This is a genomic window from Marinisporobacter balticus (genome assembly GCF_004345705.1).
GTDB classification, from domain to species: domain Bacteria; phylum Bacillota; class Clostridia; order Peptostreptococcales; family Thermotaleaceae; genus Marinisporobacter; species Marinisporobacter balticus.
On the sequence record NZ_SLWV01000003.1, the window covers coordinates 57,672 to 115,342 of the forward strand.

Annotated in this window: 59 protein-coding genes and 2 other annotated features (2 of these 61 cut by a window edge); of the genes, 44 read left to right on the forward strand and 15 right to left on the reverse strand. The window is 33.1% G+C overall.

All coding sequences use genetic code 11. The annotated features are described in order from the left end of the window. The 15 genes from rpsP to EV214_RS03305 all read left to right on the forward strand — a co-directional run. Positions 1–59, forward strand: partial view of a 30S ribosomal protein S16 gene (gene rpsP / locus EV214_RS03235; RefSeq protein WP_132242667.1) — the final stretch only. It extends 211 nt beyond the left edge of the window; 59 of the gene's 270 nt are visible here — the last part of the coding sequence; the start codon falls outside the window, past its left edge; it ends in the stop codon at positions 57–59. Positions 60–83: 24 nt separating this feature from the next. Next, positions 84–314, forward strand: coding sequence for a KH domain-containing protein (locus EV214_RS03240; protein ID WP_132242669.1), 231 nt, complete (start codon positions 84–86; stop codon positions 312–314). 165 nt (positions 315–479) lie between these two features. Beyond that, complete coding sequence (rimM, locus tag EV214_RS03245; RefSeq protein WP_132242671.1) at positions 480–992, forward strand: ribosome maturation factor RimM; 513 nt, start codon at positions 480–482, stop codon at positions 990–992. Next, the gene (trmD, locus tag EV214_RS03250) at positions 989–1,717 is read left to right on the forward strand and encodes a tRNA (guanosine(37)-N1)-methyltransferase TrmD (protein WP_132242673.1); all 729 of its coding nucleotides are present in this window, start codon (positions 989–991) and stop codon (positions 1,715–1,717) included. The genes rimM and trmD overlap by 4 nt, the downstream gene beginning before the upstream one ends. A 124-nt stretch (positions 1,718–1,841) precedes the next feature. Further along, positions 1,842–2,153 (forward strand): 50S ribosomal protein L21, encoded by a 312-nt coding sequence (rplU, locus tag EV214_RS03255; RefSeq protein ID WP_132242675.1) that lies wholly within the window; start codon positions 1,842–1,844, stop codon positions 2,151–2,153. A 13-nt stretch (positions 2,154–2,166) separates the two neighbouring features. After that, positions 2,167–2,499 carry a ribosomal-processing cysteine protease Prp gene (locus EV214_RS03260; RefSeq protein ID WP_132242677.1) on the forward strand — a complete coding sequence of 111 codons (333 nt, stop codon included), beginning with the start codon at positions 2,167–2,169 and terminating at the stop codon, positions 2,497–2,499. Positions 2,500–2,502: 3 nt separating this feature from the next. Further along, positions 2,503–2,802: a 50S ribosomal protein L27 gene (gene rpmA / locus EV214_RS03265; protein WP_132242679.1), complete on the forward strand. Its 300-nt coding sequence runs from the start codon at positions 2,503–2,505 to the stop codon at positions 2,800–2,802. A 209-nt stretch (positions 2,803–3,011) separates the two neighbouring features. Beyond that, positions 3,012–4,289 carry a GTPase ObgE gene (obgE, locus tag EV214_RS03270; RefSeq protein WP_132242681.1) on the forward strand — a complete coding sequence of 426 codons (1,278 nt, stop codon included), beginning with the start codon at positions 3,012–3,014 and terminating at the stop codon, positions 4,287–4,289. 21 nt (positions 4,290–4,310) lie between these two features. Continuing rightward, on the forward strand, positions 4,311–4,619 hold the full coding sequence (gene yhbY, locus EV214_RS03275) for a ribosome assembly RNA-binding protein YhbY (RefSeq protein WP_330571244.1): 309 nt from the start codon (positions 4,311–4,313) through the stop codon (positions 4,617–4,619). Between the two features lie 168 nt (positions 4,620–4,787). Beyond that, complete coding sequence (gene nadD, locus EV214_RS03280) at positions 4,788–5,438, forward strand: nicotinate-nucleotide adenylyltransferase (protein ID WP_132242683.1); 651 nt, start codon at positions 4,788–4,790, stop codon at positions 5,436–5,438. 13 nt (positions 5,439–5,451) lie between these two features. Next, on the forward strand, positions 5,452–6,018 hold the full coding sequence (yqeK, locus tag EV214_RS03285; RefSeq protein ID WP_207669610.1) for a bis(5'-nucleosyl)-tetraphosphatase (symmetrical) YqeK: 567 nt from the start codon (positions 5,452–5,454) through the stop codon (positions 6,016–6,018). 22 nt (positions 6,019–6,040) lie between these two features. Continuing rightward, entirely contained in the window at positions 6,041–7,258 is a 1,218-nt protein-coding gene (locus EV214_RS03290; protein WP_165916198.1) for an LCP family protein, read from the forward strand. A 14-nt stretch (positions 7,259–7,272) separates the two neighbouring features. After that, complete coding sequence (rsfS, locus tag EV214_RS03295; RefSeq protein ID WP_132242687.1) at positions 7,273–7,626, forward strand: ribosome silencing factor; 354 nt, start codon at positions 7,273–7,275, stop codon at positions 7,624–7,626. A 49-nt stretch (positions 7,627–7,675) separates the two neighbouring features. After that, positions 7,676–7,856 (forward strand) — a binding site (T-box leader). 79 nt (positions 7,857–7,935) lie between these two features. After that, a complete protein-coding gene (gene leuS, locus EV214_RS03300; protein WP_132242689.1) occupies positions 7,936–10,401 on the forward strand; it encodes a leucine--tRNA ligase in 2,466 nt (821 codons plus the stop codon). Between the two features lie 20 nt (positions 10,402–10,421). Next, positions 10,422–11,072 carry a helix-turn-helix transcriptional regulator gene (locus EV214_RS03305; RefSeq protein WP_132242691.1) on the forward strand — a complete coding sequence of 217 codons (651 nt, stop codon included), beginning with the start codon at positions 10,422–10,424 and terminating at the stop codon, positions 11,070–11,072. A gap of 153 nt (positions 11,073–11,225) precedes the next feature. On the opposite strand, the gene EV214_RS03310 is transcribed toward EV214_RS03305, so the two are convergent. Then, positions 11,226–12,296, reverse strand: coding sequence for a pyridoxal-phosphate-dependent aminotransferase family protein (locus EV214_RS03310; protein ID WP_132242693.1), 1,071 nt, complete (start codon positions 12,294–12,296; stop codon positions 11,226–11,228). A 389-nt stretch (positions 12,297–12,685) separates the two neighbouring features. Between EV214_RS03310 and sdaAB the strand changes: the two genes are divergently transcribed. Both sdaAB and sdaAA read left to right on the forward strand, forming a co-directional pair. Further along, positions 12,686–13,357, forward strand: a complete 672-nt coding sequence (gene sdaAB / locus EV214_RS03315; RefSeq protein WP_132242695.1) for an L-serine ammonia-lyase, iron-sulfur-dependent subunit beta — start codon at positions 12,686–12,688, stop codon at positions 13,355–13,357. A gap of 15 nt (positions 13,358–13,372) precedes the next feature. Continuing rightward, a complete protein-coding gene (gene sdaAA / locus EV214_RS03320) occupies positions 13,373–14,257 on the forward strand; it encodes an L-serine ammonia-lyase, iron-sulfur-dependent, subunit alpha (protein ID WP_132242697.1) in 885 nt (294 codons plus the stop codon). A 44-nt stretch (positions 14,258–14,301) separates the two neighbouring features. On the opposite strand, the gene EV214_RS03325 is transcribed toward sdaAA, so the two are convergent. Further along, complete coding sequence (locus tag EV214_RS03325; protein WP_132242699.1) at positions 14,302–15,654, reverse strand: D-alanyl-D-alanine carboxypeptidase family protein; 1,353 nt, start codon at positions 15,652–15,654, stop codon at positions 14,302–14,304. Positions 15,655–15,968: 314 nt separating this feature from the next. On the opposite strand from EV214_RS03325, the gene EV214_RS03330 reads away from it, so the two are divergent. Together EV214_RS03330 and EV214_RS03335 are read left to right on the forward strand one after the other, a co-directional pair. Continuing rightward, positions 15,969–16,598 carry a helix-hairpin-helix domain-containing protein gene (locus tag EV214_RS03330; RefSeq protein ID WP_132242701.1) on the forward strand — a complete coding sequence of 210 codons (630 nt, stop codon included), beginning with the start codon at positions 15,969–15,971 and terminating at the stop codon, positions 16,596–16,598. A gap of 178 nt (positions 16,599–16,776) precedes the next feature. Beyond that, on the forward strand, positions 16,777–17,208 hold the full coding sequence (locus EV214_RS03335; RefSeq protein WP_165916199.1) for a SoxR reducing system RseC family protein: 432 nt from the start codon (positions 16,777–16,779) through the stop codon (positions 17,206–17,208). Between the two features lie 126 nt (positions 17,209–17,334). Here EV214_RS03335 and EV214_RS03340 read toward each other — a convergent pair whose 3' ends face one another. Continuing rightward, positions 17,335–17,787, reverse strand: a complete 453-nt coding sequence (locus EV214_RS03340) for a threonine/serine exporter family protein (RefSeq protein ID WP_207669611.1) — start codon at positions 17,785–17,787, stop codon at positions 17,335–17,337. Beyond that, on the reverse strand, positions 17,787–18,569 hold the full coding sequence (locus EV214_RS03345; RefSeq protein ID WP_132242707.1) for a threonine/serine exporter family protein: 783 nt from the start codon (positions 18,567–18,569) through the stop codon (positions 17,787–17,789). Before EV214_RS03345 ends, EV214_RS03340 begins: the two co-directional genes overlap by 1 nt. Before the next feature lie 237 nt (positions 18,570–18,806). Between EV214_RS03345 and EV214_RS03350 the strand changes: the two genes are divergently transcribed. The 10 genes from EV214_RS03350 to EV214_RS03395 all read left to right on the forward strand — a co-directional run bounded on the left by EV214_RS03350 (position 18,807) and on the right by EV214_RS03395 (position 30,118). Further along, positions 18,807–20,039 (forward strand): serine hydroxymethyltransferase, encoded by a 1,233-nt coding sequence (locus EV214_RS03350; RefSeq protein ID WP_132242709.1) that lies wholly within the window; start codon positions 18,807–18,809, stop codon positions 20,037–20,039. A 124-nt stretch (positions 20,040–20,163) separates the two neighbouring features. Continuing rightward, on the forward strand, positions 20,164–21,558 hold the full coding sequence (locus EV214_RS03355) for a sigma-54 interaction domain-containing protein (protein WP_132242711.1): 1,395 nt from the start codon (positions 20,164–20,166) through the stop codon (positions 21,556–21,558). A gap of 222 nt (positions 21,559–21,780) precedes the next feature. Further along, entirely contained in the window at positions 21,781–22,824 is a 1,044-nt protein-coding gene (gene ord / locus EV214_RS03360; protein WP_132242713.1) for a 2,4-diaminopentanoate dehydrogenase, read from the forward strand. Positions 22,825–22,942: 118 nt separating this feature from the next. Further along, positions 22,943–23,251, forward strand: a complete 309-nt coding sequence (ortA, locus tag EV214_RS03365) for a 2-amino-4-oxopentanoate thiolase subunit OrtA (protein WP_132242715.1) — start codon at positions 22,943–22,945, stop codon at positions 23,249–23,251. After that, positions 23,244–24,653: a 2-amino-4-oxopentanoate thiolase subunit OrtB gene (ortB, locus tag EV214_RS03370; RefSeq protein ID WP_132242717.1), complete on the forward strand. Its 1,410-nt coding sequence runs from the start codon at positions 23,244–23,246 to the stop codon at positions 24,651–24,653. The genes ortA and ortB overlap by 8 nt, the downstream gene beginning before the upstream one ends. Positions 24,654–24,682: 29 nt before the next feature. Beyond that, on the forward strand, positions 24,683–25,060 hold the full coding sequence (locus EV214_RS03375) for an ornithine aminomutase subunit alpha (RefSeq protein WP_132242719.1): 378 nt from the start codon (positions 24,683–24,685) through the stop codon (positions 25,058–25,060). Next, complete coding sequence (oraE, locus tag EV214_RS03380; RefSeq protein ID WP_132242721.1) at positions 25,060–27,270, forward strand: D-ornithine 4,5-aminomutase subunit OraE; 2,211 nt, start codon at positions 25,060–25,062, stop codon at positions 27,268–27,270. The genes EV214_RS03375 and oraE overlap by 1 nt, the downstream gene beginning before the upstream one ends. Further along, positions 27,270–28,628 (forward strand): GlmL-related ornithine degradation protein, encoded by a 1,359-nt coding sequence (locus EV214_RS03385; protein WP_132242723.1) that lies wholly within the window; start codon positions 27,270–27,272, stop codon positions 28,626–28,628. Before oraE ends, EV214_RS03385 begins: the two co-directional genes overlap by 1 nt. Before the next feature lie 46 nt (positions 28,629–28,674). After that, complete coding sequence (orr, locus tag EV214_RS03390; RefSeq protein ID WP_132242725.1) at positions 28,675–29,739, forward strand: ornithine racemase Orr; 1,065 nt, start codon at positions 28,675–28,677, stop codon at positions 29,737–29,739. 88 nt (positions 29,740–29,827) lie between these two features. Continuing rightward, positions 29,828–30,118 (forward strand): DUF3343 domain-containing protein, encoded by a 291-nt coding sequence (locus tag EV214_RS03395; protein WP_243116549.1) that lies wholly within the window; start codon positions 29,828–29,830, stop codon positions 30,116–30,118. Positions 30,119–30,269: 151 nt separating this feature from the next. Here EV214_RS03395 and rfaD read toward each other — a convergent pair whose 3' ends face one another. From rfaD to EV214_RS03440, 9 genes are all read right to left on the reverse strand, one after another. Continuing rightward, on the reverse strand, positions 30,270–31,235 hold the full coding sequence (gene rfaD, locus EV214_RS03400) for an ADP-glyceromanno-heptose 6-epimerase (RefSeq protein ID WP_132242729.1): 966 nt from the start codon (positions 31,233–31,235) through the stop codon (positions 30,270–30,272). Continuing rightward, positions 31,232–31,741: an adenylyltransferase/cytidyltransferase family protein gene (locus tag EV214_RS03405; RefSeq protein WP_207669612.1), complete on the reverse strand. Its 510-nt coding sequence runs from the start codon at positions 31,739–31,741 to the stop codon at positions 31,232–31,234. The genes rfaD and EV214_RS03405 overlap by 4 nt, the downstream gene beginning before the upstream one ends. Then, positions 31,707–32,723: a bifunctional heptose 7-phosphate kinase/heptose 1-phosphate adenyltransferase gene (locus EV214_RS03410; RefSeq protein ID WP_132242731.1), complete on the reverse strand. Its 1,017-nt coding sequence runs from the start codon at positions 32,721–32,723 to the stop codon at positions 31,707–31,709. Before EV214_RS03410 ends, EV214_RS03405 begins: the two co-directional genes overlap by 35 nt. Further along, a complete protein-coding gene (locus EV214_RS03415; RefSeq protein ID WP_132242733.1) occupies positions 32,723–33,253 on the reverse strand; it encodes a D-glycero-alpha-D-manno-heptose-1,7-bisphosphate 7-phosphatase in 531 nt (176 codons plus the stop codon). Before EV214_RS03415 ends, EV214_RS03410 begins: the two co-directional genes overlap by 1 nt. After that, the gene (locus EV214_RS03420; protein WP_330571245.1) at positions 33,250–33,831 is read right to left on the reverse strand and encodes a D-sedoheptulose-7-phosphate isomerase; all 582 of its coding nucleotides are present in this window, start codon (positions 33,829–33,831) and stop codon (positions 33,250–33,252) included. The genes EV214_RS03415 and EV214_RS03420 overlap by 4 nt, the downstream gene beginning before the upstream one ends. A gap of 26 nt (positions 33,832–33,857) precedes the next feature. Continuing rightward, entirely contained in the window at positions 33,858–35,786 is a 1,929-nt protein-coding gene (locus EV214_RS03425) for a DUF4214 domain-containing protein (protein WP_132242735.1), read from the reverse strand. Positions 35,787–35,850: 64 nt separating this feature from the next. Continuing rightward, positions 35,851–37,344 carry a DUF4214 domain-containing protein gene (locus tag EV214_RS03430; RefSeq protein ID WP_132242739.1) on the reverse strand — a complete coding sequence of 498 codons (1,494 nt, stop codon included), beginning with the start codon at positions 37,342–37,344 and terminating at the stop codon, positions 35,851–35,853. 77 nt (positions 37,345–37,421) lie between these two features. Further along, positions 37,422–38,894 (reverse strand): DUF4214 domain-containing protein, encoded by a 1,473-nt coding sequence (locus tag EV214_RS03435; RefSeq protein ID WP_132242741.1) that lies wholly within the window; start codon positions 38,892–38,894, stop codon positions 37,422–37,424. A 389-nt stretch (positions 38,895–39,283) separates the two neighbouring features. After that, entirely contained in the window at positions 39,284–40,816 is a 1,533-nt protein-coding gene (locus EV214_RS03440) for a hypothetical protein (RefSeq protein WP_132242743.1), read from the reverse strand. Between the two features lie 191 nt (positions 40,817–41,007). Between EV214_RS03440 and EV214_RS03445 the strand changes: the two genes are divergently transcribed. After that, positions 41,008–41,829, forward strand: coding sequence for a hypothetical protein (locus tag EV214_RS03445; protein ID WP_132242745.1), 822 nt, complete (start codon positions 41,008–41,010; stop codon positions 41,827–41,829). Between the two features lie 111 nt (positions 41,830–41,940). Here the strand turns inward: EV214_RS03445 and EV214_RS03450 are convergent, their stop codons facing one another. Further along, entirely contained in the window at positions 41,941–42,717 is a 777-nt protein-coding gene (locus tag EV214_RS03450; protein WP_132242747.1) for a CsxC family protein, read from the reverse strand. 162 nt (positions 42,718–42,879) lie between these two features. Beyond that, a complete protein-coding gene (locus tag EV214_RS03455) occupies positions 42,880–44,331 on the reverse strand; it encodes a hypothetical protein (RefSeq protein ID WP_132242749.1) in 1,452 nt (483 codons plus the stop codon). A gap of 246 nt (positions 44,332–44,577) precedes the next feature. Between EV214_RS03455 and EV214_RS03460 the strand changes: the two genes are divergently transcribed. The 14 genes from EV214_RS03460 to alaS form a co-directional block, all read left to right on the forward strand. After that, positions 44,578–45,330 carry a hypothetical protein gene (locus tag EV214_RS03460; RefSeq protein ID WP_132242751.1) on the forward strand — a complete coding sequence of 251 codons (753 nt, stop codon included), beginning with the start codon at positions 44,578–44,580 and terminating at the stop codon, positions 45,328–45,330. A gap of 53 nt (positions 45,331–45,383) precedes the next feature. Beyond that, entirely contained in the window at positions 45,384–46,388 is a 1,005-nt protein-coding gene (locus EV214_RS03465) for a glycosyltransferase (protein ID WP_132242753.1), read from the forward strand. A 164-nt stretch (positions 46,389–46,552) separates the two neighbouring features. Continuing rightward, a complete protein-coding gene (locus EV214_RS03470; RefSeq protein ID WP_132242755.1) occupies positions 46,553–47,317 on the forward strand; it encodes a glucose-1-phosphate cytidylyltransferase in 765 nt (254 codons plus the stop codon). 2 nt (positions 47,318–47,319) lie between these two features. Beyond that, entirely contained in the window at positions 47,320–48,294 is a 975-nt protein-coding gene (locus tag EV214_RS03475; RefSeq protein WP_132242757.1) for a GDP-mannose 4,6-dehydratase, read from the forward strand. 47 nt (positions 48,295–48,341) lie between these two features. Beyond that, the gene (locus tag EV214_RS03480; protein WP_165916200.1) at positions 48,342–49,265 is read left to right on the forward strand and encodes a putative nucleotide-diphospho-sugar transferase; all 924 of its coding nucleotides are present in this window, start codon (positions 48,342–48,344) and stop codon (positions 49,263–49,265) included. Between the two features lie 14 nt (positions 49,266–49,279). Beyond that, the gene (locus EV214_RS03485) at positions 49,280–50,209 is read left to right on the forward strand and encodes a hypothetical protein (protein ID WP_132242761.1); all 930 of its coding nucleotides are present in this window, start codon (positions 49,280–49,282) and stop codon (positions 50,207–50,209) included. 259 nt (positions 50,210–50,468) lie between these two features. After that, positions 50,469–50,918 carry an RrF2 family transcriptional regulator gene (locus EV214_RS03490; RefSeq protein ID WP_132242763.1) on the forward strand — a complete coding sequence of 150 codons (450 nt, stop codon included), beginning with the start codon at positions 50,469–50,471 and terminating at the stop codon, positions 50,916–50,918. 19 nt (positions 50,919–50,937) lie between these two features. Continuing rightward, positions 50,938–52,119, forward strand: a complete 1,182-nt coding sequence (gene nifS, locus EV214_RS03495; RefSeq protein ID WP_132242765.1) for a cysteine desulfurase NifS — start codon at positions 50,938–50,940, stop codon at positions 52,117–52,119. Continuing rightward, positions 52,119–52,559: a Fe-S cluster assembly scaffold protein NifU gene (gene nifU, locus EV214_RS03500; protein ID WP_132242767.1), complete on the forward strand. Its 441-nt coding sequence runs from the start codon at positions 52,119–52,121 to the stop codon at positions 52,557–52,559. Before nifS ends, nifU begins: the two co-directional genes overlap by 1 nt. 78 nt (positions 52,560–52,637) lie before the next feature. Further along, positions 52,638–53,738 (forward strand): tRNA 2-thiouridine(34) synthase MnmA, encoded by a 1,101-nt coding sequence (gene mnmA, locus EV214_RS03505; protein WP_132242769.1) that lies wholly within the window; start codon positions 52,638–52,640, stop codon positions 53,736–53,738. Positions 53,739–53,831: 93 nt separating this feature from the next. Then, complete coding sequence (locus EV214_RS03510) at positions 53,832–54,362, forward strand: PRC-barrel domain-containing protein (RefSeq protein WP_132242771.1); 531 nt, start codon at positions 53,832–53,834, stop codon at positions 54,360–54,362. A 47-nt stretch (positions 54,363–54,409) separates the two neighbouring features. Further along, positions 54,410–54,592, forward strand: coding sequence for a YtxH domain-containing protein (locus EV214_RS03515; RefSeq protein ID WP_132242773.1), 183 nt, complete (start codon positions 54,410–54,412; stop codon positions 54,590–54,592). 56 nt (positions 54,593–54,648) lie between these two features. After that, positions 54,649–55,872, forward strand: coding sequence for an AI-2E family transporter (locus tag EV214_RS03520; protein WP_165916201.1), 1,224 nt, complete (start codon positions 54,649–54,651; stop codon positions 55,870–55,872). Between the two features lie 65 nt (positions 55,873–55,937). Next, positions 55,938–56,173: a binding site (T-box leader), on the forward strand. A 49-nt stretch (positions 56,174–56,222) separates the two neighbouring features. Beyond that, a protein-coding gene (gene alaS, locus EV214_RS03525; RefSeq protein WP_132242777.1) for an alanine--tRNA ligase crosses the window boundary here: on the forward strand, positions 56,223–57,671 show its 5' portion. Its footprint extends 1,191 nt past the window's final position; 1,449 of the gene's 2,640 nt are visible here — the first part of the coding sequence; it begins with the start codon at positions 56,223–56,225; its stop codon lies beyond the right edge, outside the window.

Here is a 57,671-nt window from a genome sequence, read left to right on the forward strand (position 1 = left end):
AGGACTTATTTAAGAAATACGGTGTTTTAGAAAAGTTTGAGCAGTCAAAGAAAGCATAGTTTTGCTTTCAGGGGGTGTAAAAGATGGGTGAGTTAGTAAAAACAATAGCTAAAGCTTTGGTAGACAACCCAGATGAAGTGTTTGTTTCAGAAGTTGAAGGAAGACAATCACTGATTATAGAATTAAAAGTTGCTCAAGAAGATATGGGAAAAGTTATTGGTAAGCAAGGCAGAATCGCAAAAGCGATAAGAACTGTTGTGAAAGCTGCTGCTACAAAAGAAAACAAAAGAGTAGTCGTAGAGATTATTCAATAATACTACAAAAGGATTAGGGAACCCTAATCCTTTTGTAGTATGTATGACCTAGATTTCATGGTTAAGTATTGCAAATCTCTTAAATGAAGCATATATTTATGTATATACAAAGAAAAATTTGTGAAAGATGATATAAGAACCTTTTGGTGAAGGTAGGTGTTCTAAATGTCCGAGTTATTAAAGGTAGGTCAAATCGTAAATGTGCAAGGAATTCTTGGAGAAGTAAGAGTCTATCCACTTACAGATTATAAAGAACGGTTTGAAGAATTAGATTGGGTCTATATCAATGAAAATAGAGAAGAAAAAATGTATATTGAAAAAGTAAGATATAAAAATAATTTAGTCTTATTAAAATTAAAAGGAATTAATGATAGAAATACAGCAGAAGAATATAGACAAAAATATTTAATGATAGAAAAAGAAAATAAAAGAGAACTTCCTGAAGATACGTATCTTATTGTTGACTTAATTGGATTAAGAGTTTACTCAACAGAAGAAGTGTTTATTGGGTCGATTAAAAATGTTATTCAAAATGCAGGACATGATCTATATGAGATTGCAGATCCAAAGAATCCGAAGAAAAGTATATTTATTCCAGTTGTAGGGGAATTCATAAAGGAAGTTAGCATAGAAAAAGGGTTTGTGGTTGTAAAGCTAATTGAAGGATTGATAGAATGAAAATAGATATTTTAACACTTTTTCCAGAAATGTTTCATGTTCCATTAGGAGAAAGTATTATTGGACGGGCTAGAGAAAAAGGGATATTAGACTTAAATCTAGTAAATATAAGAGCGTTTAGTCAGGATAAGCACAAAAAGGTAGATGACTACCCTTATGGTGGAGGCGCTGGCATGGTGATGACACCACAGCCTATATTTAGTGCCCTTGAAGCAGTTAATGCAAAAGACTGTAAAGTGATACATATGTCTCCTAAGGGAAAAACTTTTAATCAGGACATGGCAAAAGTATTAGCAAAAGAAGAAAAATTAATTTTCCTATGTGGACATTACGAAGGCATAGATCAAAGAGTCATAGACTACTGGGTGACAGATGAAATTTCCATTGGGGATTATGTACTTACTGGAGGAGAATTACCTGCAATGGTGGTGATTGATGCAATCTCAAGACTTATTCCTGGCGTACTAGGACAAGATGAATCTTTTATAGACGAATCTTTCTATGCAGGGTTACTAGAATATCCACAATATACGAGGCCAAGTGAATTTGAAAATTTAAAGGTGCCAGATGTCTTATTATCAGGAAACCATAAGAAAATTGCTGATTGGAGAAAATTAGAGAGTTTAAAAATAACCAAGGAACATAGAGAAGATTTGTTTAAAAAATATATGAATGGAAAAGATTTAAGTAAAGATGAAAAAAAGTTAATAAAAGGATTATTATGAGAAAAATAATTGACTTTTAGGAACTTCTATGATAATATATGTATCTGTAAGTAGCCGCGCAAATCGGGTTTTAAAAACTTTGGTTACCTAGTATTTGGCGAGTTTGGATAGAGGAGGTGTAAGTATGTACGCAATTATCGAAACGGGTGGAAAACAATATAGAGTTCAAGAAGGTGATACGCTATTTGTTGAGAAACTAGAAGTAAATGCAGGAGAAGCTTTAGAATTTGATAAAGTACTAGCAGTATCTAAAGAAGGTCAATTATCTTTAGGAGCCCCAGTTGTTGAGGGTGCAAAGGTTTCTGCAACTGTAGTAGAAAATGGTAAAGCTAAAAAAGTGATTGTATTTAAATACAAAGCTAAAAAAGACTACAGAAAGAAGCAAGGACATCGTCAACCGTATACAAAGATCAAAATTGAGAAAATCAATGCATAAGGTTGTTTAATAAATGATTAAAATCCATATTTATCGAGATCATCATAAAAATATAGCAGAATATTTAGTAGAGGGACATGCGTATGCTGCTGAACCGGGTAGTGATATTGTATGTGCAAGTATTTCTGTGCTTGCTCAGACTACATTATTGGCACTATATGAATTGCTTTCTATTGATGTGATATATGAAATAAAAGATGGCCGGTTATATTGTAAATTACCAGAAGCTCTTTCGACGGATATTAGAGAAAAAGCGAATTTAATTCTTGATACAATGATCATTGGTATAAAAGGAACGCAAGGTATGTATAAAGAGTTTATAGAGTTTTATGACGAGGAGGTGTAGATGATGTTATTCAATATAAACCTTCAACTATTTGCTAGTAAAAAAGGAGTAGGTAGTTCTAAGAATGGTAGAGATAGTGAATCTAAAAGATTAGGTGTGAAACGTGCAGACGGACAATTTGTTAGCGGTGGAAGCATTCTAGTGCGTCAAAGAGGAACAAAAATCCATCCTGGGAACAATGTAGGAAGAGGTGGAGACGATACGCTTTTTGCAAAAGTGGATGGCGTAGTGAAGTTTGAAAGAAAAGGAAAAGACAAGAAACAAGTAAGTGTATATGCAAAAGAAGTAGCAGCTGCAGAGTAAGTATTTAAACCCATGCTTTAAAGCATGGGTTTTATAGTACATAAAAAATAAATGAGATCGCGGCTCTTATTTTAAATTGAGAAAGGTTGCAGTTTTGCAAAGAACAGGTAAATAATAAATGAAGATTAGGAAATAATAAAAATAAATATCATATTCATTGGGTTAATTATTTTTTTCATATTCCTAAATATATATTTAAGGGTGATAATATGTTTGTAGATAAAGCCAAAATTTTTGTGAAGAGTGGAAAAGGTGGAGATGGTTGTGTATCTTTTCGTAGAGAGAAATATATCCCAGCAGGTGGTCCTGATGGTGGGGATGGTGGACGCGGTGGAAGTGTAATTTTTGAAGCCGATGAGGGCTTAAGAACCCTAATGGATTTTCGATATAAGAATAAATATATTGCAATGAATGGAGAAAATGGAAAAGCAAAGAAAATGTTTGGAAAAGATGCAGAAGATCTAATTATAAAAGTGCCACCAGGTACCATCATTAGAGATGAAAAAACAAATCTTGTTATTGCGGACTTAATAGCGCATGAACAGCGTACAATTGTTGCAAAGGGTGGAAAAGGTGGAAAGGGAAATGTCCATTTTAAAACTGCTACAAGGCAGGCGCCTAATTTTGCTGAAGGTGGAAATACCGCACAAGAAAAATCCATTATTTTAGAACTGAAATTACTTGCAGATGTAGGACTTGTGGGTTTTCCAAATGTAGGGAAATCTACGATTTTAGCCACTGTAACGAGTGCAAAGCCGAAAATTGCAAATTATCATTTTACCACCCTAACACCAAATCTTGGGGTCGTTGAAGTTGATAAAAAAAGTTTTGTATTAGCAGATATTCCAGGTCTTATTGAAGGGGCCCATAAGGGAATCGGTTTAGGACTAGAATTTTTAAGACATATTGAAAGAACCAAACTACTTGTACATGTTGTAGATATTTCGGGAATTGAAGGTAGAGATCCTTATGATGACTTTAATAAAATCAATGATGAATTAAAGCAGTACACTGAAAGACTTTCTAAAAAACATCAAGTGGTGGTAGCAAACAAGATAGATTTAATGCAATCAGAAGAAGTTTTCAAATCTTTTGAAGCACAAATAAATAAGCTAGGATACGAAGTATTTTCAATATCAGCTGCTACAGGGAAAGGCTTAAAAGAATTACTACGATACATTGCAAAAGCTTTAGATGAGATTAAAGAAGAACCATTCATAGAAGAGGAAGAGAAATACAAATATTATACAATAGAAGACAATGACAACAATGAAATCATTGTTCGAAAAGAAAATGAGTATTACGTATTAGAAGGAAAACGAATTGAAAAGCTTTTTTATTCAACGAATTTTGAGGATATGGATTCGCTAAGATATTTCCAAAATTTCCTTGTTAAAAGAGGCATTGTGGAAAAGTTAAATGAATTAGGCATTGAAGATGGAGATATAGTAAAAATATTTGATTTTGAATTTGAATTTTATAATTAAAAGTATAAAATGGAGGTTTCAATGGAAAGAGTAGATTTGTTAACAGGAAAACAAAGAAGTTATTTAAGAGGATTAGCAAACAATATAAAGCCAATCACACAAATTGGGAAAAGCGGCATAACTGAAAGTTTTATTAAACAATTAGATGATGCCCTTGAAGCACGAGAACTCATTAAGATACATGTACTTGAAAACAGTCTTCTTGACACGAAAAAAACAGCCAATGAAGTGGCGAAGAAAACAAGAGCTGAATTTATTCAGGCCATTGGCAATAAATTCGTTATATATAGAAAATCTAAAGAAAATCCCAAAATAGAAATACCCAGATAATCCATATATATAAAAAATCGAGTATTTGCTCGATTTTTTGCATATATGGTATTTCATTGCATATGAAATAACTTGATTGTTATTGTCAAAATTTGATAATCATATATAATATAGTTACGAAATAAACAATAAATATTATTTTTATGTGACATTTTGGAGGGAATGAACATGTCGATTACAAGTCCGTTAGATCTAAGCAATAAATCAAGTAAAGTATCAAAGGTAGGCGTTATGGGGGGAACATTTGACCCCATTCATTATGGGCATTTGGTTATTGCAGAACAAATTCGATGTGAATATGAGCTTGAAAAAGTAATTTTCATTCCTGCAGGAATACCACCGCACAAATCAAATGTGCGTGTAACAGATAGGAAAGATAGGTATTTGATGACACTTTTAGCTACCATTACAAACCCCTATTTTGAGGTATCTAGAATTGAACTAGATAGTAATGAAATTTCTTATACAATTCATACAATCCAAAAACTGAAAAAGATTTATGGGAAAGATACAGAATTACATTTTATTACAGGTGCAGATGCAATCTGTGAACTAGATACATGGAAAGACGTGGAAAACCTTTCCAAATTATGTACATTCATAGCAGCTACAAGACCAGGTCTTGAAAATTCACAAGTTGATGAAAAAATTGAAACATTAAAATGGAAATACAATACATCTATTAAAAAGATCAAGCTACCTGCGTTAGCTATATCTTCAACAGACATAAGAAACAGAATAAGGGAAGGCCAATCTGTAAAATATTTATTACCCGAGCCTGTAGAATATTATATACACAAGAATAACGTGTATGTGTAAAGAGGTGTAAGTATTGCTGCATATAGAAAAAATGAAAGAGATTTTAAAAGATCGATTGACTGAAAAAAGATATATACATTCTTTAGGTGTACAAGAATCTGCTATAAAACTTGCAAAAATTTATAATGTATCTATTGAAAAGGCAAGTATAGCAGCATTAGTCCATGACTGTGCAAAAGATCTAAGTGAAGATATGTTATTGAATTATGCAAAGCAGTTTGATATACTAGTGGATAGTGTGGAAAGTCATCAAATAGGATTATTACATGGGTGTGTTGGAGCTGAACTTGTAAAAATAGAATTTGGTATTGAAGATAGTGAAATTATAAACGCAATTCGTTTTCATACAACAGGGAAAGAAAATATGACGATCCTTGAGAAAATTATCTATTTGGCAGATTATATTGAACCAAATAGAAGTTTTAATGGTGTAGACCAGTTAAGGAAAACAGCTTTATCCAATTTAGATAAAGCTGTTATAATGGCTTTTGACAAAACGATCAATTATGTAATACAAAAAGGTGAATTACTGCATCCAACTACGATTGTTGCAAGAAATTTTCTGCTATTACAGACATAATGATTTTTATAGGAGTGAGATGATGAAAAAATTTTTAAAAGTGCTAGCTATAGCATTTGCTTGTTTTGCTATTGTTATGACTACTGGAATGTATATATTTTTGAATAGCTTAGGTAAGGCAGATCCGTTACAATCAGGTAGTGAAGATCCGTTACCACAAAAAAAAGAAAGAGTGAATGTATTAGTTGTAGGGGTAGATGCAAAAGATGATAAGAGCGCTAAAACGGCTAGAACTGATACAATGATGCTAGCAACTTTTGATCCTAATACAAAAAAAGTAGATGTTATTTCTATTCCAAGAGATACAAGGGTGGTTATTAGAAATCGCAAGGGAAAAGATAAAATCAATGCTGCCCATGTATACGGTGGAATGGATCTTTCTATGAAAGCTGTAAAGGACTTATTAGGAATACCTGTTCATTATTATATAAAAGTCAATTATTCAGGTGTAGCAAAAATTGTTGACGATGTGGGTGGGGTTGAGGTGAATGTTCCTAAGGATATGAAATATTACGATCCTAAAGCAGATCCACCACTTAAAATAAATCTTAAAAAAGGCGTACAAGTATTAGATAGCAACAAAGCAATGCAATTTTTGAGATTTAGAAAAGGATATGCAAACCAAGACTTAGGAAGAATTAACGCACAACATGATTTTCTTACAGCATTATCAGATAAACTGTTATCGCCAAAGACCATTGTAAAGTTGCCTAAACTTGTAAAGACATTTAGTACTTACGTAGATACAAATATACCAATTTCTACCATGACGTCGTATGCCCTTCAAGCGAAGGATATAAAAATACAAGATATTCACATGATTACAATTCCAGGGGAGCCTAAATTAGTGAATGCATTATGGTATTATATACCAGATACGGAAAAATTAAAAAGCATTATAAAAGAAATATTTGATGGTACTTATATGAATTCAAATCCTTCTACCAATAAAGAAAATATGAAAGAGAAAGCTACTGTAGAAGTTTTAAATGGTTCTAATATAAAAGGATTGGCTACGGAAGTAGCCAATCAGTTAAAAGAAAAGGGCTATAATGTTGTAAATATTAGTAATGTACAAGGCATTAAATATGGCCAAACTCATATATATGATAGAGGGAATAAAGAAGAAGATGCGAAGAAAATTGCCGACTGGCTAGGCATAAAAGAAATAGAAAAAGATATCAATACAGAAATCAATACAGATATCACCATAATCGTTGGAAGCGATATGAAAAAATAATCAGGAGGGAATATATGACCAAAACATCCAGAGAAATTGCGCTGAAGATTGCAAAAAGTATAGATGATAAAAAAGGGCAAGATATTCAAATATTAGATATTAAAAATATTTCAAATTTTGCAGACTATTTTGTGATTGCCCATGGAACATCCACAAGACAAACGAAAGCGATGGCGGATGAGATTGAAGAGAAAATGAAAAAAGAAGATATTTTAATAGGCCACAAAGAGGGGTATGTCAGTGGCAGTTGGGTGTTGTTAGATTATATAAATGTAGTTGTACACCTTTTTATAGAAGAAGAAAGAAATTTTTATAATATAGAAAGAGTATGGAAAGATGCAACTCATGTAAATATTGACAATCTCTAAAAAAGCATTTATAATAGTTATAAAATTCTAAGAAATGCTAAAAATAAATATAAAATTGAGAAGTAGTAGTGAGCAGATCTTTTTCAGAGAGTCGATGGGTGGTGTGAATTGACAAAGCATGCTTGTGAACTTGTCTCGCATAGGATATGGCTGGTTACCTTTAAAAAACCAATAAAGAGGACAGTGTATGTCAATTAGGGTGGTACCGCGGGGAATTCCTCGTCCCTATTAGGGGACTAGAATTTTTCAAGGTACTATTTTGTTACAAAAAAATATTTTGAATTTTATAATATACAGGAGGTTACATATATGGCGAAATATGATTTTAGTACAATTGAGACAAAATGGCAAAAGCGATGGGAAGAAGATAAAATATTTCAAACAATTGAAGATGAAAAGGAAAAATACTACGTGCTAGAAATGTTTCCATATCCATCAGGAAAGCTTCATATGGGACATGTAAGAAACTATTCTATTGGAGATGTTATTGCTAGATTTAAGAAAATGAAAGGATATAATGTATTACATCCAATGGGGTGGGATTCTTTTGGATTACCTGCTGAAAACGCAGCGATAAAGCATGGCATTCATCCAAACAAATGGACGTGGGAAAATATCGAGGAGATGAGAGAGCAATTAAAACAATTAGGGATTAGTTATGATTGGGATCGAGAAGTGGCCACTTGCCATCCAGACTATTATAAATGGACGCAATGGATTTTTTTACAACTTTATAAAAATGGATTAGCCTATAAGAAAAATTATGCTGTAAACTGGTGTCCTTCTTGTGAAACAGTGCTAGCAAATGAACAAGTAGTTGGAGGATATTGTGAACGTTGCGACAGTGTAGTAGGAAAAAAAGAGTTGGATCAATGGTATTTCAAAATTACAGACTATGCAGATAAATTATTAGAAGATATTGAAATGCTAGAAGGTTGGCCAGAAAAAGTTAAAATTATGCAAAAGAACTGGATAGGAAAAAGTGTAGGCGCAGAAGTTGAATTTAAGATTGAGAATACAGATAAAGTATTAAATGTATTTACAACAAGACCAGACACAATTTATGGCGTAACATATATGGTACTTGCACCAGAACATCCTTATGTAACGGAACTTACATTAGGAAGTGAATATGAACAGAAGGTATTAGATTTTAAAAATAAGTTACAGCATCTTTCTGAAATTGAAAGAACGGCTACAAATGTAGAAAAAGAAGGGCTTTTTACAGGGAGATATGCAATTAACCCTTTAAATGATAAAAAAATTCCAATCTATATTGCAAACTATGTACTAATGGACTATGGTACAGGTGCGATTATGGCAGTACCTGCCCATGATGAAAGAGACTTTGATTTTGCTAAAAAGTATAATATTGAAATTATTCCTGTGATTAAGCCAAAGGATGATCGTGTGGATGTAAATCATTTAACTGAGGCCTATACAAATGAAGGGGTTATGGTAAACTCTGAAAGATTTGATGGATTAGATAGCAAAGAAGCACTTGTTCAAATGTCTGACTATCTTGGAGAAGAAGGTTTAGGGAAGAAAACAATAAACTTTAGATTAAGAGACTGGCTTATTTCAAGACAAAGATATTGGGGAACACCTATACCAATTGTTTATTGTGACAAGTGTGGGACTGTACCCGTTCCAGAGGATGAATTACCTTTAAAATTACCAACAGATGTAGTGTTCTCAGGAAAAGGGGAATCGCCCCTTACAACGAGTGAAGCATTTATGCATACCACATGTCCAAAATGTGGAGGAACTGCAAGACGTGAAACAGATACAATGGACACTTTTGTAGATTCTTCATGGTATTTCCTAAGATATGCAGATCCAACCAATAAAGAAAAGGTATTTGATTTTGATAAGGCGAAATATTGGATGGATGTAGATCAATATATTGGTGGCGTGGAACATGCTATACTACACTTGCTTTATGCCAGATTCTTCACAAAAGTATTGCATGAATTAGGGCATTGTCCTGTTACTGAACCATTTAAAAATCTCCTTACACAAGGAATGGTATTAAAAGATGGAACGAAGATGTCAAAATCAAAAGGAAATGTAGTAAGTCCAGCTGAAATTATTGAAAAATATGGTGCAGATACGGCTAGAATATTTATCTTATTTGCAGCACCTCCTGAGAGAGATCTTGAATGGAGTGACACAGCAGTAGAAGGCTGTTATAGATTCTTAAATAGAGTATGGAGAGTCATTGATGAATGTAAAGATTTTGTTCGTGATGCTAAAGCAAAAGACGCTCAGACAAAAGAAGATAAACAGTTAAAGTATATGACACATACGACGATCAGGAAATTAACAGAAGATGTTGAAGGTCGTTTTAACTTTAATACAGCCATTAGTGCCATTATGGAGCTTGTAAATGAAATCTATAAGTATAAAGAATTAGGAGACGATTGCAATAAGGATCTATTAAAAGAAGCATTAGAGACGGTCATTGTGCTATTAGCTCCTTTTGCACCACATATTACAGAAGAACTATGGCACAATATGGGCTATAGTGAAAGTGTTCACAATAAGATGTGGCCAACGTATGACAAAGCTGCTATTGTTAAGGATGAAGTGCAAGTAGTTATACAAATTAATGGGAAAGTGAAAGATAAAATTGAAGTTTCAGCATCAACAAATAAAAATGAATTAGAAAAAGAGGCACTTTCTAATCCTAAAATTATTGCTATGATAGAAGGAAAACAAATCATTAAGGTGATTGTGGTACCTAAAAAATTAGTAAATATCGTAGTGAAATAATATAAAGGAGGAGAGATTGCATGGAAAAATCCCTACATCCAATATTAAGCGCAATGATTCCTATCGTAGAGGGAATGGCAAAGACTTTTGGTAAAAATTGTGAAGTCGTACTCCATGATCTTCACAACTATAAAAGTTCTATCATTGCTATAGAAAATGGTCACGTAACAGGAAGAAGTTTAGGAAGCCCTATGACTGAATCAGGACTTAAAGCCATTCAGAGGGGAAATACGAAGGAGAATATTATTAATTATACAGGTAAAACTACGGATGGTAGGATTTTAAAGTCTAGTACCATGTTTATTAAAGACGAAACAGGAGAAGTAATTGGTTCATTATGCATTAATTTCGATATGTCAGCACTGATGGTTGCACAAAATGCCATTGGTGAAATGATGCAGACAGAAAATCAGGATAAGGTAGAAAGCACGAGCTATTCTGTAAATGTTGTAAATGATGTATTAAGTGATATTGTATCGAATACAATTAATCAATTAGGAAAGCCTATAGCATATATGAATAAGGAAGAAAAGGTCAGTATTGTAAAAAAACTCAATGATCAAGGAGCCTTCTTAATTAAAGGCGCAATAGATTATGTTGCAAAAGTATTATGTGTATCAAGATATACTATTTACAATTATCTTGATGAAATCAAGGTTTATGATAAGTAATCTGTTAATCATGATATAAAGTATATGTGGCTTATTTATATAAAGATTGCTAGGAGATATATGATAATAGCTTGATTTGGAAATATGGACACAGAACAAATAACTGAAAATAGTAAAAAAATCGTGATAAAATATTATCACGATTTTTTTATCTTATAAACCTAAGAGTTTATCTATAAGGGACAATAATATTTTTATGTCATCCAATCTTGTTTCTGCCATATGGGCAATTCTAAAGGTCTTTTCTTTTAGATTTCCATAGCCATTGGAGATGGTATAGCCATGTTCACCTAATTTTTTATTCAAATCAGATACAAGAATATCTCTTGTATTTTTTATAGTTGTCAAAGTATGAGAAGCATAATTTTCATCTGCAAATAAATCAAATTTTTCTTTTGCCCATGCACGGACATAGTTTGCCATTTCTAAGTGGCGTGTAAATCTATTTCCTAAGCCTTCTTCTAAAATTTTGTCTAATTGATAATCAAGAGCAAACATATGAGATAAAGAAGGGGTAGATGGATATTGATGATCTTTCTTCTGAATACATTCATACATCTCTAATAAATCAAAATATAGCCCTCTATGTGGTACTTGCTTAGCAGCTTCTATTGATTTTTGTGAGATGGAGCAAATCGCCATTCCAGGAGGCAATCCTAGACATTTTTGGGTTGAAGTAATACAGATATCTACACCCAGTTTATCTACTTCAATCTTTGTTCCACCCATAGAGCTAACCGTATCTAAACAAAAAATAACTTCAGGGTATTTTCTTATCACGTCTGAAATGGATTCAATTGGATTCATAATGCCTGTAGAAGTTTCGTTATGGGTAATTGTAATTAAATCATATTGTCCAGAAGATAAAGCCTCATCTACCATTTGTGGGGTAGTAGGTTGACCCCACTCAGAAGAAAATTTATCAGCTGCTACACCATTAGAGATAGCCATTTTATACCATCGATCACCAAAGGCACCGATTGAAAAAACAGCGGCTCTTTTCCTAGTGCAAGAACGCACAGCACCTTCCATAAGACCGCTACCTGAAGAAGTAGACAGCATAATTTGATTTTTTGTATACATAACTTGCATTAACTTTTTAGAAATATCTCGTTGTAGATCAGAGGCATCTTTTGTACGGTGACCAATCATGGGGGTTGCCATTCTTTTGAGCACATCGTCTGGAACATCTACAGGACCTGGGATGAATAATTTTTTATGCATAGTATATCCTCTCCTTGATAGTATAAGTAGTCTAAAATTCATTTTGATAATTGCTAGTTTTATACATTATATATTTTTTCTAATTATAAATCAAATGAGATGGAGGTTTTTTTATGGAAAATATCTTTTTAAATAAAAAGAAGCACATCTAATTTATAATCTTCTATGTTTACTATCAACTACATCCATGTCATTTTACTTTAATAATTGAATAAATTCTTTTAAAGTGCTAGATTTATATTTATAATTTATATAAAATAAAAACTATGGATATATTAATTATGATGAAGATATGTGTATCCGGTGAACAATATGTTGTATTAGCTTACTGTAAAGGGTTGAACTTTTGCATTTGTAAATTTTTATGAATAAGATAGGGGAGGGTCAGTATGAAAAACTATAGCGCTTTTGATGTAATAGGGCCTAGAATGATTGGACCATCAAGTTCACATACGGCAGGAGCAGCAAGAATAGGAAAGGTAGCAAGGAAAATTTGTGGAGGAGAAATAAAGAATGTAGTTTTTATGCTTCATGGATCTTTTGCGAAAACTTATAGAGGTCATGGTACAGACAAGGCGTTGCTTGCTGGAATTTTAGGAATGGAACCAGATGATAAAAATTTAAGAAAATCTATGGAAATTGCAAGAAACAAAGGGCTAGATTATCAATTTAGTGAAACAGATTTAGGAGAAGCCCATCCAAATACAGTGAAGATAAAGATGATCAATGAAGAAGGGAATCAATCTGAAATTATAGGTGCATCTATCGGAGGAGGAAATATAAAAATCACACAAATCAATGGATTAGATGTTGAATTTACCGGAGAGTATCCAACATTAATTATTAGACAGATTGATATACCTGGGGTTATTGCCAAAGTTACAAAAATTATGAGTGCGTTTGAAATTAATATTGCTTTTATGCGTGTTTTTAGACAAAGTAAAGGAAAAGATGCCTTTATGTTTATTGAAACAGATCATCTTGTTCCTAAAGATGTGATAGAAGAGTTAATAGGAATTGGAGAAGAAATTAGACAAGTATATTTGATTGAAGCATTATAGAAAAGGAGGAAGAAAATGAGCAAAAATTTTACGAATGGACTGGATTTGTTAGAAACATGTAAAATCTATGAAAAAAATATAGGGCAGATCATGATTGAAAGAGAAATGGAAAATACAGGTAAAACAGAAAACGATATTATAGAGGAGATGGGGCAAAGTTTAGTAATTATGAAAAATGCGATTAAGGAGGGAATGAATAAGGACATTAAATCTGTTAGTGGACTTGTAGGAGGGGATGCAAAACTTCTTAAAAAAAGATATGAAAGTGAAAAGACTGTGTCTGGAAAGAGAATGAATAAGGCTGTTGCAAGTGCTATGGCAGTTCTAGAAGTAAATGCATCTATGGGACAAATTGTAGCTGCGCCAACAGCAGGATCAAGTGGGATTCTCCCTGGAACGTTGATAACAGTAGGTGAAGATTTTGGGTTTGATGATGATGCTTTGGTAAAGGGATTATTTACGGCGGCTGCAATCGGGTATATTATTACAAGAAATGCAACGGTTGCAGGTGCAGAGGGAGGTTGTCAAGCTGAAACAGGTTCAGCAGCAGCAATGGCCGCAGCTGCTATTGTAGAATTGTTAGGAGGTAGACCTGAAGAAGTATTGCATGCTGCTGCAATGACTATAAAGAATATACTTGGATTGGTATGTGACCCTATTGCCGGTCTTGTAGAAGCGCCATGTGTAAAAAGAAATGCTATAGGAGCTGCAAATGCCTTGATTTGTGCAGATATGGCTTTAGCAGGGATTAAAAGTATTATCCCCTTTGATGAGGTTATTGAAGCTATGTATAAAGTTGGAAAAAGTTTACCTTGTGAATTGCGGGAGACAGCCCTAGGAGGATTAGCGAAAACACCAACAGGTGTAAAAATTGAAGAAGAAATTTTCAACAAAAAATGATGATGCAAAAGCATCATCATTTTTTTATTGAAAGTTTCATGTAGCTATTTTTGACGGGAATCTTTTTTTGAGGGCAAATGGTTTGAATAGTATTTCCTTAATCTTTTTTGTCTGCGTATTTTTTTTTGAATCTTTAAGCGATTGAGGGTTACAATGGTTCGCCAAATAATAAAAATAAATAGGGCCCATAGTAAATAATAAAATATTGATTTTCCTGTTGGGGCATTTAGGAAAAAAGTAGCTGTTATGCCTTTTTTTTCGGGTACGGATTTTGTAGCAATTAAGTTTACTTCGCCTAAATTTTTTCCTTTAGATTTGTAAATAACTTTTCCTAATATTTGATCTTTTTGAATAGGTGCTGCAATTTCATTTTGAATTTCTGTTACTAGATCAATTGGTCCTAAATTTTTATCTTTTGGAATTGTTTTATAGAGCTTATTTTGCGTGATTAAATCTAATTGTTTCTCTACACCATTTTTGATAGGAATGGTCTTGACTTTTTTTCTTGCATCTGTTATCTTAACAAATTGGAAGTTTTCAAAACCATAATCTATAAGTGTTCTAGAGTCTATATAAATGTTTTTTCCTTCAGCTTTGAGTACAACACTTATGAGTCTGTGACCATCCTTCTTTGCAGAGGTAACCAAACATTGCCGTGCTATATCTGTGTAGCCCGTTTTTACACCTTCAATAATATCATATTTGATATCAATCCATTTTTCTCTATACAATATTTTGTTTTTACCACCAACACCCCAAAGAAAACGATTAGAATTTCCTAAATAACGGGTTTCCATCTGTTTATTGGTAGGAGGAATTTGATAGTTTGCAGTTGCAACAATTTCTCTAAACTTTGGTAGGGTCATGGCATACCTTGCAATCATAGCTAAATCATACGCTGTTGTAACATGTTTATCATTTGGTAAGCCATTAGGATTTGAAAAATTTGTATTCTTTGCCCCTAATTCTTTTGCTCTTTTGTTCATAAGTTCAGCAAATTTTTCGACAGAGCCAGAAATATGTTTTGCTAAAGCAACCGCAGCATCATTTGCTGAATCAACTAAGAGTGCATAAAGTAGTTGTTCAATTTTTAATTCTTCTCCTTCTATTAAATAGATTCTGCTACCACCTGTAAAGGGGGTATCTTTATCGATAACAACTGTATCTTGTAAGCTTGTATTTTCCAAAGTAAGGAGTGCAGTCATAATTTTTGTTGTACTAGCTGGGTACATTTGAGTATCTGCACTTTTTTCATATAATACATCACCCGTATCTCCATCAATTAGAATAGCACTTGGAGCTGTAATGGTCGGGAGTGATGTTACAGCAAATACAGTAGTTGAGAAGGTATTTAATAATGTAAAAAAGATGCTAAAAAACAATGTCAATTTCCGCATACGTCACCTCGAATTTTTTATTAATAGATAGGCAGATAATAAATTATATAACCTTGCTTGTTATTTTAAACATTCTCTTTTAACGTTAATCTGCTACATATATGAAGCAGATGCACAATTGTAATTCATAAAAATGATTTAAAATACTTTGCAATAGCAGATACTTTATTAGTATAACAAAAAAACAAAGAAAATTTAAGAGGAAATAAAATGATGAAAAAATTATATGTGAATAACATGAAAGAAGAATGACGAATCTATGAATAGATAACGTATAATTTTTATATAGGATGAAATGACAAGGCGGTGACAATATGCAAAAATTTACGAAACGCGAAGTTATGATTATAGGAACATTTATAATGGTTGTAGTATTATTTTTATTTACAAAATATTATATGAATGGTTCAAAAGAATTTGTGTTAGAGCAAGATAATGAAAAGACGAGTGAAATAGAAACCGTGCAAGAGACGCATACAAATGATGAACAAGAAATAAAAGAAGAAAAATGGATCATCGTAGATGTTTGTGGAGAAATCAAAAACCCTGGTATTGTAAAAGTAAAAGAAGGGGATCGGGTTGCAGATGGGGTAAAATTAGTTGGAGGATTATTAGATACGGCAGATCGCAGGCAAATAAATATGGCAAGAATTTTACTAGATGGAGAACAAATATATATACCTAAAATTGGAGAGAATATTACAGGAGTACAGCAGCAAGGAACACAGGAAAGGGCTACAAATACAAACAATAAAGTGAATATAAATACGGCTTCAAAAGACGAATTAGAATCATTGAATGGAATAGGGAACGTGCTTGCAGAAAGGATTATTGAATATCGGGCGCAATATGGTAGGTTTGAAAATATTAATGCCATTACCAATGTACCTGGGCTAGGAGAGAAAAAATTTCAGGGTATAAAAGAACATATTGTCACCAATTGATAGTTTATATGAAATATGATAACATAGATTATAAAAGAATAGAAGATAGAGACCAGCTAATCATAGAAAGCTCGATAAAAAATTTGAACAAAGAAAGGAATATGGTTATTAATGTTCGGTAGAAGAGGTCCTTGTTTTCTACTTAAATGATACAACTATATTATATAAGGTGATGAACGTGATTCAAGAGGGAAAAGTCATTGAGGTTTTAGATCATAAAAGAGCAAAAATATTGATGAAAAAACATGCTGCATGCGGTGAATGTGGAGCTTGTCAATATGGACAAGAAAATATGAGTTTAAATATGATCGCTACAAATGAATTAAATGCCGAAGTTGGAGATATGGTTGAAGTAAATATGGAAACACAAAATGTCTTAGGTGCAGCGTTTATTGCGTATGGCATTCCATTATTTGCATTAGTACTAGGTATAGGAGTCGGTAGCTTCTTATTAAAGAAAATTGGATTTACAGAAAATATTGAGATGTATGCGATCGGCATTGGTTTTCTTTTAACAGGAATTAGCTATGTGATGATTAAGATGAATGAAGAATCATTTAAGAATGACAAAAAATATATGCCTGTCATATCCAAAATACTAGATAAATAATCATTAAGTGGAGAAGTTTTTTTGAAAGAGGATCAAACCTTAGGGGAATCTTATAGAGATGCAAATGAAAATATTTATTTATAAAATATAGAGGCGCTTACAACGTCTCTATATTTTATAGTAACGCTACATGCTGCTTTTTATTGTTTTAAATTTAGTCTTTAATTGTACAATCATTCTTGTCATTGAGGATACGATTAATAGTGCTACAGCAATGCCACCAGCTGTAAACATTGTTTCACTTCCTACTAAAGCAAATTTGTTGAAATCTCTTTCAACTACAGCCATCATTGTATAATACATGCCTGCTCCAGGAACTAAAGGAATGATTCCAGGAATTACAAATACAGTTACGGTTTCTTTAAATTTCCGAGCAAAAATTTCACTAATGATCGCAACAATACATGCACCAATGAATGAATCGACAATAGGGGAATGAAAATAGTTATTTGAAAATGCATAAGCGATCCATCCAATTCCACCAGCAAAAGAAGCTTTGAGGATGGCTTTTTTAGGAATATTGAATAACACTGCAAATCCAATAGTAGATAGAAAAGCGAAAACAAATTGTAAAAGCATTATGAAATTCCTCCTCTCAAATAGATCCATGCGTTCATAACAGTACCAACACCTACTGCTATAGATATGGCAATAATAATTGCTTCGGCAGATCTAGCCACACCAGATAATAATTCGCCAGAGATGGAATCGCGTACAGCATTGGTTATGGCAACACCAGGAACTAAAATCATAATAGAGCTGATAATAATCTTATCAATATTTATGCCTAAATGAATATTTACTGCTAGTATTGCTAATAGGGCAGCAATTATTCCGCCAATAAAATTTTGGATAAATAGATTTGAATTCAAATGCTCAATAAAAGATACAGAAATATAAACTAATATAGAAATGATAAAGGAACTAAGAGAATCAATATAAGTTGCACCTAATAAAAGACCAAAGCATGCTGAAGCAATACCAGAACAAAATAGTTTTATTTTTTTAGGATATTTAGAAAGCGTATCAATTTTTTTTAAAATTTCCATACCTTCTTCAACGGATAAATTAGATACAGATACCTTTCTTGAAAAATCATTTATTTGAGAAACCTTATTCAAATCAATAGTTCTTGTTTTAATTCTTTTAATAAAAGTAACTACTTTTGTATCCGCATTTCCCTGATCTACTGAGACAAATATGCCAGTAGGTATGACAAAGGATTCTACATAGGAGATATTGTAGGCTTGACATATTCGAATAATAGTATCTTCGACCCGATAAGTTTCTGCGCCATTTTGTAGCATAATTTCTCCTGCATAAAGCGCTAAGGAAAGAATATTTTTCGTTGTATGATACATAAATTACCCTCCTTTATCTTAAAGCAAAATCAATTATACCAGAATGTAAATTGGGTTACAATACAATATAAAAGTATAATTCAATGCAATGTTTTTCTTAATATATTGTATAGGTGCGGGGAACTATAATATAATAACAATATATATAGAAAACTTGTAAATTTAGGCAATAGAAATTATAATAAGAAGGAGCAACATTATTAAAAACGATGATACATAAGAAGGGAGAATAGACAAATGAATTTTGATAACTTGAAAAATGTGGATAGAGATGTGTATACTGCCATACAAGACGAAATAGGCAGACAACAAAGCAAGATAGAATTAATTGCATCTGAAAACTTTGTAAGTGAAGCTGTAATGGAGGCTATGGGTAGCCAGCTAACCAACAAGTATGCTGAAGGATATCCTGCTAAAAGATATTATGGAGGATGTGAGTATGTTGATGTAGTAGAAGATTTAGCTAGGGATCGACTAAAAAAATTGTTTCATGCAGAACATGCAAATGTTCAGCCACATTCAGGAGCGAATGCGAATATTGGTGTATATTTTGCCATATTAAATCCAGGAGATACTGTTTTAGGTATGAATCTTTCTCATGGAGGACATCTTACACATGGAAGTCCTGTAAACATTTCTGGAAAATACTATAATTTTGTAGAGTATGGTGTAAATCAAGAATCAGAAGTAATTGATTATGATGAAGTTTTAAAGATTGCAAAAGAAATAAAACCTAAATTGATTGTTGCAGGTGCAAGTGCATATCCAAGAGTGATTGATTTTGAAAAATTCAGACAAATAGCTGATGAAGTGGGTGCTTACTTAATGGTAGATATGGCACATATAGCCGGATTAGTAGTAGCAGGCCTTCATCCAAATCCATGTGAACATGCACACTTTGTTACAACAACAACCCATAAAACATTAAGGGGACCAAGAGGTGGCGCGATTCTTTGTAAAGAAGAATTTGCAAAAAAAATTGATAAAGCAATTTTCCCAGGATTACAAGGTGGACCTCTTATGCATGTTATTGCTGCGAAAGCTGTTAGTTTCAAAGAAGCATTAGCAGAAGAATTTAAAGATTATCAGCAACAAATCATAAAAAATGCCAAGCGGTTATCAGAAGAATTAATCAAAAGAGATTTTAGATTAGTTTCAGGTGGAACAGATAATCATTTAATTTTAATCGATCTAAGAAATAAAAATATAACCGGTAAAGCAGCAGAAAAGTTGCTTGATGAAGCAGGCGTAACAGTGAATAAAAATACGATTCCATATGATCCTGAGAGTCCTTTTGTAACGAGTGGTGTTAGAATAGGTACACCTGCAGTGACAACAAGAGGCATGAAGGAAGAAGACATGGTAGAGATCGCAGAAATTATTGGAAATATCATTGATGCTCCTAAAAATATAGGAAAAGTAAAAGAAATGGTAGAAAAATTGTGTGCAAAATTTCCATTATATAAATAAAACATGACATTTTGTCATGTTTTATTTATCAGGTATGAATGAACTACTTATTTTTAAAATGGGAGATGAGAAACCCCGTTAATCAAGTTCTAAGTTTTATGTAAAATGAAAGGACGGGATTTTTATGGGCGTTTATACACGTGAAATAATAGAAACCATACTACAGTATATTGATGAAGGGGTGCATATCGTAGATCATGAAGGGAAAACCATTCTCTATAATCGCGCAATGGCAGAACTTGAAGGAATGGATAAGACGGATGTTTTAAATAAAAACATTTTAGAAGTGTTCCCTACGTTAAATAAAGATAATAGTACATTATTACGTGTGCTAACTACAGAAGAAAAACTAGTGAACCATCCTCAGGTATATTTGAATAATCACAATAAAGAAATAACAACGATTAGTACAACTATGCCAATTTATTCTAAAAATAAAAAAATAGGTTCTATAGAGATTGCAAAAAATATTACGAAGATTAAGCAATTGTCAGATCAAATTATGTCTCTTCAGATGCAATTATCTAAACCTGAAGAACAGAAAATATTTCGAAAAAAATTTACATTTCCGAGTATTATCGGGGAAAATGACAATTTTAGAAAAGCCATTGAATATGCAAAGAAAGCAGCAAAGTTTTCATCTAGTGTCCTAATATATGGTGAAACGGGTACAGGAAAAGAATTAGTAGCCCAAAGTATTCATTATGAAAGCTTTAGAGCAAATAAACCATTTCTTGCACAAAATTGTGCAGCGATACCAGAAAGCTTGTTAGAAGGAATTCTCTTTGGAACAGTAAAGGGTGGCTTTACGGGAGCTATTGATCGACCTGGATTATTTGAGCAATCCAATGGTGGGACTATTTTTTTGGATGAAATCAATTCGATGGGAATGCAATTACAATCAAAATTATTAAGAGTACTCCAAGAAGGTACCATTCGTAGGGTAGGTGGAATGAAAGATCTATCAATAGATGTAAGAATTATTGGAAGTACCAATGAAGAACCCTATGAGGCAATAGAAAAAGGGAAAATTAGAAAGGACTTGTTCTATAGGCTAAATGTAATCCCTATCAACCTACCGCCTTTAAGAGAAAAAAAAGATGATATAAAATTGTTAGCAAAGCATTTTATAAATAAATATAATAACAAGCTAAATAAAAAAGTAGAGGAAATAGAAGCAAGTGTATTAGATGCTTTTGAGCAGTACAAATGGCCAGGAAATATAAGAGAATTAGAAAATGCGATTGAAGGTGCAATGAATATTGTTGAATATGAAACAATATTAAAAAAATTGCATTTTTCTCCTCAAATCAATGCAAAAATATTTGCGTTTTCTTATGATAAGCATTATAACATGAAACAAAATCTTCCAGATACATTAATAGAAATTGAAAAAAACATTATTACAGAAGCATTGAAATCATGTAATAACAATATTTCAAAGGCGGCATTTCATCTAGGGATTAAAAGACAAACATTGCAACATAAATTAAAAAAATTAAATATTATTGCAAAATAAACCGCAAAAAAATTTGCATGATCATGCAAATTTTTTTGCGGTTTATTTGTGTCAAAAATTAATAGATAAAATAAAATGAATAAATATACAGAAAAAATGAAAAAAATGATAATAAATAGCATATACTTACAAAAGCTATAAAAAAATTCAAGTAAAAAAGTGGCATGGGAATTGCAAATATTATTAACAAAATAAAAAAATAAACTTTGGAGGTATAGACAAATGGAAAATGTAAAAGTAATTATTTATGGTTTAGGTGCAATGGGAAAAGGTATGGCAGAAATGCTACTTAAAAAGAAAGGTGCAGAAATTGTAGGGGTAGTAGGTAGAGGTAAAATGTTAGGAACCAGTATGTATGACCATCTATCTGTTGAAAAAGAGGACAGGAAAGATGTTATCATTGGTACATATGAAGATGTAATTACTGAAAAGGCCGCTGATGTAGTGCTACTTTGCACAGATTCTTTCACAAAGAATGCATTTGAAAAAATTAAATATTGTTTAGAAAAGAAAATCAATGTTGTATCAAGTGCTGAAGAAATGGCATATCCAAAAGCGCAAGAACCAGAACTCACAAAAGAAATGCATAAAATTGCAAAAGAAAATGGGGTAACAGTACTTGGAACAGGAATCAATCCAGGATTAATGATGGATTTATTGGTTGTTGCTTTAACAGGTGCATGTGAAGAAGTAGACCATATTGTTGCAAGACGCGTAAATAGTTTATCACCATTTGGCCCAGCAGTTATGGAAGAACAAGGAATTGGTATCACAGTGGATGCTTTCAATAAGGGAGTTAAAGAAAATACATTAGCTGGACATGTTGGTTTTGTAGAATCAGTAAATATGATTACAGATGCAATTGGTTGGAAATTAAGTGATCAAGTAAAGCAAAGTATGCAACCAATTGTTTCAAATGTATATAGAAAATCTCCTTATGCAGAAGTACAAGCAGGAGACGTTGCAGGTTGTGCAATGAAGGGATTTGGATATGTTGATGGAGAATTAAAAATTGAAATGGATCACCCACAACAAATAGAGCCAGAACTTGAAGGGGTACATACAGGAGATTATATTATTATCAAAGGAACACCAGATATTAATATGGCAATCAATCCAGAAGTTCCTGGTGGTATTGGAACCATTGCAATGTGTGTAAACATGATTCCACACGTAATTAATGCAAGAGCAGGACTTAAGACAATGTTAGATTTACCAGTACCAAGAGCAATAATGGGAGATATGAGAGATTTAATAGAAAGATAATATTATGGATTAAACAATTCTATAATCAGATACTACGATCCTAGAAATATTTTCGGTTTCGAAAAATAACTCTAGGACGTATCTGATATATAGAAGGATCATGCGAGGAGTGAAAATAATGAAGGCTAAAAAGGGCGATTGGGTTAATATATATAATGTAGTTATGGAAGTAGGAGAAAGAGCACCACAAGTTCCAGAAGACACGAAAAGTGTTCCGCTTGAAATGTGGGTGAAAGGTTTTATACAAAATGATGCTTGTGTTGGGGATCAAGTAGAGATAAAAACGATTACAGGTAGAACTGTAAGTGGCAAGTTAGTTGAAATTAATCCATCCTATACACATTCTTTTGGAAATACTGTTCCAGAAGTATTTCAAATAGGACTTCAATTAAAAGAAATACTATTTGGAGGTGGATGCCATGAGTAGAGACATGAGTTATAATGGCGTTATGTCTAGAAGAAATGAAATTATGAAAAAAGCTGTTGGAATAGATTATGCAATGTTTGAATCGGGTGGTATTGCGTTTGATTATGAGAAGATGATGAAAGAGACAGGTTATACATTAGATGAAATGCAAAAAATTCAAGGCGCAACAGGTGTAGGAAATACGCCACTTTTAGAGATGAAGAATTTAACAGCACTTGCTCGCAAATTAGCACCAGAAGGAAAAGGGGCAAGAATATTCATAAAAGATGAAGCTGCGAATCCGTCAGGAAGTTTTAAGGCAAGAAGAGCTGCAAATGCAGTTTATCACGCTAAAAAATTAGGATATAAAGGTGTTATTGCGGCTACTAGTGGAAACTATGGTGCTGCAGTAGCCTCTCAAGCTGCTATGCATGGACTCAAGTGTATCATTGTTCAAGAATGCTATGATAGTCGTGGCGTAGGACAACCAGAAATTATTGAAAAGGCAAGAAAATGTGAAGCTTATGGTGCGGAAGTGGTACAGCTTACAGTAGGACCAGAGTTATTCTATACGTTTTTAACGCTTTTAGAAGATACAGGATACTTCAATGCTTCACTATATACGCCATTTGGAATAGCTGGTGTTGAAACACTTGGATATGAACTTGCTATGCAAATGAGAGAAATGGAAGGAAAAGATCCAGATATAGTTATTTGTACAAATGCAGGTGGAGGAAATCTTACAGGTACAGCGCGTGGATTGATTAAAGCGGGTGCTGAGGGTACTCAAATAGTAGGTGCAAGTGTAGATTTATCAGGACTTCATATGGCAAGTGATGAACAATTTAATAAAAAATCATTTACAACAGGACATACGGGTTTTGGTATTCCGTTTACTATGGGACCAGATCGATCAGATGTACCGCGTTCAGCAGCAAGATGTCTTAGATATATGGATAGATATGTGACGGTAAAGCAAGGAGAAGTTTTCTACACAACAGAAGCTTTAGCACAATTAGAAGGACTTGAAAGAGGACCTGCTGGAAATGTTTCGCTAGCTGCTGCGTTTAGTCTTGCACAAGAAATTGATGAAGATAAAATAATCATAGCACAAGAGACAGAATATACGGGTGCTGGTAAACATATTCAACCACAATTGTGTTTTGCGAGAGGAAATGGCATAGAAATTAAATTTGGGAATCCAAGTGAAGAAGTGCCAGGTGAAAGTATTATTTTTCCTGAAAATCCAAATTTACTAAAAGCGAATGATTTAGATTTAGATAAAATTAGAAAATCTTATATTAAAAATGCATTGAAAACACATGAAGGTAAAAATATCACGAATGAAGATTTAGAATTTTTAGCAGCAGAAACGAAAGCAAATATCGAATATGTTAAGACGGTTATTGAGGAATTAAAATAGAAAAAGAAGTATAATGAGGAGGGAAAGTTTTGAAAGGATATCTAAAAAGAGAAGATGATTTTCAAGATAGAAGAAAACATTTAGCAAGTCTTTCGGATGAAGCATTAAGGGAAAGATTCTTAGAATTAACAGCACAAGCTGTAGAACCATTGTTAAAATTAGCAAAGGAAAATACATCACCGTCAATAGAACGTTCCATACTCTTAAGAATGGGTTTTTCAAGTTTAGAAGCAAAACCATTAGTTGAAGGTGCAATAGATAGAGGGCTAATTGGAAAAGGTGTCGGACATATTGTATATAGAGTTTCTAAAGAAAAAAATATTCCTCTTAGACAAGTAGGTCTAGAAATGATTGAAGGAAAGCATTGGGATGATGCTGTAGCAATCTTTAAAGGAGGAATCGCGTAATGAAAAAAATAGATATCAATGAGAAATTAGATGTTAGAGAAATATTGAAAGATTTGGAGAATTATAGACCAAAAAGAAGAGGATGGGTTTGGAGAGAAAAAGTGGAAAATCTTCAAATCGGACCGCATACCTATACGGATTGTTCACCATCTTTAAAGAATTCAATCGGTATTCCAGCAGCTGTTCAATATTTTGATAATTTAGATCCGCAACCACAAGAAACGATTACAACTGAAATTGCTTCAGGTAGATTTGAAGATGATATCAGAAGAATGAGAATGGCTGCATGGCATGGTTCAGATCATTTGATGGTTATTAGAACAGCTGGTCAATCCCACTTTGATGGTCTTATAGAAGGAAGTCCTCAAGGTATTGGTGGTATTCCGATTACAAGAAAGCAAGTTAGAGCACAAAGAAAAGCAATAGATATGATAGAAGAAGAAGTAGGAAGAGCAATCAATTATCATTCATATGTTAGTGGCGTTGCAGGACCTGAAGTAGCAGTTATGTTTGCAGAAGAAGGCGTAAATGGTGCGCATCAAGATCCACAGTATAACGTGCTTTATAGAAATATTAATATGATTAGATCGCTTGTAGATGCGGCAGAGTCTAAGAAAATAATGGTATGGGCAGATATTGCTCAAATTGATGGTGCGCATAATGCGAATGCAACTGCAAGAGATGCTTGGAAAGTTATGCCAGAGTTGATTGTGCAACATGCAATCAATGCAGTTTTTTCTGAAAAAGTTGGCATGAAGAAAGAAAATATTTGTCTTTCAACGGTACCACCGTCAGCAGCGCCTATTCCTTGTATGAAATACGATCTTCCATATGCAGTCGCATTAAGAGATTTCTTATCAGATTATAAGATGAGAGCACAGCAAAATACAAAATATATTACTTCTTCATCAAGGGAAGCTACAGTGACGCATGTTCTAAATATGATGATTTCTAAATTAACAAGTGCAGATATTCAATCAACCATTACACCGGATGAAGGTAGAAACGTTCCATGGCATATTAATAATATGGAAGCTTGTGATAATGCAAAGCAAACGCTTGTAGGACTAGATGGTCTACTAGATATGGTAGAGATCAAGAAAGATGGATTTTTACCTGAAAAAGTGAGAGAATTAAAAGAAAGAGCCGTATTATTCTTAGAAGAATTGATTGAAGCGGGTGGATATTTTGAAGCAGTAGAAAAAGGATTTTTTGTAGATTCAGGGATGTATCCAGAAAGAAATGGGGATGGCATCGGAAGAAAAATGAACGGTGGTGTAGGTGCAGGTACTGTTTATGAAAGAGATGAAGATTATATGGCACCTGTAACTGGACATTATGGATACAACAATGTTGCGCAATACGATAAAGACACAGCAAACAACCCAGCAAGATTGATTGATGGTTGTACCTTTGAAAAACCCGAAAAAATTATTTTCATAGATGAATTAGATGAAAATGATAATGTTTATATGCGTTTAGATGAAACTGAAAAATATAGAAATACAAATATGATTAAACCAGAAGTTGAATGGCTAGCGGATGGAACAGTTCAAGTTGAAGTATTCCTTCCAACAAGCAAGAGAATTGCTGAATTTGCAGCGCTTGAATTTGCTAAGAAAATGAATCTTTCAGACCCTGAGGTAATTCATTCTGAAATGATGCATCCATCAGAAGGAACAAGAGTTCAATTAAAAGGAAAAATTGATTTTGCTGTAGATATTAGTAAAATAGAAATTCCAGAAGAAGCAGAAGTTCTTAGTGATGAAGAACTATGGTCTGAGATTGAGAAAAATCCTATAAAGGTTGTTGCTGCAACTGTAGGAGAAGATGAACACTCTGTTGGACTTCGTGAGATTATAGATATTAAACATGGTGGAATAGAAAAATGGGGAATAGAAGTTGAATACCTTGGGACTTCTTGTCCAGTAGAAAAATTAGTAGATGCTGCAATTGAACTTAATGCAGATGCAATTATCGCTTCTACAATTATTAGTCATGATGATATTCATTATAAGAACATGAAGAGAATTCATGAACTATGTGTAGAAAAAGGAATAAGAGAAAAAATCATGATTGCATGTGGCGGCACACAAGTCACACCTGAAATTGCAGTAAAACAAGGCGTAGATGCTGGATTTGGTAGAGGATCAAAAGGGATTCATATGGCTACATTCCTTGTTAATAAAAGGAAGGAAATGAATAAATAATGAAAATTGATCTTTTAGTTGCTGAGATTGGAAGTACAACGACAGTGATTAATGCTTTTTCAGATATTCACACAGATCACCCTGAATTTTTAGGGCAAGGGCAGGCGCCTACGAGTGTGCTTGAGGGAGATGTAAAGATTGGTCTTAATGGGGCAATAGAAGATTTTAAAAGAAATATTGGGATTAGTAACCTAGTATATGATGAGATGCTTGCTACGAGTAGTGCGGCAGGTGGACTAAAGATGAGTGTGCATGGATTAGTTTACGACATGACCGTTCGTGCTGCGAAAGAAGCTGCACTTGGAGCAGGGGCTATTATTCACAAAGTTACAGGGGGAAGACTAAGAAAAACGGATATAAATAAAATTAAAGAAGTAAATCCTAATCTTATTTTAATAGCAGGTGGCGTAGATTATGGAGAAAGAGAGATTGCACTGAATAATGCAGAATTAATTGCAGATGCAGGAATTTTAACACCGATTGTTTATGCAGGGAATATTGAGAATCAAGAAGAAATTCGTGAAATTTTTAAAGATAAACCAAATAAACTTTATATTGTAGACAATGTATATCCTAAGATCGATCAATTGAATATTGAACCTACGCGAAAAGTAATCCAAATGGCTTTTGAAGAACATATTATCCATGCACCTGGAATGAGTAAAATTAGGGAATTAGTTACAGGACCTATCATTCCAACACCAGGGGCTGTGATGGAAGCGTCAAAAGTTCTAAAGGAAGCGATCGGAGATTTGATTACATTAGATGTTGGCGGGGCGACGACAGACCTTCATTCGGTTACAGAAGGCAGTGAAGAAATAAATAGAATTTTGATTAGTCCTGAGCCTATCGCTAAAAGAACCGTAGAAGGGGATCTTGGGGTTTACGTAAACATGAGAAACATTGTTGAGCGGATCGGAAAAGAAGTATTGACAAAAAAAATGGATTGTGATATAAATGCTTTAATGGAAAGGCATAAACCCATACCTGATACGAAAGAATTAATAAAGTTTGTAGAATTACTCACAGAAGAAGCTGCTTTTACTGCTGTGTATAGACATGCAGGAAAACTTAGAAATTTATATGGGCCTAGCGGTAAAAAAACATTTGCAGAAGGAAAAGACCTTACAAATGTGAAATGGATTATTGGAACAGGGGGAGCATTGACGAGACTTCCTGATAGAGTAAATATATTAAAGAAGATTGCGATTCAAAACAAGGGAGATTACCTACTTCCTAAAAAAGAAGCAAAAGTTTTAATAGACAATCACTATATTATGGCATCATTAGGGGTACTGTCAAAAAAATATCCAGAAGCTGCATTATCTTTAATGAAGCAAAGTTTAGAAATAGACTAAGGACAGCCGGGAGATCTCCCGGCTATTTATTTAAGGAGGAGAAAAAATGAACATATGCCCTAGAATTGAGGTTGATTCAAATAAGTTAAGACATAATACAGAAATTATAGTAGGATTATGCAAAAAAAATAACATTCAATCAGCAGCTGTAACAAAAGTATTTTGCGGTATTCCTGAAATAGCAGAGGCAATCGTGCAAGGCGGAGTAAATATGCTTGCAGATTCAAGAATTGATAATCTAAAAAAACTTGCGCATCTTAAAATACCAAAGTTGCTTTTAAGATTGCCAATGCAAAGCAGAATAGCAGAAGTAGTAAAATATGCAGATATTAGTTTAAACTCAGAAATTGCTACGATAGAAAAAATTTCCAAAGAAGCGGTAAGACAGAATAAGGTGCATAATATCATATTAATGATAGATTTAGGTGATTTAAGAGAAGGTGTATGGGAAAGTGATGCAGTAGGTACGGCAGGGGAAATACTAAAATTAGATGGAATAAATTTAATGGGTATTGGAACAAATTTAACTTGCTATGGTGGGGTTATTCCATCAAAAGAAAATTTAGGATTGCTTTCAGAAGTAGCAACCCGTATTGAAAAAGAGTTTGAAATAAAATTAGAAATCATATCCGGAGGAAATTCAAGTAGTATATATCTCCTTCAAAGAGAAGAAATGCCAGAAAAAATCAATCACTTAAGACCAGGAGAAGCAATTGTCCTTGGAACAGAATCTGCTTATGGAGAAATAATCAAAGATACGTATCAAGATGTATTTACTTTTGTTGGAGAAATCATAGAATTAAAAGAAAAACAGTCTATTCCAATAGGAAAAATAGGGGTAGATGCATTTGGGAATAAGCCAACCTTTGTAGATCGAGGGGTAAGGAAGAGAGCAATCATTGCTGTAGGAAGACAAGATGTTCAAGTGGAACATTTAAAACCAATAGACGAAAATATGATGATACTCGGCGCAAGTAGTGATCATTGTATTATTGATATAACAGATGCTGATAAAGATTATGCTGTTGGAGATGAAATAAGATTTGGTGTTGACTATGGTGCGCTCCTGCAGTTAATGACTTCAGAATATATTCATAAAGTAACGAAATAAACCCACATATTGTGGGTTTTTTTATGTCATTTTATGTGCTTAAAGAATAGAATGATATAGAAATAAAAGTGGAGATGAAAAAGTGGAGATGATTAGAATGTTAAATAATAATGAAAAATATTTGATTGTTTTTTCTTCAAACTATCATGGGTATTATATTGAACAAATGTTTAAAAGAGGTGAAATAAACAATACTTTTAGAAAAGCGCCTAGAGCTATTGCAAAATCATGCCATTCTGCTATTTATATACAGGAGCAGGATTTAGAAAAAGCATTGGGTTTACTTAAAAAGTCTAGAGTTTCTCCTCAAGGAGTATATGAGATTATTAGAAGAGGAAGTTTGGTAGATTATAAAAAATTATCAATGAATAAAGTATAGAACGAAGAGACTAAAAAGCAATTTAAAAAAAGAGAATCCATAGCTGAAAAGGATTCTCTTTCATGATTTTCACAATGCACATATTTTCTGATCAATTCACCAAGTATTTAGTAAATGCAAGAACTATCCCATTGGGTATAGTAAGTCTCATCTATTTGAGTGAACCGTTACCTTGACGATCTAGGTAACGAACATACTCAGACACACCTTGTTCAATGTCTGTAAAATTACGTAAATAGCCGATCTTACGCAATTTTGTCATGTCAGATTTTGTGTAGTACTGATACTTTCTTTCTAACTCCGCTGGCATATCTATATATTCGATTTGAATAGGCGTTTGACAAGCATCAAAAACAGCGCTAATTAGTTCATTAAATGTACGCGCGTGGCCGGAACCTACATTATATATGCCAGATAGGAAAGATGAACTGTGATAAAGGAAAAGCACAATATCTGCAATATCTTTCACATAGATAAAGTCGCGCTGTTGTCCGCCGTGTTGACAATTTATGCGATTAGACTTGAACAACCTAACTTTTCCGTCCTGTTGAATCTGATGGTAGGCATGAAAAGCCATACTTGCCATAGAAGCTTTATGAGATTCTCCTGGACCATATACATTGAAAAATCGTAGACCAGCCCAATATGGAGGCGTCTTCTTTTGTTTTGCAGTCCATCGATCAAACAGTAGTTTTGAGTAGGCATATGGATTGAGTGGCATCATATTATCTAGGTTTGCATTTTCGGTGAATCCAGAGGATCCATCCCCATAAATAGAGGCACTACTTGCGTAGATAAACTTGATACGCTTTTCAACACAATATTTCCACAGTTTTTTACTAAACTCATAATTATCTGCGATCATCTGTTTGGCGTCATATTCCATCGTATCTGTACAAGCGCCCATATGAATAACGGCTTCAAGATTTTGATTTGCTATTTCCTTAAATAAGTTATCTTTATCTATATAGTCTGCAATATTTTTATCAGCTATGTTTTTCCATTTATCTGTAGTGTCAAGTTGGTCGGCAACAAGAATATCATATATTCCTTCTCGATTAAGTGCCTGCACAATGTTTGAACCAATGAACCCACTTCCACCGGTAATAAGAATCATTTCCTCATCTCCTCGCTATATAGTCGGATTTTGTTAATTTTTTCAATTATGGCAGTAGTTGAAATACTTGGTACAAGCGGTGCAGACTCAATTTTGCCACTATATTTTAAAACTTCCATTCCCTCGGGCGTATCCCTAAGATTATATTCTTCACCTTTTACGTAGACATTTGGTTTAATTGTTTTTACAACTTTAAGGGCATTATCTTCACTAAATAAAATCACATAATCAACTACTTTTAGTTCACTAAGGAGTTCCATCCGCATCTTTGCTGGTATTATGGGTCGTGATTCACCCTTTAAGCGACGCACAGATAAATCATCATTGACAGCAACAACTAAAATATCTCCTTTGGATTTAGCGAATTTCAGACTGGCAATGTGCCCCACGTGCAGAAGGTCATAACATCCGTTCGTCAACACAATCTTCTTGCCTTGTTTCTGCAGCTTCTTTAGGGTTTTCTGTGCTTGATCAAGAGATAAAATAATTGGGTTGTGTGTTTTCAATCAATTCCACCCTCCTATACAATTCTGGTATTGAAATTGCTTTTGTTCCTTGGGATTCAATAATTACTGATGCAGCCATGTTTGCCAAACGCATGCTATCGACCCAACTTAATCCGTTTAATAGGGATTGCATAACAACCGCAAACACTGTGTCACCTGCACCTGTTACATCACAAACATTTGCTGTGACTGTAGGGACATGTATTCCTAGAACACCATTAAAGTGATACAGACCCTCTGCGCACAACGTAACGAGAACTGTTTTGGCTTGACTTGTTTCTAAAAATTTTTGGCAAGCTAGCTGTAGTGTATTCGTCAAACTTATCTTCATGTTGACAGCCTTTTCTAACTCTAAGAGATTGGGTTTTATGAAATCGAATTGCGAAAAAATACTTAGATCGGTGCCACTTTTTTTTGTATCAGCACCGCATAACAACGGTAATTTAACAATTTTTTTGAAGAGAGAAATGAAAGGATTGCTCTTATTTTCATATGTTATTAAACCTTTGTTGTAGTCAGAAACAAGTACACCATTTACCTGATTGCTTTGTAAATACTGTTCAATATACGCTGTCATTTCATTTGTAAGTGAGTCTTCTACCGGTCGTGAATCTTCGTAATCAACGCGCAACATACTCTGTTGTATCGTAGCAAATCGCACCTTATTTGTTGTGGGTCTTGACGCACTGGATAAAATTCCTTTAGTTCCTACACCGTGTTTATTAAGGTAATCTTTTAACCACTGCCCAGTTGCATCATCACCAATTAAGCCAACCAGCTCCACCTGATTTCCAAGCCCTACTAGATTCATCGCTACATTTGCGGCGCCACCAGGTACACATATTCGGTTTTTAAAATCTAATACTGGAATGGGGGCTTCTGGGCTAATTCGGGAGACTGTCCCCATATCATATGCATCAACCATCAAATCTCCGATAACAATAAATGTTTTTGCATGTAGTTTGTTGCTAAAAGCTTTCATCACATATCCCCCTGATCAATAAGTTTTGTCCATTCTAGTAAAGAGGCTACCGTGAGAATTGGAACAGTACTCATCGAAATATCATGGTTTCGAGAAAGTAGTACTGGTTGAACACCTGCCCCTATTGCAGCTTGTATATCTGTCCATTTGTCGCCGACAAAGTAGGATTGTTTTGCATCAATTCGATGTTCATACAAGGCCTGAAGCAGTAGACCTGGTTTAGGTTTTCTACAGATACATCCAGCATCTGGGCTATGGGGGCAATAATAAATCCCTGTCAATGTGATTCCATGGGCGATTAACAAACTATGCAAATGCTGATTAACATTATCCACTTCTTTTTTTGTGAAGAATCCACGACCAATTCCTGACTGATTAGAAATGATAATTAACTCAAAACCCCATTTTTTTAGTTTGGATAATGCTTCAATGGCTCCCGGAAGAAGAGCCACTTGGCTGGGCTCATGAATATACCCGTGATCCACAATGAGTGTTCCATCGCGGTCTAAAAATACAGCTCGCTTGCTCATTGATGATCACCATCCACATACTTGCACAGCATATGAATAATGGCTAAATGTACTTCCTGTATCTCGGGAGTAGACCAAGAAGGAACAATAATAGAAAAATCACATAGTTCTTTTAACGCACCGCCATCTCTTCCTAAGAGTCCTATTGTCGTTATTTTATGATTTTTTGCCCTTAATGCAGCTTGAATCAAATTCTTTGAATTTCCAGAAGTGGAGAGGAGTATCAGTAGTTTTGCTGAATCCTTGAAGGCTGTAACTTGACGTGCGAATATTTCATCATAGCCATAGTCATTACCGACTGCTGTGAGTGTAACTGGATCAGCAGTCAAAGCGAGGGCTGGCAAACCATCCCGTTCAACCATGAATCTTCCCACAATCTCACCGGCCATATGCTGAGCTTCGGCCGCACTGCCACCATTACCGCAAATTAGCACCATGAATCCTCCACACACTGTAGACTTTAACAACTGGCCAACTTTGTGAATCTTCAATAAGATATCATCAGCTTTGATCAGTTGATTAAAGAGATCTATTCGACTAATTAGACAAGACACTAGATTTTCCACGCTAATTAACACCTCTTTTTAGAAGTTTAGATACTTTATCAGAAAATACTTTCATCAGTTTTTAGGATTTTAGATACTGCATCAGTGACACTTTGCAAATCGGGAAGGTTTAAACAAGTCTTTTTACCATGTAAACATTTTGCTTGAGTCCAAGACTCATTCCACCAACATGGTTGGCACAATCTCCTTGTAACCACATGTGTATCAGGGTAAGCAAAGCAAGTTTCTGATGTAGATGCAAAGATAACTACAGATGGTGCTCCCACTGCCTTGGCAAGATGATAAATTCCTCCTTCAATACCAATATAACCCTTGGATAACTTGAGATAACCGGCTGCTTGCCGTGGTGTTGTTTTACCCCGTAGATCCATTACGCCTGAATGTAGCAGTGAATCAGTTTCCACTCCTAACTGGACAGGAATAATTCCTTGCGAATGCAGCCATTTAATCAATCCATCCCATCCTTTTTCTGACCAGCGTTTTAATTCGCCAGGGACACTTCCTGCACTATCTGATACCACAACGTAATCTCCCAGAATTTTTTCTATCATTAGATTTGGTTTAATAAACACGTCGTTGCAATTGGCATACTTCTCAAGGCCGAGGGAATATAGCATGAGATCGCATACATGCTTATTAAGATCACTTACACGTATTCCAGAATTAGGAAAATGATTATAGAACCACAAATTTTTATAATAATAATCAGTATTTTTCCAGGTGCCATAAGCACGACTGACGTAGCGTAGATCAAACACATTTTCTACAAGGTTCACTACGCTTTTGGTTACTTGATGCAAATCCATAGATCCACATTCAATAGCTAGATCGATATATGGATGTTCATCAAATAGGGAACCACAGTATCCAATAATAGCAACTATAGGACGTTCTGGCTCCTTGGTTTTTAGTGCTTTTGCAACAGCAGTCATCTGAACGAAATCACCTAACCCCCCTGTTTTAACTAAAATATTTGTGGAATAGGGGAATTTGTGGGCGCTGAGTATTTCTTTGACATTTTCTCTAAAAACTTTATCTATGGGCATATGAGGCCAAAGGGTGGAGTAGTCTGTAGAAATCAAGGTGTTCTTCCTGTCTTCGCGATTTAGTGCATGAAACCTTGTTACTGCTTCTTCGCTCAGTAAGACAGTACGTAATATATCCAGCTTTGACGTGCCTGATTTTAATAAATGAACATAATGTTGAAATCCATCAAAATCAGGTGTCCTACCATGACATTCAAGGTACACCTTGGCAACAAAAGTTTCTTCGTCAGTTTTAATAAGTTGTTGAAAAAACTGCATGAGACTTTGAAGTGGTTTCTTTTGTACAAGTGCAGTAAATTCTGGGTCTTGAATCAACATTTTAAATATATCTGTTTTTGATAGTTCTAAAGACATGCTTTTAGTGAAAGTTTTCAATTCGTCATTCCTAGGATTACGCGACAATAGTTCCATATATAATTGGGTTATAAAAGCATGACCATCTTGTTTTAAAATATCATGTAAAATTTGTTGTATGTTGATTTGTGAATTTTTGAATGGATCTATTTTTCCTTCACAAAGATAGTTAATCATATTGTCATTTAGCAGGTGCTTTTCTAATATTTCCAATTTGCTTACGCCTGTACGCAAAAGTTCCACATTCTGTTGAATGTGCATTAGTTTAGAATGTTGTCCAAACATATAATTATGAAGCAGCGTTACAAATTCGTAGTCTTCTTTGCACATAATCTGTTGTAATATTGAAATCAATGAGGGTGAGCAAGAAAAAAGTTGTTGAAATTCGATACTCATGATAACACTTTCTAATATTTCATTCTTTGACCTAACAGATTCAGAAGAATCTGCAAAATTTGCTAAATCCTCTAGAGTAGGATTACGGTTTAAAAACTCCCTAAATAATCCGGTAACGAATGTTTGATGATCTGTTGCAAATAGTTGTTGAAGAACTTGAAAGGTTCTCATATAATCGTTCCTCCTAAAAAATATCTTCTTCCACAATTATTCTATGTTCTTTTGAAACAAGTTGTTACTTATTTTGCTTATTACCTTGCTCTAGTATTTTAGATACTTCAGCAGCAACACTTTCCCAATCAGGAAGGTTTAAGCAAGTTTTGCTACCTTGTACACATTTTCCCCGAGTCCAAGTATCATTCCACCAACAAGGTCGGCAGAGTCTCTTCGTAACTACATGTGTATCCGGGTAAGCAAAGCAAGTTTCTGACGTAGATGCAAAGATAACCACTGCAGGTGCTCCCACTGCTTTAGCAAGATGAAAAAGTCCTCCTTCAATACCAATATAACCTTTAGATAGCTTAAGATAACCAGCTGCTTGTCGTGGGGTAGTTTTACCTCGCAGATCCATTATTTCTGGATGTAGTAATGAATCTGTTGCTAATCCTAGCTGAATAGGAATAATTCCGTTTAGATGTAGCCATTTAATTAGTCCGTCCCATCCATCTGTTGACCATTGTTTTAATTGGCCAGGAATACTTCCGGGACTATCGCTTAATACAAAGTAATCTCCCTGAATTTTTTCTATCATTAAGTCAGGTTTAATAAACACATCGTTGCAATTGGTGTACTGCTCAAGGCCGAGGGAATATAACATGAGATCACAAACATGCTTATTAAGATTATCTACACGTATTCCAGAATGAGGAAAATGATTATAGTACCATAAATTTTTATAATAATAATCAGTATTTTTCCAGGTACCATAGGCACGACTGATGTATCGCAGATCAAACACATTTTCTGAAAGACCCACTACACTCTTGACCGCTTGACGGTCACTCATAGAGCCGCATTCAATGGCTAGATCTATATATGGATGATCATCAAATAACGAACCATAGTGTCCAACAACGGCAACTATGGGACGTTGTGCGTCCTTAATTTTTAGCGCTTTTGCAACAGGAGTCATCTGAACAAAATCACCCACCCCCCCTGTTTTAACTAAAATATTTGTGGTGTGAGGGAAATTATGGTTTCGAAGTATAGTTTTAACATTATCTCTAAAAACTTTGTTTATGGGCACTTGAGGCCAAAGGTCGGAGTAGTGTATGGAAACTGAAGGGTTCTTATTGTTGATAGTACGTTTTGTTTGGAATATCATTAATGCTTCTTTACTCAATAAGACAGTCCGCAATACATCAAGTTTTGGTGTACGCGTCTTTAATAAATGAACAAAATGTTGAAATTCACCTAAATCAGGATCCCTACCAAGATATTCACGATAAACTTCAGTTACGAAAGTTTCTTCATCCATTTTCATGAATCTATGAAAAATCGGGATGGGACTTTGAAATGATAACTTTTGTATAAACATAGCAAATTCTGTACTCCTGAGAATAATTTTTAATATTCTATTCTTTGACTTGCTACCAGATTTCAAGCAATGTGTAAAATATACTAAGTCTTCTGGGGCGGGATCACGGTTTAAAAACTCCTTAAATAGTCCCGTAACGAATGTTTCATGATCTGCTGCAAATAGTTGTTGAAGAATTTGAAAGGTTCTCATATAATTGCTCCTCCTAAAAAATATCTTCTTCCACAATTAATGTATGTCCTTTTGAGATGATTTGCTACTAATTTTCCCTATGAAATAATACTGGACGTTTTAGCAGCAACACTTTCCCAATCCGAAAGATTCAAACAAGTTTTGTGATCATGTAAACATCTTCCTTGATACCAAAGCTCATTCAACCAACATGGTGAGCATACTCCCTTCGTAACCACATGGGTATCCGGGTAAGCAAAGCAAGTTTCTGATGTAGTATTAAAGATAACCACAGTAGGTGCGCCTACTGCCTTAGCAAGATGAAAAAGTCCCCCTTCAATACCAATATAACCTTTAGATAGCTTGAGATAACCAGCTGCTTGCCGTAGGGTAGTTTTACCGCGCAGATCCATTACTCCTGGATGCAGCAATGAATCGGTTACTAACCCTAGCTGGACAGGAATGATTTCTTGCAAATGTAGCCAATTGATTAGTCCGTCCCATCCATCTGCTGACCATCGTTTTAATTCTTCCAAGCTACATCCCGGGCTGTCATTTACCACAATATAATCTTTGGGGATCTTTTCTATCGAAAAGTCTGGTTTTATAAAAACATCGCTGCAATTGGCATATTGTTCAAGGCCTAGAGAATATAGCATAATATCACAAACATGCTTATGAAGAGAATTTATTTGTGTTCCAGAATGAGGAAAATGGTCATAGTACCACTTGTTTTCATTATAATAATCACTATTTTCCCATGTTCCATAGGCACGACTCATATATCGCAGATCAAATACATTCTCTGCAAGTCCTACTAAGCTCTTCACTGCCTTATACCACCCCATAGATCCACATTGAATGGCTAAATCAATATATGGATGTTCATCAAATAAGGAAATACATTGATTGGTAACGGCTACTACAGGACGTTTAGGGTTCTTTGTTTTTAAGGCTTTTGCTACAGGAGTCAACTGAATGGCATCACCCAACCCCCCTGTTTTGACCAAAATATGGGTCTCGTATGGTAAATGATGTTCACGGAGTATTTTTTTTACATTTTCTCTAAAAGATCTGGATATGGGTATCTGGGGCCAGAGGGTGAAATAGTGTATGGAAACCGAGGTACCCTTACTGTTGACATTACTTGATGCATGAAATTTCTTTAATGCTTCTTCACTCAGTAAAACAATCCTTAATATATCAAGCTTTGATGTCCCGGTCTTTAATAAATGAACGAAATGTTGAAAGCCACCTAAATCAGGATCCCTATCAAGACATTCATGATAAACTTCAGTTATAAAAGTTTTTTCATCCATGCTCATAAATTTATGGAAAAAAGGCATGGAACTTTGATACGATTCCTTTTGCATAAGTTCATCAAATTCTGTACTCATGATAACAATCTTTAATATTTCATTTTTTGACCTACTACTAGATTTCAAGCAACGGGTAAAATATGCTAAATCTGCTGGAAGTGGATTGCGGTTTAAAAACTCCATAAATAGCCCATTGACGAATGTTTGGGGATCTGCTACAAATAGCTGCTGAAGCATTTGAAAAATACGCATGTAATCTCTCCTCGAAAAAACACTTTATTATAGAATTAGTATACGTTTTTTGAAAACTTGTTGTTACTTATTCTTTGCTTATAAAGGGGCGCTAACTATCACAACTACAGAAAACAGAAATGAATGATCATTGAAAAGTGCACTAGGTAAGATAGTAAAATAGATTTAGTAAATATGGAAAGGATATCCTTTGTTTCATAGAAGATGCCACCTTCTATAAGTGGGAGTGCAAATTGATTAAGGTGGGGTGGAATTCACATCGGAATCCTAGATGTTCAGATTTACTGAACGAGTTTACTGAAGTGATTTTATATAAAATAAAATAAAGGGAATCAGCAAAAAACTGATTCCCTAATAGTTTAATAGAACAGAATATGTTAGTTTCTATATTAATGAAAAAAATTTCTAAATAAGCCGATGCTTTTAGTTTTATTAATTTGTTTTTCCAGTAGTATATTCTTTGTATGTAAATTATGTATATTTGATTGCATTTTTTCTAATTGATTTTTATAAGTTTTGACTTCATTGAGTAATTCTTTATTTTTTTGATCAGATAATTTCTGATTGGATAGTATATTTTGAAAGTGTTTTTCTTTAATGTTCATATTTTTTTGATATTCTTTATGTTTTTCACTATTTTCATGTAACATGTTTAAATATTGTTCATTTTGTTTCTTTAGTTGTTTTATTTCGTCTTTCAAAAAAGAAATATTACTTTCTAATGTTTTTAGGAGGTTGTTTTTCATTTCAAGTTCTTGATTTTTGTTGTATAATTCTAGGTTTACTTTTTTGAATGAATTTACAGATTGATCTTGTTGATGTGTAGAGGAATGTTTCTGTGAACTTAAACTATTTTTCTTTGAAATCGTATAAGGGGTGAAATCTATTGCTTCATTTTCAAAAGAGTATTCTATCTCGTGTAAGAATATAGGTGCAATATCAGATGGATTTTCAGACAATATATAGTTGGCATGATAGGGTAGGAGAGAGCTGTTAGGACTTTTTACAAATTTTATAAGATAAATAGATGTAGGGAGCAAGTCTATTTTATGTGGATCATTCCAAGTTGAATGATCTCCTAATTTTAATGAATAGAAAATATTTTCTTTTGTTAAGGTATAACATATAATAGAATTTTTTATATATAAAAGCTGATGCCGTATAATAGGTTTATTTATTTCTAAAATAAGTGATAGGGTATATGGGATGTGTTTTTTACAATCAAAAGAAATATATTTTATACAATAGTTTTTTTTGATTTTATCTATCCAACATATATGGATGATATCTTCTAGACCAACGATTGCATCCAAATGGAAAGATTTTAAAAATATACAATTACTAACAAGTATAGGGGTTGACCATGTATAGGATGGAATAGAGAGATTTCTTATCATTAAATCATAAATGATATTGTTATTATTCAAGTAGATGAAATATAATTCATGATGTTCATTGCTAATGAGAATATATGGTTTTATATTTTCTTTTAAATAAAGTTTAGTAAGGACTTGCTTTTTCCAACAACGTTCCTCTTTGTAGTAAGCAACAATAGACCACAAATTTGGGGCATCTAAATTATGCCAACAAAATAAAATATATGGAGAATGAAGTGAGAATTTGATATTTATATATTTGAATTCTTCAAAATCAAGATCTATTTCATATAACAAATGAGTAGTCCAAGTTTGACCATCATAATAATTGTAAAAAAAATCCCCATCACTATCCAGAATAACTACACCGATATTCCCATTAGTGTCAATGGCAACATCGAATTCTAATATATTCCCATTACATAGTTTGATCTTCTCGTTTTTAGTATCTGAAAAATAGCTGATGCCATCATGTGACTCTGAAAAGAAATGTAGTATCTTGTCTAGTGTACATAAATGGATATTTGTGTTTTCTTTTATAGACATTCACACCACCTACCTTAGTTTAATATATTAATTGCAAGTGTATAGTATGTTAAAGATTTTTTTAATTAAATTTTTAATCTTTAATCACAAAAATAAAGGTAGATACATAATATGCAAGTAGAACAAAAACTTTAAAGAGCTACTTAAAAATATGATAGCACATATGCTATGAGTAAAAAGGGGGAAAATATATGTATAAGCCAACATCTTGTGGAATCAGCATATATACTCCAGGTGTAATTCCAGAAGAATTGAGAGATCAATTTGGAAATGCATGTGAATTAGTATGCGTTCAAATCCCAAAAGTTTATGATTCATGTTTATTAAGAGAATGCTTGGTTGGAGAACCTGACAAGGCAAAGCCCGAAGAGGGAATCTTCTTTGATTCAGATCTTCGTGTAAGAATTGATTGTAGTGCAGATGGTATAGTAAATCCAAGAGTAGTAGGTCTTGTACCTGGATCATTTAAAGTGATCAGCAAAAGACCAGTTTCGGCAGATCCTGATAGAAAATTCATTACTTTCACATATCAATTAAGAATATTATATGATATCGTATTTGATGATGGAACCATATCTAAAGACAATGAACTACTATTAAGAAGAAGTGAAACGGTTGGGCCTTTATATTGTCCAGAGTCTCTCGCAATTATTAGAGAAAGTAAAGTAGATCAATCTGGAACAATAAAACCTGCAACAGATGAAGATGATGAGATTGTAAAATTAGAAATCGTAGCGAGAGTTCTTGACGCCCAAATTGTAAAGGAAGATTGTGATACGCCTTGTGACCCTTATGATGATGTATGTTTTGCAGTATTTACAGTAGGAATTTTTAACATTATAAAATGTGAATTGATTGTACAATTAGTTATACCAGCATTTGGATTCTGTCCACCACCTGCACCATGTGAAAAATTGGGAGAGCCTTGTGAGATATTTAATCAACAATTGCCACCAGATTTCTTCCCACCGCAATTAGATGATTTCATTACTGGTCCGGGATTAGATTGCTAATTTACAAACAAATAGAATGAGATGTTCAGGCAATGAACATCTCATTCTATTTGTAGACTAAAAAACACCTAGACATTGTAAATTATAGGTGTTTTTTAGAAAATTGATGGATTAATCTGTAATGCAAGGGGGAATGCGTACTTGACGATTTTGTAGTATTTTAAGCGTAAGTTCTATAACCATTTTTTCTTCAATTTTACTAAATAACTTTTCTTCAAAAGGAAGTGTCCCTTTAGTTGCGTGTTGACGATTGAGGTACTCATCAAACTCAACGATTCTACTATTGATTAATTCACAGAAAGGAAGTTCATTAAAGTATTCTGTACTTATTTGGTTAAATTCAGAAAAATCACCAGACAATAAATTGTCTTTTTCTGCAAAATTAGGACTCTTTAAATCTTCTCTTTTGAAATATTCGAATTCTTCTCTAGTAGTAGTAACAACAGGTAATGGTGCTATGCCATTGAAAGTGACAGGCGTTACACATTCGAAGGGGACATCTATCGTACAATGTTTAATATCTCCACATACACCTTGTTCAGTTGAACAACACCCACGCGTAGCATAATCAATATTTTTACGGACAAATCCTTTTATGAAAAGTTTATTGGTGTCTTGTAGAAGCAGGCATTGCGTGATTTTCAATCGTTTATGAATTTGTTTTACTTCCAATGCAGGTTCAGGTAGGTTAATTATTGAAGAAACGTCAATCTGTAGATTAAGTTCTGCGAGGACTACAGGTATTTTAGCGATAGCACCTGCCTGTAATGAGGTGATAGGAACAGGTATATTTTCACACTCTGTTAAAGTATTTCCAGTAATGGAAACACATGGTTTCTTCGGATATATTTTTTGGTTTTGAGACAGATTATATTTGTTCCAAGGCATTTTTTTCCCTCCAATTTTTTTTTAGATGTAAGACAAAAATTTCGTGTCCTTAATCCTAGTACATGTTATTCATGTTGTCCTAGATAAGTTACTATTCATCTTGTTAAATAAAAAATAAAATTCTGCTTTCGCAGAACTTTTGATCAAGATAAAAAACAACAACTATTTAAACAAATTCTTAAATTTTAGAAACAGATTATTATTCGTACTTTTTAAGCATTGCTCAAGTTTTGAATAGAGCTGTGTTAGTTCTTCAATGCTAAGCACTGTTATTTCCTGTTGTTTATTTAGAGTGCTTAATAATTGACGGATAGCTTCCTGTTCTTTTCGAATATCTTGAAGGATAGGTATTAATTCTATCAATTGATCATTTATATCTAATATTTCGGTATTATTATTTTCTTCAGATTCTTGTTCGATATCTTCATTCTCTATATTTAAATTCAGTGGTGTTGAAGCATCAGCATCAACATTTGAAGATGAATGAATTTTGGGTATATTGACGAATTTGTTAGGGGTTTGATGATCATGTGCTGAACGAAACATGTATTCTTGTTGAGTAGATTGCGAATAGTCTTTAAAAGGCATCGCATCTAGTCCAATGATGAAAAATTCGTGATTTGCTAATAATCCATAAGTAATCGGGATTTTAATTTCTGACCAGGATTTATAGATATTCCCTATCACAGAAATAGAAGATAATTTATGATTAGGATCCAATTCAATTTTAGTAGATTCGCTCCATGTATTATCTAATATATTTTTACTTTTATTAAAATATTTATTATTTTGTTTCCATAATATTTCGATATTATTTTCAACTTGAAAAATAAAAGGATGAGTACTGTTAGCGCCTTCACTTGATATTTTTTTGACTTCAGACCAATCGGGTTTAGAAGAATTAATTTTAGGATTATACAGATAAAATACTCCGAGATTATTATTATAGAAACCAGACCAAGCAATATGTGCACCATTTGTATTATCACAAAGTATAAAGGGATGCGTATTATCTTGTGAAAGATTACTTATTTTGGTAGGAATACTCCATGAATGGTAGGCATAGTTGTATTTACAATAATATATTTGATATTTTTTATCATATAAGGATTTGAATACAATATGCATATTATTATGAGGATCAATATCTACATGAAAAGGCAGATCATATTTTTCTGTGATGATATCACATACTTTTTCATTAATCCATGATTGTGTATTCCAATAGTGATGCTTTAGTGTCCATAATTCAGAATGAATGATATTTGAAATAGCCATTAAAATATGAATGTGATCATTGACAATAAACAATTTCAAGTTTTTAAATTGATAGGATTTTGCATCATATTTTGTTAGATATCTACAATCCCATTTATTATCTCTATAAATGCAATACTTTAAATCTCCTGATGAAGAAATACTGACAAGATGAAATCTGCCAAGATTATCTATATCGATACAATAATCTGTTACATTTTCACTGATTTTTACTGTAGCATAAACTTCATTATTCTTAATGGTTTTCACATATACATCTTTGTTAATACAATGAAAATAGTATATGAAACCAGATTTACTATAATGTAGATATTGTTGATCAGAAGTAAATTCCATATTATTACACCTCCAAATTTATAAACAAAAAGATTTGTCCTATTATAATCTATTTAATAAAAAAGAAAAAATGACATGAATAACAAAAAAGTATAGACTATTCTTTCAAATACCTTTCAAACTATAGAAATATAATATTTGATAATTAAAATAAAATTATAATCATATGATGGTATGAGAAGGATAATGATAAAATTCTAAATCTAGAAGAAAGATATTTAATATAAAAGAAAGGAGAATGGATAGATGACGAAAAACGTTTTTAATACCAATAAATCAATACATCAGAAAATTGCTGAGCCTGCTCCGTATGCTACATATGATAGTCATATGCGTAAACGTACAGAAAAACAATTAGAGATAATAACGGATACCATAGAACCTGTATGTGTTTTAGCAGATAAGGTTTATTCCTATTGCCAACAAAGAGATTGTTTTCCAAAATTTCGAGTAAAGATAGGGAATCAAGAGGAGCAATTTCAATTTGTGGGGATAACTTTTCAAGAAGGATGCATAGCTGAAGGGACACTGAATGTTACACCAGTAGGATCAAAAAGACCCAATTTTTCTAGAGTGAAATTTATGCTAAAGATTCCTTTTACAATAAGCTTAAGAAATAATGCCTCTCATGAAACTATAAGCATAAATGGATTGCTACCAGATATATTAAAAGATGTTGTTTTATTTATGCCGGAAGCAAGAAATGAATTTAATTTTAGAATTGTAGTAGAAACACGTTCTGAAGTGTTAGCGCCTCCAGAAATGATTAAGGAAGAAATTGAAATTCCAATAGGTATATTATCAGTAATTCGGGTAGTTGGAAGGATTCAGGTATTAATACCGGCGTATAGTTTATCTCTTGAACCTCCAGAAGCTGAAAATTACGAGGAAGTAGAAAAATCAATGTGTCAAGAATTTGGAAATAGAGTATTTCCAGATGACTTTTTCCCACCAAAATTTAGAGATTTAGACATTGGGATGCAAATACCTAGAAAATAATAATCACCATAAATTTGGTGATTATTATTTTCTAGAATGAAAAGAGTGATCAAATGGATGTATTATTTCAAATAAGAAAAGATTATTTGAGCAATGTGGCGGGAGATAGTATAATCGTACAAAATTTAAGAAAACAGTTAATAGATTTAGGTGTAAAAGTAGACATACATACAGATGAAAGGATTAATTTAAGCAAATATGATATTGTGCATATTTTTAATACAATACGCGTACAGGAAAGTTATCAATTTATGAAACATGCATTAAGTAATCATAAAAAGATTGTGCTAACACCTATATACTGGGATCTTCAAAATTATCTTAGTGAGACGAAACAGACAGAAAAATTAGTATATTGGCATTATAGTGAAAAAAAGCGAAAGTTCTTATTTGATCATTGCGATATTTATTTACCGCATTGTATTGGCGAGGCGGAATTGATTATAAGGAATTATCACAATTATGTGAAATATGAAGTTATTCCTTATGGTGTAGATGAAAGATTTTCGATGGGTACGAAGCATTATCTTATGGATCAATATGGAATAGATAATTATATTTTATGTGTAGGAAGAATTAATGAACAGAAGAATCAGTTGGGCTTAATAAGGGCCCTTTCAAATGAAAAAATCCCATTGGTATTAGTAGGATCCGTGAATGATAAGCAATATCTTAAAAAGTGTATGAAAGAAGTGAATGGAAATATTCTACTATTGGATAATGTAAAGACGTCCCAATTAAATTCATTATATAAAAGTGCGAAGGTACATGTATTACCCAGTTGGATAGAATATCCAGGGCTTGCTAATCTTGAAGCAGGTATGGCTGGGTGTAATGTTGTGACAACAGAAATTGGGTCAACGAAAGATGTTTTTGGAGAGTTTGTAAGATACTGTAATCCTTATGATGAGCAATCTATATATAAACAAACAATGGAAGCTTTCGAAACAGCTACGAATAATATATTTAGGGATTATATTATGGAAAACTATACTTGGTTGAAATCAGCTAAAAAAGTTAAAGATATATATTTATTGTTGACGGAACAGAAAAGGTGATGCGTATTAGGTATAAATAATACGCATCATCTTTTTAAATATCCTACAAGAATGCGGGTAACAAAATTCTTTTTATATACATAAACTAAATTGAATAGATAAAACAAAATTGTGTGAGTTAACTAAAATGTAAAACTGCTTTAGAAAAGGTAAGGGGGAGAAAAATGAAAGTTGCTATTTTATGTGGAGGTAAAGGATCAAGGATGAAAGAAATAACAGATGATATCCCTAAACCTCTAGCTGAAATTGATAATAAACCTATATTATGGCATATCATGAAAACATATATGTATTATGGGTTAAACGATTTTATTTTATTACTAGGCTATAAAGGAGATAAGATTAAGGAATATTTTATGCACTATCATTGGAAAAATCATAACTTTCTGCTGGATGGTGAACAAAACAACATAAAGATGTTAGAGAAGTCTGAGCAGTGGAAAGTTACATTTGTAGATACAGGGATAGATACCATGACAGGAGGGAGAATTAAACAAGCTGAAAAATACATTAAGGATGATACATTTATGTTAACGTATGGAGATGGCTTGGCAGATATTAATTTAAATAAGTTATTAGATTTTCATAAAAAAAATGGATGTATTGGAACTGTAACAGGTGTGAAAAAAATCAATCAGTATGGAACGGTAAGCGTAAAAAAAAATATTGCTCAATCTTTTCAAGAGAAACCAAGCACAGAAGAAATTATTAATGGGGGTTTCTTTGTGTTAAATAGGGAAATTTTTTCTTATATCAAAAACGACAGGGATTGTACTTTTGAAAAAGAACCATTAGTGAACCTTACGAATGACAAGCAATTAGCAGTTTATTTACATAAAGGGTTTTGGACTGCTATGGATACGTATAAAGATCTTTTGCAGGTAAATGAAATGTGGAAAAATAATAAGGCCACTTGGAAGGTTTGGTGAAAATGATCAATAATTATTGGAAAAATAAAAAAGTTTTTATAACGGGTGCTACGGGTTTTTTAGGAAGCTATTTGGCGAAAGAATTAATAGATTTAGGCGCTAATGTTACAGCTTTAAGGAGAGATTTTGTAGCTAATTCAAATCTTTATACAATGGATTATGAGAAAAAAATAAATTGGATACAAGGGTCGCTAGAGGATATACAAGTATTAGAAAGGGCATTAAGTGAATATGAAATTGACACGGTCTTTCATTTAGCAGCACAAGCTATTGTAGGAATTGCCAATAACCATCCAAGCAGCACCTTTGAAGCAAATATACGAGGTACATGGAATATACTCGAAGCTTGTAGAAGAAGTACTTTGGTGAAAAATATTATTGTCGCATCGAGTGATAAAGCTTATGGAGATCAATTGAAATTACCTTATAACGAGAATATGCCACTTCAAGGAAAACATCCTTATGATGTATCTAAAAGCTGTGCGGATTTAATAGCGCAATCTTATTATCATACTTATAAACTGCCTGTATGTATTACACGTTGTGGCAATTTGTATGGAGGAGGAGATTTGAATTTTAATCGCATTATTCCTCAGACGATTAAATGCATTTTGCATGATGAGGCACCTATTGTGAGAAGTGATGGGACTTTTATAAGAGATTATTTTTATGTTGAAGATGCAGTAAAAGCGTATTTATTATTAGCTGAAAAAATGGAAGTGCTTAATCTATATGGAGAGGCATTTAATTTTAGCAATGAGATTCAATTAACCGTATTAGAATTGGTAGAGAAAATTTTAAAAATCATGGATAGCAAGTTAGAACCTACTATTTTAAATCAAGGAGATCATGAAATAAAACATCAATATCTATCTGCTGAAAAAGCAAGAAAGATATTAAAGTGGCAACCTGCTTTTGATATTGATGAAGGATTGCGTAGAGCGATAGGATGGTATCGATCCTATTTTAGAGATTGAAAAAATAAATGGTTTCTATAAAAAAAGTATTTAGCAGGAGGAAAGCGATGGAACATGGATTTTGCGTGATTTTAACAAAATATAGATTATTCCAAGGGATAGCCTTATATCATTCTTTAAAAAATAATATGAAAGATCTTAAGATGTTTATTCTTTGCATGGATGATGAAACATATGAAGTTTTACTAAAACTAAATTTAGAAAATATGATGTTAATTCATGTAAAGGAAATTGAAAATGAACTTTTGCTAATAAAGAAAAGAGAACGACCATTAAATGCATATTGCTGGACACTAAAACCAATATTTTTAGAACATATAATCAATCAAGTTAAAGATATTAACCAGGTTACTTATCTAGATGCAGATACGTATTTTTTTAGCGATCCAAGCGCTATTTTAGAAGAAGTGGCGAATTGTTCGGTATTACTTTCAAAACACAATTTCACAAGAAATCTTAAATCGGTTGAAAGCTTGTGTGGAAAATATAATTCTGGCTTTGTAAGCTTCAAGAGAGATGAAAATGAATTTTCTGCATTAAAGTGGTGGAAAGAAAAATGTTTAGAATGGTGCGATGATAAGGCTGATAAAGGTAAGTTCGGAGATCAAAAATATTTAGATGAAATTCCATTAATATTTAGTGGCGTTTGTGAGATTAAAACAACTGGTGTAAACATAGGATTTTGGAATCATGGAAGATATAAAGCAAATATATACAATGGTAAAGTGCATATTAACAATGTAGCGCTCATTCTTTATCATTTTGCAGGATTCAGATTATTAAATGAGAGAGAATTTTTATTTAAGGTTGGATTTAAAAAGGAATTTACAAGTTATATTTATGATCCGTATATTAAAGTACTACAAGGTGTGATTGCTCATATAAAAGCGGTGGAACCTCACTGTGATGAATATTTTATGAATGGGGAGGAAATTGTTCAGGGATCAACAATTTACACATTAGAGAGATAGGAGCGGAGAAAATCATGGAAAAATTTTATTTTTCTACGATTGTGTCAGATAAATATCTATACAAATTAATTGTTATGTATAAAACCTTAAAGCATCATTGCGATGATTTTCATTTATGTATTTTATGTACAGATCAGACTAGTTATCATATACTTTCCGATTTACAATTTGAAAATGCAACATGTTTTTGCCTTCATCAAATCCAAGATAAGGATTTGATGAAGGCAAAAACAAATCGAACACGACAAGAATATGCATGGACACTAAAACCTGCAATGCTTTATTATGTGATGAAAAATTTTTCGGATACGGCATATTATGCACACATTGATGCAGATATTTGCTTTTTTTCAAATCCTGAAAAAATATTTAATGAAAATCCAAGTGCATCACTTTATTTGACAGATCACAATAATTCTAATAAATTTATGGATACGTATGATCTAACAGGAAGATATAATACAGGTTTTGTTGGGTGTAAAAATGATCTAACTGCATTGGAAGCTGTGAAGTGGTGGAGAAGTAGATGTATAGAATGGTGTTATAAAGATCCAGATATAAAAGCAAAATTATTTGGAGATCAAAGATACGTAGAAAGATGGCCGAAAAATTTCTCTAATGTGCATATTGTCAATACAAAAGGAGCAAATGTAGCCGTATGGAATATAGATAACTATCAGTTAAGCTATAAAAATGAGAAAGTTTATATAGATCATGAAGTGTTGATTTTTTATCATTTTTCAGGTCTGAGCATATATAGTTCAAAAGAATTCAATTTATCGTGGTTCTGTGGATTACCTAATACAGCAGTAAATTTGATATATGTACCGTATATGAAATTATTATCTGAAACAATTGAAAATACCAAGAAGTTACATCCGAATTTTTCGAATGGATTTACATTAAAGGGAAAAATTTCAAATATCCATTATCATAAGATATAAGAATATTTAGTTTTGAGTTAGATTGGAATTTGAATTATAAAATTAATTGTTTTATGTAGTATATATGATAGATTGAAAAATAAGTATTGCTTTAAAGAAAATAAAAAGGCGATACTTATTTTGTTTTTTAAAATCTATATGAAAACAATGAAATATAGAGAAAAATGTTTTGGATGAATGTTGACAAAAATACTTGGGTATAATATACTTAGAATTGAATTCAGAGAGAATCACTTGGGATTTTGAAGGGAGTGATAAAGTGAAGCTATCAACCAAAGGAAGATATGGTGTGAAAGCTATGTTTGAATTATCGCTTAATTATGGTGAAGGACCTATTCCTTTAAATTGTATTGCTGATAAACAAAATCTTTCTGTACACTATTTAGAACAATTATTTTCAAACCTCAGAAAAGCGGGGCTTGTTAAAAGTATTAGAGGTGCACAAGGCGGGTATATGCTTGGCAGAAATCCAGCAGATATTACGGTTGGAGATATTATAAGAACCCTTGAAGGACCACTCGCACCAGCAGATTGTGTGATAGGTGATGATACAAAGGAATGCTATAAGGCAGATGGTTGTGTCACAAGAATCGTATGGGAAAAAATACGCGATAGTATCAATGACGTAGTGGATGGAATCACCTTACAAGATATGATTGATGATTATAAAAAGATGAATAATAAAGATTCTTATATGTATTATATATAATTTTGGGGAGATGATGAAAATGAATAGACGTGTTTACCTTGATTATGCTGCAACAACACCAACAAAGAAAGATGTATTAGATGAAATGTACCCATATTTTACAGAAAAATTTGGTAATCCTTCTAGTATCTATTCTTTTGGAAGAGAAGCAAAACAGGCAGTAGACGTATCAAGGGAAAAAATAGCAAAATTGATTGGAAGCAAACAAGAGGAAGTTTATTTTACAGCAGGGGGTTCTGAAGCGGATAACTGGGCAATAAAAGGGATCGCTTATGCAAATAAAGATAAAGGAAATCATATTATTACAACAAAAATAGAGCATCATGCAGTTTTGCATACTTGTGCATATTTGGAAAAAAATGGTTTTGATGTGACGTACTTAGATGTAGATCAGGATGGATTGATTGACTTAGAAGTTTTAAAAAATGCGATTACTGATAAAACCATATTGATTTCGATTATGTTTGCAAACAATGAAGTGGGAACCATTGAACCTATAAAAGAAATTGGACAAATTGCAAAAGAAAAAGGGGTTATTTTCCATACAGATGCTGTCCAAGCTTTAGGAAATGTAGAAATTGATGTAAATGCATTAAATATTGACCTAATGTCTGTATCAAGTCATAAAATATACGGGCCAAAAGGAATTGGTGCACTTTATATAAGAAAGGGTGTAAAAATTCATTCCTTTGTACATGGGGGCGCACAAGAAAAAAGAAGAAGAGCAGGAACTGAAAATGTTGCTGGAATTGTAGGGTTTGGAAAAGCAGCGGCGTTAGCAATGGAAAATTTAGATACACATGTAAATCATTTGGAAATATTGAGAGAAAAGTTGATAAAAGGCATAATGGAAAAGGTTGATTATGTAAGACTTAACGGGCATCCAGAAAAAAGACTTGCTGGAAATGTAAACATGGTATTTGAATTTATTGAAGGAGAATCTCTACTGCTCAGCTTGGATTTAGTTGGAATAGCGGCTTCTAGTGGTTCAGCATGTACATCAGGATCTCTTGATCCATCTCATGTCTTGATGGCTATTGGACTACCTCATGAGATTGCGCATGGATCACTAAGACTTACTGTTGGGGACTTTACAACAGAAGAAGACATAGACTATGTGTTAGAACAACTACCGATCATTGTAGATAGATTAAGACAAATGTCACCATTGTATGAAAAAGTAAAGGGAGGACAAAAGTAATGTATTCAGAAAAAGTTATGGATCATTTTACCAACCCTAGAAATGTTGGAGAAATTGAAAATGCAGATGGCGTAGGGCAAGTAGGCAATGCAAAATGTGGAGACATCATGAAAATATACTTAAAAGTGGAAAATGATATTATAGAAGATGTTAAGTTTAAAACTTTTGGATGTGGGTCTGCCATTGCATCATCTAGTATTGCTACAGAAATGATAAAAGGAAAATCAATCCAAGATGCATTGGCATTAACCAATAAAGCGGTAGTAGAAGCGTTAGGTGGATTACCAGCGCCTAAAATACACTGTTCCATTTTGGCAGAACAAGCTGTAAAATCAGCTTTGCTTGATTATGCACAAAAAAATAATATTAATATAGAAGGATTAGAGGATTTTGATCCAAATGAAGATCATCATGAGGAAGAAGAAGAAGAAGAAGCTTAAGCCCAGGATTTCCTGGGCTTTATAATTGAATAAAAAACAGATAGAAAAGGAAAAATAAAAAAAAGTAGGTGATAATTAATGCTTTTAGATAAGAAAAAAGTAGTTGTAGGTATGAGTGGTGGTGTAGATAGTTCGGTGGCAGCTTATGTTTTGCAAAAACAAGGATATGACGTGATTGGTGTAACAATGCAAGTTTGGCCAGAGATGGAAGAATCAGAAGCCGAAAAAGTGGGGAGCTGCTGTGGCTTATCAGCAGTGGATGATGCTAGACGTGTTGCAAATAAATTGGGCATACCTTTTTATGTAATGAATTTTAAAGATATATTTGAAGAAAAGGTTATAAAAAAATTTGTGGAAGAATACATATCTGGAAGAACACCAAATCCTTGTATAGCATGTAATAAATTTATGAAGTTTGATGAATTATTAAGACGTGCCCGTAACTTAGGGGCACATTATGTTGCAACAGGGCATTATGCCAAAATTGTGTATGATGAAAAAATGGATAAATACAGGGTTCAAAAATCACACGCAGTTGCAAAGGATCAAACGTATGCATTATATAATTTTACACAAGAACAATTAAAGCATACATTGATGCCTTTAGGAGAATTTTCTTCAAAAGAAGAGGTGCGACGTATTGCATCAGAACTTGATTTTATAACAGCTTCTAAACCGGATAGTCAAGAAATATGTTTTGTAAAAGATGATGATTATGGAAAATTTATACAAGAACGGAAACCTGAAAAAATTGTCTCAGGAAACTTCGTTGATAAAAATGGTGAAATACTAGGAAAACATAAAGGGATTTCATATTATACGATTGGGCAAAGAAAAGGGTTAGGGATCGCATTAGGGAAACCTATGTATGTAGTCGATATTATTCCTAATAAAAATCAAGTGGTATTAGGTGAAAATGAAGATGTTTTTGGCATTGAATTGTTGGCCGAAGATATAAATCTTATTTACTTAAATAAAATAGAAAAAAGCTTAAAGGTAAAAGCACAGATTCGATATAATGCAAATGCACAAGATGCTATACTTTATCCTGAAGGAGAAAATCTTCTTCGTGTTGTATTTGAACAACCACAGAGAGCTATAACACCGGGGCAAGCTGTTGTGTTTTACGACGAGGATTACCTTTTAGGAGGCGGAACAATTACTAAAAAAGTAAGATAATTGAAGTGCACCATTCGGTGCATTTTTTTTATGGATAAGTGGAATGATAATTGTATATTAATGACTTGCCAAATTGAAGTGTGGTGAAATTTAATGAGAATAAGTGGAAATGATATTGTAGGGTTACCAGTAGTTTGCTTAGATGAAAGCTGCAAAACAATGGAAATTAAAGACATCATTTATTGCAACAAAGATTTTATAATCATTGGTTTTCTGCTTGATGAAGGTGGATATTTTCATCAAGGAAAGATGATTTCTTTTGAAAAAGTAGTAAACATTGGAGAAAATGCAATGGTGGTACAAAATCAAAAAAGTATTATAGAAATAACAAAAAAAATAAACCAGTTTTCTACGAGGCAAAAGATTATAGGATCAGAGGTAGTTACAAATGATGGAAATCATGTGGGGATTGTTCAAGATTTAATGATAGAATTTCCAACTGGAAAAATTTTGGAAATCATTTTAACAGAAGGATTATTTGATGATTTAGTAGATGGTAGATCCATTTTACCTTTGCATCATTTTTTCAATATGGATCAACATACAATTATTATTAACCAAAGCATAAATGAATCTATTGTCCATAATACAGGGGGCTTAAAAAAATTACTTTCACTAGAATAGCTTCAAAACGGATGGATGTCATTTTAAAATGGAAAGAGGTGTAAAGTATGCAAAATCGATTTATGTCAGGTATGATCGCGGGAGGCATAATTGGTGCTACTACAGGTATGTATGCATATAAAAGAATGAGCCCTAGACAGAGAAAGATGATGATGAAACGAGGAAGAAAAATGATTAAAGGTGCAGTAAATATGATAGATATGGTTCAATCTATGAACATGCTTAGATAGTTTCATGAAAAGCAGCTAGTAATTTAGCTGCTTTTCATAAAAAGGACGTGAATCGCATGGTAGATGGCGGATTAAATATTCTTCATTTTATACAAGCTAAACCTATTGTTTATTTGTTTTTAATACTTATTATTTGTAGTAGTATACTTACGTTATCTTTATTAGGTTTTTTAAACTATTATTTGATAAACATAGGAAATCAACAAATTGAAAACAAGAAAAAATTAAAAATAAAGAAAAAACATTTTTTAAATTTATTTGTTTTTGTATTGATGTTTTTACTACTTGTTAGTTTGTACAATTTTAGAATGGTTATTTGGAAAATATTAACTCCTGTTATTTGGGCGATTATATTTGCATATTTATTAAGTCCTATTGTGCATACAATAAATAAGAGCGGAATTCCAACAATTTGGAGTGTTGTAATTCTTTATGTTTCTATAATTGCAGGTATTCTGTTTTTTTGTTTTATCATAACACCTAAAATAACCAATGAAACAAAAAAATTAGTAGAATTATTACCGCGATATACAAATAAAACAAATGAATATTTTGATTATTTATATATGAAAGTCGAGCAATTAGATAATTTTTCTCCACATCTTGCTTCTGTGAAAGAAACAATAAAAGAAAATTTGGATAAAATAGAGTATTATATTCTTCATACAATAAAAGGTATAACAAGGGGCATATTTGCTATGTTTTCCCATATTGTAGAGTTGGTGCTTATTCCTATTTTTACTTTTTACTTTCTAAAGGATGTAGATTATTTTAAAAAAAAGATTATATTTTTTATACCCAAAATATTTCGTAATGAATTAATAAATATTTTTAAAGATATACATATATTGTTAAATAAATTTATTAGAGGACAATTTATTATAGCAGCTTGTGTTGGCATTTTAAGCATCCTTGCCTTATTGATCATCAAAGTAAATTTTGCATTAATCATTGGTATTATTGCAGGATTATCCAATGTTATACCCTATTTTGGGCCTGTTTTTGGAGCTATACCTGCTGTTGTGATTGCGCTACTTGATACACCATCTAAGGCGTTTTGGGTAGTTATAGCTTTTATCGTAATTCAACAGATAGAAAGCGCAATTATTACGCCTAAGATCGTTGGCGAAAGTGTTGGATTACATCCAATTACAGTTATTATATCTTTATTGATAGGAAATGAATGGATGGGTATTATTGGATTAATCTTTGCTGTTCCTATTGTAGCAAGTATTAAAATCGTAAGTAAACATATTGTAGAATTAATTGTAAAACCTTAAAATATAGGTAGGATAAGAATTGACAAATAGTACTAACTTTTATATAATCTATTAAAGTAAATATAGAAAATACAATGATGAAGAGGAGTACAAAAACTTAAAGTCTGTAGAGAGGGAGTTCTTAGGCTGAAAGACTTCTGGTTTTGGTTTTTGGAAGCAACTTTGGAGTATTAACTTTGAAATAGTAGTAGAAGTTAATGGTTGGCGACCGTTATCGTGCTGGGTATTATGTTGATGAGTGATCAAAGTGTTTTTTCTTTGGTAAATAGGGTGGTACCGCGAGGATACTCTCGTCCCTATATATAGGGGATGAGAGTTTATTTTTGTATAAAAATATGGAGGTTGATACAATGGAACAAATGAGTTTAAATGAGATCAGAAAGTGTTTTCTAGATTTTTTTGAAAACAAGGAGCATTATGTTAGAGAAAGTTTTTCACTAATTCCAGAAAACGATAAGAGCCTGTTATTAATAAATGCAGGAATGGCACCTATGAAAAATTATTTTATGGGGATTGAAACGCCACCAAAAGAAAGAATGGCTACTTGTCAAAAATGTATTCGGACAGGAGATATTGAAAATGTAGGAAAAACAGCGAGACATGCAACTTTTTTCGAAATGCTTGGGAATTTTTCCTTTGGAGACTATTTTAAGAATGAAGCGATTGCGTGGAGTTGGGATTTTGTAACAAAATATTTAAAACTACCTGTTGAAAAATTATGGGTTACTGTTTATGAAAAGGATGATGAAGCCTATGCAATATGGGACAAGAATATAGGCATTTCTCAACAGAAAATAGTGAGATTAGGTAAAGATGATAATTTTTGGGAAATAGGAGTAGGTCCTTGTGGTCCCTGTTCTGAAATCTATTATGATAGAGGAGAAAAATATGGATGTGGCAGTCCAGATTGTAAACCAGGCTGTGAATGTGATCGATATGTAGAGTTTTGGAATCTTGTTTTCACACAATTTGATAAGGATGAAGATGGAAACTATAATTCACTACCTAAGCCAAACATTGATACAGGTATGGGATTAGAAAGAATGGCGTGTATTATGCAAGAAGTAGATTCTATATTTGAAATTGATACAATAAAACATATATTAAATGAAGTTGTTTTGATATCAGGTCAAAAATATAGGGAAACTGAAAAGACGGATCTTTCTATAAGAATTATCACAGACCATATCCGTTCGGTTACCTTTATGGTAAGTGATGGGATTATGCCAAGTAATGAAGGAAGAGGATATGTTCTTCGAAGATTACTTAGACGCGCAGCGAGACATGGAAAGCTTATGGGAATAAAAGGTGCTTTTCTAACAGGGTTGGTAGACCGTGTCATAGATGTATCTGGAGAAGCGTATACAGATCTTTTAGATAGAAAAGACTATATTAAGAAGGTCATTGCGATTGAGGAAGAGAGATTCCAAGAAACAATAGATCAGGGGAGCGATATCCTAAAAAAATATATGGATGCGCTTAAAGGGGAAAGTAAAGATACATTATCCGGGGAAAATGCTTTTAGATTATATGATACCTATGGATTCCCATTAGAACTAACGAAAGAAATATTAGAAGAAGAAAAAATGAATGTTGATGAAACTGCCTTTAAGGTAGCTATGGAAAAACAAAGGGAAAGAGCAAGAAGTGCTAGACAGAACAATGATGGGGTAAGTTGGAAAGAAGATATATATGCAAAACTTGATGAAAATATAAAATCACAGTTTAAAGGTTATAAAGATTATACGATGTCTTCAAAAATTATGGCTTTAGTAAGAGACGGAGAAATTATTGAAAAG

Excerpts from the sequence above, each read along its gene's own strand:
- mnmA (WP_132242769.1), top strand. The coding sequence starts at position 52,638 with ATGCTTTTAGATAAGAAAAAAGTAGTTGTAGGTATGAGTGGTGGTGTA.
- EV214_RS03485 (WP_132242761.1), top strand. The coding sequence starts at position 49,280 with ATGGAAAAATTTTATTTTTCTACGATTGTGTCAGATAAATATCTATAC.
- EV214_RS03475 (WP_132242757.1), top strand. The coding sequence starts at position 47,320 with ATGATCAATAATTATTGGAAAAATAAAAAAGTTTTTATAACGGGTGCT.
- EV214_RS03510 (WP_132242771.1), top strand. The coding sequence starts at position 53,832 with ATGAGAATAAGTGGAAATGATATTGTAGGGTTACCAGTAGTTTGCTTA.
- EV214_RS03425 (WP_132242735.1), bottom strand. The coding sequence starts at position 35,786 with ATGAGAACCTTTCAAGTTCTTCAACAACTATTTGCAACAGATCATCAA.
- EV214_RS03330 (WP_132242701.1), top strand. The coding sequence starts at position 15,969 with ATGCAAAAATTTACGAAACGCGAAGTTATGATTATAGGAACATTTATA.
- EV214_RS03240 (WP_132242669.1), top strand. The coding sequence starts at position 84 with ATGGGTGAGTTAGTAAAAACAATAGCTAAAGCTTTGGTAGACAACCCA.
- EV214_RS03340 (WP_207669611.1), bottom strand. The coding sequence starts at position 17,787 with ATGCTTTTACAATTTGTTTTCGCTTTTCTATCTACTATTGGATTTGCA.
- nifS (WP_132242765.1), top strand. The coding sequence starts at position 50,938 with ATGAATAGACGTGTTTACCTTGATTATGCTGCAACAACACCAACAAAG.
- obgE (WP_132242681.1), top strand. The coding sequence starts at position 3,012 with ATGTTTGTAGATAAAGCCAAAATTTTTGTGAAGAGTGGAAAAGGTGGA.
- nifU (WP_132242767.1), top strand. The coding sequence starts at position 52,119 with ATGTATTCAGAAAAAGTTATGGATCATTTTACCAACCCTAGAAATGTT.
- yhbY (WP_330571244.1), top strand. The coding sequence starts at position 4,311 with ATGGAAAGAGTAGATTTGTTAACAGGAAAACAAAGAAGTTATTTAAGA.
- oraE (WP_132242721.1), top strand. The coding sequence starts at position 25,060 with ATGAAAAAAATAGATATCAATGAGAAATTAGATGTTAGAGAAATATTG.
- EV214_RS03310 (WP_132242693.1), bottom strand. The coding sequence starts at position 12,296 with ATGCATAAAAAATTATTCATCCCAGGTCCTGTAGATGTTCCAGACGAT.
- EV214_RS03415 (WP_132242733.1), bottom strand. The coding sequence starts at position 33,253 with ATGAGCAAGCGAGCTGTATTTTTAGACCGCGATGGAACACTCATTGTG.
- ortB (WP_132242717.1), top strand. The coding sequence starts at position 23,244 with ATGAGTAGAGACATGAGTTATAATGGCGTTATGTCTAGAAGAAATGAA.
- rimM (WP_132242671.1), top strand. The coding sequence starts at position 480 with ATGTCCGAGTTATTAAAGGTAGGTCAAATCGTAAATGTGCAAGGAATT.
- sdaAA (WP_132242697.1), top strand. The coding sequence starts at position 13,373 with ATGAGCAAAAATTTTACGAATGGACTGGATTTGTTAGAAACATGTAAA.
- EV214_RS03465 (WP_132242753.1), top strand. The coding sequence starts at position 45,384 with ATGGATGTATTATTTCAAATAAGAAAAGATTATTTGAGCAATGTGGCG.
- ortA (WP_132242715.1), top strand. The coding sequence starts at position 22,943 with ATGAAGGCTAAAAAGGGCGATTGGGTTAATATATATAATGTAGTTATG.
- EV214_RS03445 (WP_132242745.1), top strand. The coding sequence starts at position 41,008 with ATGTATAAGCCAACATCTTGTGGAATCAGCATATATACTCCAGGTGTA.
- nadD (WP_132242683.1), top strand. The coding sequence starts at position 4,788 with ATGTCGATTACAAGTCCGTTAGATCTAAGCAATAAATCAAGTAAAGTA.
- EV214_RS03435 (WP_132242741.1), bottom strand. The coding sequence starts at position 38,894 with ATGCGTATTTTTCAAATGCTTCAGCAGCTATTTGTAGCAGATCCCCAA.
- EV214_RS03455 (WP_132242749.1), bottom strand. The coding sequence starts at position 44,331 with ATGGAATTTACTTCTGATCAACAATATCTACATTATAGTAAATCTGGT.
- EV214_RS03470 (WP_132242755.1), top strand. The coding sequence starts at position 46,553 with ATGAAAGTTGCTATTTTATGTGGAGGTAAAGGATCAAGGATGAAAGAA.
- EV214_RS03290 (WP_165916198.1), top strand. The coding sequence starts at position 6,041 with ATGAAAAAATTTTTAAAAGTGCTAGCTATAGCATTTGCTTGTTTTGCT.
- EV214_RS03305 (WP_132242691.1), top strand. The coding sequence starts at position 10,422 with ATGGAAAAATCCCTACATCCAATATTAAGCGCAATGATTCCTATCGTA.
- ord (WP_132242713.1), top strand. The coding sequence starts at position 21,781 with ATGGAAAATGTAAAAGTAATTATTTATGGTTTAGGTGCAATGGGAAAA.
- EV214_RS03430 (WP_132242739.1), bottom strand. The coding sequence starts at position 37,344 with ATGAGAACCTTTCAAATTCTTCAACAACTATTTGCAGCAGATCATGAA.
- sdaAB (WP_132242695.1), top strand. The coding sequence starts at position 12,686 with ATGAAAAACTATAGCGCTTTTGATGTAATAGGGCCTAGAATGATTGGA.
- EV214_RS03345 (WP_132242707.1), bottom strand. The coding sequence starts at position 18,569 with ATGTATCATACAACGAAAAATATTCTTTCCTTAGCGCTTTATGCAGGA.
- EV214_RS03260 (WP_132242677.1), top strand. The coding sequence starts at position 2,167 with ATGATTAAAATCCATATTTATCGAGATCATCATAAAAATATAGCAGAA.
- EV214_RS03440 (WP_132242743.1), bottom strand. The coding sequence starts at position 40,816 with ATGTCTATAAAAGAAAACACAAATATCCATTTATGTACACTAGACAAG.
- EV214_RS03385 (WP_132242723.1), top strand. The coding sequence starts at position 27,270 with ATGAAAATTGATCTTTTAGTTGCTGAGATTGGAAGTACAACGACAGTG.
- EV214_RS03520 (WP_165916201.1), top strand. The coding sequence starts at position 54,649 with ATGGTAGATGGCGGATTAAATATTCTTCATTTTATACAAGCTAAACCT.
- EV214_RS03460 (WP_132242751.1), top strand. The coding sequence starts at position 44,578 with ATGACGAAAAACGTTTTTAATACCAATAAATCAATACATCAGAAAATT.
- trmD (WP_132242673.1), top strand. The coding sequence starts at position 989 with ATGAAAATAGATATTTTAACACTTTTTCCAGAAATGTTTCATGTTCCA.
- EV214_RS03450 (WP_132242747.1), bottom strand. The coding sequence starts at position 42,717 with ATGCCTTGGAACAAATATAATCTGTCTCAAAACCAAAAAATATATCCG.
- EV214_RS03410 (WP_132242731.1), bottom strand. The coding sequence starts at position 32,723 with ATGAAAGCTTTTAGCAACAAACTACATGCAAAAACATTTATTGTTATC.
- EV214_RS03515 (WP_132242773.1), top strand. The coding sequence starts at position 54,410 with ATGCAAAATCGATTTATGTCAGGTATGATCGCGGGAGGCATAATTGGT.
- EV214_RS03395 (WP_243116549.1), top strand. The coding sequence starts at position 29,828 with ATGATTAGAATGTTAAATAATAATGAAAAATATTTGATTGTTTTTTCT.
- EV214_RS03480 (WP_165916200.1), top strand. The coding sequence starts at position 48,342 with ATGGAACATGGATTTTGCGTGATTTTAACAAAATATAGATTATTCCAA.
- EV214_RS03325 (WP_132242699.1), bottom strand. The coding sequence starts at position 15,654 with ATGCGGAAATTGACATTGTTTTTTAGCATCTTTTTTACATTATTAAAT.
- rplU (WP_132242675.1), top strand. The coding sequence starts at position 1,842 with ATGTACGCAATTATCGAAACGGGTGGAAAACAATATAGAGTTCAAGAA.
- orr (WP_132242725.1), top strand. The coding sequence starts at position 28,675 with ATGAACATATGCCCTAGAATTGAGGTTGATTCAAATAAGTTAAGACAT.
- rfaD (WP_132242729.1), bottom strand. The coding sequence starts at position 31,235 with ATGATTCTTATTACCGGTGGAAGTGGGTTCATTGGTTCAAACATTGTG.
- rsfS (WP_132242687.1), top strand. The coding sequence starts at position 7,273 with ATGACCAAAACATCCAGAGAAATTGCGCTGAAGATTGCAAAAAGTATA.
- rpmA (WP_132242679.1), top strand. The coding sequence starts at position 2,503 with ATGTTATTCAATATAAACCTTCAACTATTTGCTAGTAAAAAAGGAGTA.
- leuS (WP_132242689.1), top strand. The coding sequence starts at position 7,936 with ATGGCGAAATATGATTTTAGTACAATTGAGACAAAATGGCAAAAGCGA.
- EV214_RS03355 (WP_132242711.1), top strand. The coding sequence starts at position 20,164 with ATGGGCGTTTATACACGTGAAATAATAGAAACCATACTACAGTATATT.
- EV214_RS03350 (WP_132242709.1), top strand. The coding sequence starts at position 18,807 with ATGAATTTTGATAACTTGAAAAATGTGGATAGAGATGTGTATACTGCC.